The 55,824-nt window shown below is 65.6% G+C and carries 54 protein-coding genes (2 of these 54 running past the window's edge); 22 read left to right on the top strand and 32 right to left on the bottom strand.

Translation table 11 applies throughout. The features are described 5' to 3' along the window. The 4 genes from crtY to FRF71_RS04715 all read right to left on the bottom strand — a co-directional run. Window positions 1–525: the beginning of a lycopene beta-cyclase CrtY gene (crtY, locus tag FRF71_RS04730; protein ID WP_147089475.1), read on the bottom strand. 657 nt of this gene lie to the left of the window's left edge; only the first 525 of its 1,182 coding nucleotides appear in the window; it begins with the start codon at window positions 523–525; the stop codon falls past the left edge of the window. Between the two features lie 55 nt (window positions 526–580). Further along, the gene (ppa, locus tag FRF71_RS04725) at window positions 581–1,120 is read right to left on the bottom strand and encodes an inorganic diphosphatase (RefSeq protein WP_147089474.1); all 540 of its coding nucleotides are present in this window, start codon (window positions 1,118–1,120) and stop codon (window positions 581–583) included. Between the two features lie 65 nt (window positions 1,121–1,185). Continuing rightward, window positions 1,186–1,842, bottom strand: coding sequence for a DUF1345 domain-containing protein (locus tag FRF71_RS04720; protein WP_147089473.1), 657 nt, complete (start codon window positions 1,840–1,842; stop codon window positions 1,186–1,188). Window position 1,843: 1 nt separating this feature from the next. Next, the gene (locus FRF71_RS04715; protein WP_147089472.1) at window positions 1,844–3,817 is read right to left on the bottom strand and encodes a M61 family metallopeptidase; all 1,974 of its coding nucleotides are present in this window, start codon (window positions 3,815–3,817) and stop codon (window positions 1,844–1,846) included. 88 nt (window positions 3,818–3,905) lie between these two features. Here FRF71_RS04715 and hisS point away from each other — a divergent pair, with 88 nt between their 5' ends. The 7 genes from hisS to FRF71_RS04680 all read left to right on the top strand — a co-directional run bounded on the left by hisS (window position 3,906) and on the right by FRF71_RS04680 (window position 11,757). Then, on the top strand, window positions 3,906–5,144 hold the full coding sequence (hisS, locus tag FRF71_RS04710) for a histidine--tRNA ligase (RefSeq protein ID WP_147089471.1): 1,239 nt from the start codon (window positions 3,906–3,908) through the stop codon (window positions 5,142–5,144). Between the two features lie 107 nt (window positions 5,145–5,251). Beyond that, window positions 5,252–6,316, top strand: coding sequence for a peptide chain release factor 1 (prfA, locus tag FRF71_RS04705; RefSeq protein WP_147089470.1), 1,065 nt, complete (start codon window positions 5,252–5,254; stop codon window positions 6,314–6,316). Further along, on the top strand, window positions 6,313–7,179 hold the full coding sequence (gene prmC, locus FRF71_RS04700; protein ID WP_147089469.1) for a peptide chain release factor N(5)-glutamine methyltransferase: 867 nt from the start codon (window positions 6,313–6,315) through the stop codon (window positions 7,177–7,179). Before prfA ends, prmC begins: the two co-directional genes overlap by 4 nt. A 185-nt stretch (window positions 7,180–7,364) precedes the next feature. Further along, window positions 7,365–8,144: a DUF4167 domain-containing protein gene (locus FRF71_RS04695; RefSeq protein ID WP_147089468.1), complete on the top strand. Its 780-nt coding sequence runs from the start codon at window positions 7,365–7,367 to the stop codon at window positions 8,142–8,144. Window positions 8,145–8,162: 18 nt separating this feature from the next. Next, a complete protein-coding gene (gene lnt, locus FRF71_RS04690; RefSeq protein WP_147089467.1) occupies window positions 8,163–9,722 on the top strand; it encodes an apolipoprotein N-acyltransferase in 1,560 nt (519 codons plus the stop codon). Between the two features lie 37 nt (window positions 9,723–9,759). Beyond that, window positions 9,760–10,965, top strand: coding sequence for a methionine adenosyltransferase (metK, locus tag FRF71_RS04685; RefSeq protein WP_147089466.1), 1,206 nt, complete (start codon window positions 9,760–9,762; stop codon window positions 10,963–10,965). A 21-nt stretch (window positions 10,966–10,986) separates the two neighbouring features. Beyond that, a complete protein-coding gene (locus FRF71_RS04680) occupies window positions 10,987–11,757 on the top strand; it encodes an alpha/beta fold hydrolase (RefSeq protein WP_147089465.1) in 771 nt (256 codons plus the stop codon). Here FRF71_RS04680 and FRF71_RS04675 read toward each other — a convergent pair. The 6 genes from FRF71_RS04675 to FRF71_RS04650 form a co-directional block, all read right to left on the bottom strand. After that, window positions 11,732–12,415: a glutathione S-transferase family protein gene (locus tag FRF71_RS04675; RefSeq protein ID WP_147089464.1), complete on the bottom strand. Its 684-nt coding sequence runs from the start codon at window positions 12,413–12,415 to the stop codon at window positions 11,732–11,734. The genes FRF71_RS04680 and FRF71_RS04675 overlap by 26 nt on opposite strands. A gap of 113 nt (window positions 12,416–12,528) precedes the next feature. Next, window positions 12,529–13,239: a ferritin-like domain-containing protein gene (locus FRF71_RS04670; RefSeq protein WP_147089463.1), complete on the bottom strand. Its 711-nt coding sequence runs from the start codon at window positions 13,237–13,239 to the stop codon at window positions 12,529–12,531. Next, complete coding sequence (locus FRF71_RS04665) at window positions 13,240–14,373, bottom strand: NAD(P)H-dependent flavin oxidoreductase (protein ID WP_147089462.1); 1,134 nt, start codon at window positions 14,371–14,373, stop codon at window positions 13,240–13,242. Between the two features lie 71 nt (window positions 14,374–14,444). Beyond that, the gene (locus FRF71_RS04660) at window positions 14,445–15,104 is read right to left on the bottom strand and encodes a CoA transferase subunit B (protein ID WP_147089461.1); all 660 of its coding nucleotides are present in this window, start codon (window positions 15,102–15,104) and stop codon (window positions 14,445–14,447) included. Further along, a complete protein-coding gene (locus FRF71_RS04655) occupies window positions 15,104–15,811 on the bottom strand; it encodes a CoA transferase subunit A (RefSeq protein WP_147089460.1) in 708 nt (235 codons plus the stop codon). Before FRF71_RS04655 ends, FRF71_RS04660 begins: the two co-directional genes overlap by 1 nt. A gap of 97 nt (window positions 15,812–15,908) precedes the next feature. Further along, on the bottom strand, window positions 15,909–16,565 hold the full coding sequence (locus FRF71_RS04650) for an HAD-IA family hydrolase (RefSeq protein WP_147089459.1): 657 nt from the start codon (window positions 16,563–16,565) through the stop codon (window positions 15,909–15,911). Between the two features lie 136 nt (window positions 16,566–16,701). Between FRF71_RS04650 and FRF71_RS04645 the strand changes: the two genes are divergently transcribed. Both FRF71_RS04645 and FRF71_RS04640 read left to right on the top strand, forming a co-directional pair. Further along, a complete protein-coding gene (locus FRF71_RS04645; RefSeq protein ID WP_147089458.1) occupies window positions 16,702–17,487 on the top strand; it encodes a universal stress protein in 786 nt (261 codons plus the stop codon). 363 nt (window positions 17,488–17,850) lie between these two features. Then, complete coding sequence (locus FRF71_RS04640; protein WP_147089457.1) at window positions 17,851–20,178, top strand: CDC48 family AAA ATPase; 2,328 nt, start codon at window positions 17,851–17,853, stop codon at window positions 20,176–20,178. 3 nt (window positions 20,179–20,181) lie between these two features. Here the strand turns inward: FRF71_RS04640 and phhA are convergent, their stop codons facing one another. Further along, window positions 20,182–21,132 carry a phenylalanine 4-monooxygenase gene (phhA, locus tag FRF71_RS04635; RefSeq protein WP_420359393.1) on the bottom strand — a complete coding sequence of 317 codons (951 nt, stop codon included), beginning with the start codon at window positions 21,130–21,132 and terminating at the stop codon, window positions 20,182–20,184. Between the two features lie 113 nt (window positions 21,133–21,245). Here phhA and ppk2 point away from each other — a divergent pair, with 113 nt between their 5' ends. The 5 genes from ppk2 to ribA all read left to right on the top strand — a co-directional run bounded on the left by ppk2 (window position 21,246) and on the right by ribA (window position 25,327). Next, a complete protein-coding gene (gene ppk2, locus FRF71_RS04630; protein WP_147089456.1) occupies window positions 21,246–22,025 on the top strand; it encodes a polyphosphate kinase 2 in 780 nt (259 codons plus the stop codon). Between the two features lie 126 nt (window positions 22,026–22,151). Further along, window positions 22,152–22,319, top strand: a complete 168-nt coding sequence (rpmG, locus tag FRF71_RS04625; RefSeq protein WP_147089455.1) for a 50S ribosomal protein L33 — start codon at window positions 22,152–22,154, stop codon at window positions 22,317–22,319. A gap of 42 nt (window positions 22,320–22,361) precedes the next feature. Continuing rightward, window positions 22,362–22,997, top strand: a complete 636-nt coding sequence (locus FRF71_RS04620) for a LolA family protein (protein ID WP_147089454.1) — start codon at window positions 22,362–22,364, stop codon at window positions 22,995–22,997. Between the two features lie 489 nt (window positions 22,998–23,486). After that, window positions 23,487–24,278 (top strand): exodeoxyribonuclease III, encoded by a 792-nt coding sequence (locus tag FRF71_RS04615; RefSeq protein ID WP_147089453.1) that lies wholly within the window; start codon window positions 23,487–23,489, stop codon window positions 24,276–24,278. Further along, window positions 24,275–25,327 (top strand): GTP cyclohydrolase II, encoded by a 1,053-nt coding sequence (gene ribA, locus FRF71_RS04610; protein WP_147089452.1) that lies wholly within the window; start codon window positions 24,275–24,277, stop codon window positions 25,325–25,327. The genes FRF71_RS04615 and ribA overlap by 4 nt, the downstream gene beginning before the upstream one ends. Here ribA and FRF71_RS04605 read toward each other — a convergent pair. Genes FRF71_RS04605 through FRF71_RS04590 form a run of 4 tightly spaced genes read right to left on the bottom strand, consistent with a single transcriptional unit; the run spans window position 25,324 to window position 27,702 of the window. After that, the gene (locus FRF71_RS04605) at window positions 25,324–26,277 is read right to left on the bottom strand and encodes a right-handed parallel beta-helix repeat-containing protein (protein ID WP_147089451.1); all 954 of its coding nucleotides are present in this window, start codon (window positions 26,275–26,277) and stop codon (window positions 25,324–25,326) included. The two genes, ribA and FRF71_RS04605, sit on opposite strands and share 4 nt — an antisense overlap. Before the next feature lie 45 nt (window positions 26,278–26,322). Next, window positions 26,323–26,580 (bottom strand): hypothetical protein, encoded by a 258-nt coding sequence (locus FRF71_RS04600; RefSeq protein ID WP_147089450.1) that lies wholly within the window; start codon window positions 26,578–26,580, stop codon window positions 26,323–26,325. Further along, a complete protein-coding gene (locus FRF71_RS04595; protein WP_147089449.1) occupies window positions 26,573–26,782 on the bottom strand; it encodes a type II toxin-antitoxin system antitoxin in 210 nt (69 codons plus the stop codon). The genes FRF71_RS04600 and FRF71_RS04595 overlap by 8 nt, the downstream gene beginning before the upstream one ends. Window positions 26,783–26,790: 8 nt before the next feature. After that, window positions 26,791–27,702: an SPFH domain-containing protein gene (locus tag FRF71_RS04590; RefSeq protein ID WP_147089448.1), complete on the bottom strand. Its 912-nt coding sequence runs from the start codon at window positions 27,700–27,702 to the stop codon at window positions 26,791–26,793. Window positions 27,703–28,037: 335 nt separating this feature from the next. On the opposite strand from FRF71_RS04590, the gene FRF71_RS04585 reads away from it, so the two are divergent. Beyond that, window positions 28,038–28,211, top strand: coding sequence for an HP1242/YdcH family protein (locus tag FRF71_RS04585; protein WP_147089447.1), 174 nt, complete (start codon window positions 28,038–28,040; stop codon window positions 28,209–28,211). An 87-nt stretch (window positions 28,212–28,298) separates the two neighbouring features. After that, window positions 28,299–29,309 (top strand): TerC family protein, encoded by a 1,011-nt coding sequence (locus FRF71_RS04580; protein WP_147089446.1) that lies wholly within the window; start codon window positions 28,299–28,301, stop codon window positions 29,307–29,309. Here the strand turns inward: FRF71_RS04580 and recQ are convergent, their stop codons facing one another. From recQ to FRF71_RS04550, 6 genes are read right to left on the bottom strand one after another with little or no spacing between them, the layout of a single operon-like run. Then, window positions 29,310–31,088 (bottom strand): DNA helicase RecQ, encoded by a 1,779-nt coding sequence (recQ, locus tag FRF71_RS04575; protein ID WP_147089445.1) that lies wholly within the window; start codon window positions 31,086–31,088, stop codon window positions 29,310–29,312. It abuts the gene before it with no gap. Window positions 31,089–31,127: 39 nt separating this feature from the next. Next, entirely contained in the window at window positions 31,128–32,315 is a 1,188-nt protein-coding gene (locus FRF71_RS04570; protein ID WP_238339422.1) for a serine hydrolase domain-containing protein, read from the bottom strand. Window positions 32,316–32,353: 38 nt separating this feature from the next. Further along, window positions 32,354–34,978, bottom strand: a complete 2,625-nt coding sequence (gene metH / locus FRF71_RS04565) for a methionine synthase (protein WP_147089444.1) — start codon at window positions 34,976–34,978, stop codon at window positions 32,354–32,356. A gap of 4 nt (window positions 34,979–34,982) precedes the next feature. Continuing rightward, window positions 34,983–36,026: a homocysteine S-methyltransferase family protein gene (locus FRF71_RS04560; RefSeq protein WP_147089443.1), complete on the bottom strand. Its 1,044-nt coding sequence runs from the start codon at window positions 36,024–36,026 to the stop codon at window positions 34,983–34,985. After that, the gene (metF, locus tag FRF71_RS04555) at window positions 36,023–36,937 is read right to left on the bottom strand and encodes a methylenetetrahydrofolate reductase (RefSeq protein WP_147089442.1); all 915 of its coding nucleotides are present in this window, start codon (window positions 36,935–36,937) and stop codon (window positions 36,023–36,025) included. Before metF ends, FRF71_RS04560 begins: the two co-directional genes overlap by 4 nt. Next, entirely contained in the window at window positions 36,934–37,920 is a 987-nt protein-coding gene (locus FRF71_RS04550; protein WP_147089441.1) for an ArsR/SmtB family transcription factor, read from the bottom strand. The genes metF and FRF71_RS04550 overlap by 4 nt, the downstream gene beginning before the upstream one ends. Before the next feature lie 157 nt (window positions 37,921–38,077). Here FRF71_RS04550 and FRF71_RS04545 point away from each other — a divergent pair, with 157 nt between their 5' ends. Beyond that, the gene (locus FRF71_RS04545) at window positions 38,078–38,371 is read left to right on the top strand and encodes a hypothetical protein (protein ID WP_192900032.1); all 294 of its coding nucleotides are present in this window, start codon (window positions 38,078–38,080) and stop codon (window positions 38,369–38,371) included. A gap of 21 nt (window positions 38,372–38,392) precedes the next feature. Further along, the gene (locus tag FRF71_RS04540) at window positions 38,393–38,578 is read left to right on the top strand and encodes a hypothetical protein (protein ID WP_147089440.1); all 186 of its coding nucleotides are present in this window, start codon (window positions 38,393–38,395) and stop codon (window positions 38,576–38,578) included. Here the strand turns inward: FRF71_RS04540 and arfB are convergent, their stop codons facing one another. Genes arfB through pabB form a run of 4 tightly spaced genes read right to left on the bottom strand, consistent with a single transcriptional unit; the run spans window position 38,579 to window position 42,618 of the window. After that, a complete protein-coding gene (arfB, locus tag FRF71_RS04535) occupies window positions 38,579–38,986 on the bottom strand; it encodes an alternative ribosome rescue aminoacyl-tRNA hydrolase ArfB (RefSeq protein WP_147089439.1) in 408 nt (135 codons plus the stop codon). Then, complete coding sequence (locus tag FRF71_RS04530) at window positions 38,979–39,641, bottom strand: RluA family pseudouridine synthase (protein WP_147089438.1); 663 nt, start codon at window positions 39,639–39,641, stop codon at window positions 38,979–38,981. The genes arfB and FRF71_RS04530 overlap by 8 nt, the downstream gene beginning before the upstream one ends. Next, entirely contained in the window at window positions 39,638–40,753 is a 1,116-nt protein-coding gene (locus tag FRF71_RS04525) for a pyridoxal phosphate-dependent aminotransferase (protein ID WP_147091523.1), read from the bottom strand. Before FRF71_RS04525 ends, FRF71_RS04530 begins: the two co-directional genes overlap by 4 nt. A 44-nt stretch (window positions 40,754–40,797) precedes the next feature. Beyond that, the gene (gene pabB, locus FRF71_RS04520; RefSeq protein WP_147089437.1) at window positions 40,798–42,618 is read right to left on the bottom strand and encodes an aminodeoxychorismate synthase component I; all 1,821 of its coding nucleotides are present in this window, start codon (window positions 42,616–42,618) and stop codon (window positions 40,798–40,800) included. A 103-nt stretch (window positions 42,619–42,721) separates the two neighbouring features. On the opposite strand from pabB, the gene FRF71_RS04515 reads away from it, so the two are divergent. Together FRF71_RS04515 and FRF71_RS04510 are read left to right on the top strand one after the other, a co-directional pair. Further along, window positions 42,722–44,296 (top strand): helicase HerA-like domain-containing protein, encoded by a 1,575-nt coding sequence (locus FRF71_RS04515; RefSeq protein WP_147089436.1) that lies wholly within the window; start codon window positions 42,722–42,724, stop codon window positions 44,294–44,296. Between the two features lie 100 nt (window positions 44,297–44,396). Next, window positions 44,397–47,048, top strand: coding sequence for a M1 family metallopeptidase (locus FRF71_RS04510; RefSeq protein WP_147089435.1), 2,652 nt, complete (start codon window positions 44,397–44,399; stop codon window positions 47,046–47,048). On the opposite strand, the gene FRF71_RS04505 is transcribed toward FRF71_RS04510, so the two are convergent. From FRF71_RS04505 to FRF71_RS04480, 6 genes are all read right to left on the bottom strand, one after another. Further along, the gene (locus FRF71_RS04505) at window positions 47,041–48,441 is read right to left on the bottom strand and encodes an ATP-binding protein (RefSeq protein WP_147089434.1); all 1,401 of its coding nucleotides are present in this window, start codon (window positions 48,439–48,441) and stop codon (window positions 47,041–47,043) included. The two genes, FRF71_RS04510 and FRF71_RS04505, sit on opposite strands and share 8 nt — an antisense overlap. Beyond that, on the bottom strand, window positions 48,441–49,172 hold the full coding sequence (locus FRF71_RS04500; protein WP_147089433.1) for a response regulator: 732 nt from the start codon (window positions 49,170–49,172) through the stop codon (window positions 48,441–48,443). Before FRF71_RS04500 ends, FRF71_RS04505 begins: the two co-directional genes overlap by 1 nt. Before the next feature lie 8 nt (window positions 49,173–49,180). Further along, complete coding sequence (locus FRF71_RS04495) at window positions 49,181–49,762, bottom strand: EF-hand domain-containing protein (RefSeq protein WP_238339421.1); 582 nt, start codon at window positions 49,760–49,762, stop codon at window positions 49,181–49,183. A 181-nt stretch (window positions 49,763–49,943) separates the two neighbouring features. Beyond that, the gene (locus tag FRF71_RS04490) at window positions 49,944–50,339 is read right to left on the bottom strand and encodes a cupin domain-containing protein (RefSeq protein WP_147089432.1); all 396 of its coding nucleotides are present in this window, start codon (window positions 50,337–50,339) and stop codon (window positions 49,944–49,946) included. A gap of 6 nt (window positions 50,340–50,345) precedes the next feature. Beyond that, window positions 50,346–50,714, bottom strand: coding sequence for a VOC family protein (locus FRF71_RS04485; RefSeq protein WP_147089431.1), 369 nt, complete (start codon window positions 50,712–50,714; stop codon window positions 50,346–50,348). A gap of 51 nt (window positions 50,715–50,765) precedes the next feature. After that, a complete protein-coding gene (locus FRF71_RS04480) occupies window positions 50,766–52,571 on the bottom strand; it encodes an aminopeptidase P family protein (RefSeq protein WP_147089430.1) in 1,806 nt (601 codons plus the stop codon). 38 nt (window positions 52,572–52,609) lie between these two features. Here FRF71_RS04480 and FRF71_RS04475 point away from each other — a divergent pair, with 38 nt between their 5' ends. Continuing rightward, a complete protein-coding gene (locus FRF71_RS04475) occupies window positions 52,610–54,664 on the top strand; it encodes a S9 family peptidase (RefSeq protein WP_147089429.1) in 2,055 nt (684 codons plus the stop codon). After that, complete coding sequence (locus FRF71_RS04470; RefSeq protein WP_147089428.1) at window positions 54,661–55,071, top strand: acyl-CoA thioesterase; 411 nt, start codon at window positions 54,661–54,663, stop codon at window positions 55,069–55,071. Before FRF71_RS04475 ends, FRF71_RS04470 begins: the two co-directional genes overlap by 4 nt. Here the strand turns inward: FRF71_RS04470 and ald are convergent. Next, window positions 55,068–55,824, bottom strand: partial view of an alanine dehydrogenase gene (gene ald / locus FRF71_RS04465; RefSeq protein ID WP_147089427.1) — the 3' portion only. It continues 359 nt past the right edge of the window; the window shows 757 of its 1,116 coding nt (coding positions 360–1,116); its start codon lies off the right edge, out of view — the gene reads right to left on this strand; the stop codon is at window positions 55,068–55,070. The two genes, FRF71_RS04470 and ald, sit on opposite strands and share 4 nt — an antisense overlap.

Raw genomic sequence — 55,824 nt, 5'->3', positions numbered from 1 at the left:
GATCACCGGCCGGGTCAGCCCGTGCGGCTCGGACGTGCGCAAGTGACGGCCCATAAACACCTGCCAGCCGCCGGTCAGATGGCGGCTCGGCTCGAACCCGCGGCAGTCGATTACGATGCGCGCGGCGATTCGCTCGCCGTTCTTGAGCACAACGCCCTCGGCGCTGAGCGCGCTGACCGGGGCGTGGCAGCGGATCGATCCGGGCGCCAGCTCCTGTGCCAGGACTGCGGCGAAATCGGTCGATGCCAGCGAATGGTAGGACGAGGTCAGCGTGCGCGCATAGGCCGGAAAGCGGATATCGTAACCCTGGTCCCAGCGGGTAAGGTGCATCGTACCGAGCAGACTGGCGGCAGCGCTATCGAGATCGCTGGCGAACCACGACCAGCGATGGTTGCCACCAGGTGTCGGCCCGGCTTCCAGCAGCGCGATATCCAGCTCAGGCCGGGCCCGGCGCAGCGCAAGCGCGATCAGCCCGCCGGACAGGCCTCCTCCGGCAATTGCAATGTCGTGGCGGTTCTTGCGCATCCCGCGCGCTTGTAGCGGCGCAGGGGGACCGCGCAACCGGCCTTTGGCCTAGGCCCTAGGCGTACTTGGTGCCGACCGCGCGCTCGAGCGCTTCGACGATCAGCTGCTTGGCCTTGTCGACATCGCCCCAGCCCTTGATCTTGACCCACTTGCCGGGCTCCAGATCCTTGTAATGCTGGAAGAAGTGCTCGATCTGCTGGGTCACGATCGGCGGCAGGTCATCGTGGCCCGAAACTTCCCGATAATAGGGAAATGTCGAATCGAGCGGCACGCAGACCAGCTTCTCATCGCCGCCCTTGTCATCTTCCATCAGCAGCACGCCGACCGGGCGCGCCTTGATCACTGCGCCGGCCAGGATCGGCGAGCGGGCAATGACCAGGGCATCAAGCGGATCGCCGTCTTCGCCCAGCGTATGCGGGATAAAGCCGTAGTTGGCCGGATAGCGCATCGGCGTGTGCAGGATGCGATCAACAAACAGCGCGCCGCTGGCCTTGTCGAATTCATACTTCACGGGTTCGCCGCCGATCGGCACTTCGATCAGCACGTTGACTTCGTGGGGCGGATTGTCGCCGGCGGGGATGAGATCGATACGCATGGCCGCGCCCTTAGACGCGGCCTTGCTGCACTGCAACAGGGGCCAGCGCCGGAACGGGCGGAAAATCAGCCCAGCGCGTTGATGGTAAAGGCGATGACGCCGATGTTGAACACGAACGAGGCCAGACTTTGCACCAGCACCAATCGGCGGACCGCCGGCGCGGTGATCTGGACGTCCGAGGTCTGGAAGGTCATCCCCACGGTAAAGGCGAAATAGGCAAAATCGCTGTAATCGGGGTTGGGCGTGCCCGGAAACTCGATCCCGCCGCGATGATCGCCCTTCGCCTCGCTGCCGAAATAATAGCTATGGGCATAGTGCAAGGCGTAAACCGAATTGGCAAAGAGCCAGGCCAGTACCAGCGTGACCAGCAGCTTGCCCATCGCCAGCCCGTCACCCGCACTCGCCGCCGCCAATTCGCCCGAGATGGCGGCCATCACCACCAGCGCCAGCAGGGTGGAGACCACCACGATCAGCGTGCGATTAGCGTCATTCTCGTCAGCATGACGGCGCATTTCGGCCACGGGGAAGTGGCGCAGCAGCGGTAGGAGTGAAAGCAGGAAGACCGCGGCGGCCAGGTCAAACCCCATCGCCAGGGCATCTTGCCAGGGAGCGACCGGATTGAGCCAGGCCCACAGCCCTGCGCCCACCGGCAGCAGCAGGGCAAAGGCGATGAAGCGGGGCGGGGCCAGCCGATTGCCGAGGGTCTTGGCTGGCCCGGTCATGCTATTTGCCCTTTGGTTTCGCCTTGACAGCGACCTTCGGCTGCGGCCGCTTCGGCGTCAAGAGCAGGTCCAGCCCGGTCGGCGCGCTTCCCGGTGCAGCACGCTCCAGCCAGGGCCAGCGCAGCCCGCCCTGGTAGTCGATCTTGTAAGTGATGAAGCGGTCACCGCGCTTGGTCAGCAGTTCCAGCGGCGCGCCGGTCTTGGCAGCGGTAATCGCGCTCTTGAGCTCATCCTGGGTGTAGCCGATCCCGTTCACCGCCAGCACCGTCGCGCCCGAAACGATCCCGGCCTTGAAGGCGGGGCCATCCCACTGGGTCGCAGTAACCTTGGCATCCTTGTCGATCGTCAGGCCGATCGAATGGGTCAGGTTGAGCGTCTTGGCATCGGCCATCGCCGCCTTGAAGAAGGGGTTGGGTTCCTCCTTCCAGACCAGTTTGTAGCCGCCCAACTCGATGCCCTTCAGCGGGGCGGGCTGGCCGGGCGTGTTGATCCGCTGGTCGATCAGCTTGGCCCAGTCATAGGGATAGACCTGGTTCAGCTTGGCAATGATCTCATCGTTTTCGAATGCGATTTGCCCCCAGTCGCCATCGCGCATCCCGAAAAACAGCTTGGCAAAATCGTCGATCGACTTCTTGCCGCCGGTGCCCTGGCGAATGATCTGGTCGATCTCCAGCCAGATCAGCGCGCCTTCGGTGTAATAGTCCTCGCTGCGCGACAGGCTGGCAAAGGGCTTGGGCTTGCGCGCGGCGAAGACCGGATCGCTGCCCGTATCCTCGACCGAACGCCAGCGGCGGCCCGGTTGCTCGGCAAAGTTGCCGGCCCAGGTCGCCAGCATCCCCAGCACCGTGTCCTTGCCCTGGAGGCCAGAACGCGCGGCCAGGACCGTGCCCCAGAACTGGTCCTGCCCTTCATAGGTCCACAGCATGTCGCCCTGCATCGGCTGGCGATAGTCGGGGGTCCATAGCCGCGCCGGACGGCGGAACTTGCCCGACCAGGAGTGCGAGTATTCGTGGGGCAGCAGGTTGCGATCGAACTCGTACTTGTCCCACTCGGTAAAGGCCCCAGGCTCAAGCTGGTTCTCGCTCGAGCGGTGATGCTCCAGCCCGATGCCGCCCATCCGGTCGGTCAGGGCAAGGAGGAATTCGTAGCGATCGAAGTGGTTGGCACCAAAGGCCAGCCGTGCCTCGGTCACGAGATTGCGGTGCAGTTCGATCTGCTCCGGCTTGGCGGCGAGCTGCTCGGCCTTGTCGGCCACGACATTGAGCGTGACGTTTTGGCCGAGGTTCCACTTGGCAAAGTGCTTGCCGGCGAACAGCGGCGAATCGACCAGCACCTCGTAAGTGTGCTCACCCCAGGTCCAGCGATTGCCTTCGCGCTTCAGGCCATCGAGCGCACCGGCAACGGTCCAGCCGGCCGGCACGGTCACGCTGGGGCGAACCTTGATCTGGCGGACGTAATGCCCGGCGGGATAAAGGCTCATCTTCTCCCACTGCAGGTTGAGCATTTCCTGCGTCATGGTGATCCGGCCTTCGCTCGATTGCAGCGGGCTGGTGTGGATGAATTTGGCGACGACATCCTTGGCCCCGGCCGGGATCTCGACATGGAAGGCGTTGACCTCGATCGGATCACGCTTCCAGCGCAGCACCTGGCCACCGGAGGTAAATGTCACGTCGACCAGCTCGGCCAGCGGCCCGCGCGGGCCGTGGTTTCCAGGCAGCCACTGTGGGAACAGCAAGGTCAGGCGCTGGGTGCCTGGAGCGACCGGAATGGTCTGGGTGACCCGATAGACCCCGCGCAGCGTATCGGTCGCGTCGATGTCGAGCACCATCGTTCCGCCCGGATAGGGGACGTCGGCGGCATCGGGGACCTGCTGCGACAGCGGTACGGCCGTGGGGGCTGAATGGGTGGCGGACAGGGCCGGGGCGGCCAGCGCGAGCCCCAGCGTGGCGAGGAAGGGAAGTGTGCGACGCTTCATGGGCGCCGTCCTTGGCGGTGCGCGCGGGCGAGGGCAATCCTCAACCACGGCTTTTCGACGAAGCGCAAACAAGGTAGGGGCCAGCGCCATGAGCACCCCGAGCAAAATCCCACAGGCAATTCGCGGCACCCAGGACATCTTTGGCGCAGAGGCCGAGGCTTTTGCCCACGTGGTCGAAACCTTCGAGCGGATCCGCAAGCTCTACCGCTTCCGGCGGGTCGAAATGCCCGTGTTCGAGAAGACCGAAGTGTTCAGCCGCAGCATTGGCGAGACCACCGATGTCGTTTCCAAGGAAATGTACTCGTTCGAAGATCGCGGCGGGGATTCGCTGACCCTGCGGCCCGAATTCACCGCCGGCATCTGCCGCGCCTATCTGACCAATGGCTGGCAGCAATATGCGCCGGTCAAGCTGGCGACGCACGGCCCGCTGTTCCGCTACGAGCGCCCGCAGAAGGGCCGCTACCGCCAGTTTCACCAGCTCGACGCCGAGATCATCGGTGCGGGTGAGCCGCAGGCGGATGTCGAGCTGCTGGTTATGGCCGATCAATTGCTCAAGGAACTGGGCATCGCGGACGGCGTGACGCTGATGCTTAACACGCTGGGTGACGGCGCCAGCCGCGAGGCCTGGCGCGCCGCGCTGGTCGAATACTTCCGCGCGGTGAAGGGTGAACTGTCCGAAGATTCGCAAGACCGGCTGGAACGCAACCCGCTGCGCATCCTTGACAGCAAGGACCCGCGCGACAAGGCCTTCACCGAAGCCGCACCCAAGATCGACGATTTCCTGAGCGATGAAGCGCAGGACTTCTTCGCCAAGGTCACGAGCGGCCTCGACGCCGCCGGCGTCGCCTGGACCCGCGCCCCGGCGCTGGTCCGCGGCCTCGACTACTACCGCCACACCGCGTTCGAATTCGTCACCGACCGGCTTGGCGCGCAAGGCACCGTGTTGGGCGGCGGGCGCTATGACGGGCTGATGGAAAGCCTGGGCGGCGCGCATACCCCGGCGGTTGGCTGGGCGGCGGGGGTCGAGCGGCTGGCGATGCTGGTGGGGGATGCAGCGCCCGAAGTGCCGGAAGTGGCTCTAGTCCTCGAGCATGACGATTATCTCGACTTTGCCAACGCGTGCCTGGCCAACCTGCGCCGCGCCGGAGTGTCGGCTGACTTGGTCGCCTCCGGATCGCCAAAAAAGCGGTTCGACAAGGCTGCCAAGCTGGGCGCGCACCGCATTGCGACGATTTCGCAGCGCGATGGGGCGCGGTGGGTCAACGTTCGCGGTGGGAACACCGATGATGACCGTACAAGGTTGATCCACACGCTGCTCACCCTTTAGCAGTCACCCCGGACTTGTTCCGGGGCGGTGCTTCTCTTTTGGGCCGCGAGGAATAAAAGCACTGGCCCGGAACAAGTCCGGGCTGACCAGATGAGTTTATCAAGACTGTGCCCATACCAGACGCCCGTCTCCGCCAGATTTCCGCCCGCTTCGCCGAACTTGAGGCGCGGCTGGCTTCGGGCCAGCTGGAGGGCAAGGACTTCGTCGCTGCCAGCCGCGACTTTTCCGAGCTGGAACCGGTCGCAAAGCTGGCCGAGGAAGTCATGGCGATGCGCGCCGAGCTGGCCAGCCTGGCCGAGCTTGACGATCCCGAAATGCGCGAGCTGGCCGAAGAGGAAATCGAGCGCCTCAAAAGCGAGCTGCCCGAGGCCGAACATCGCCTGTCGATCGCCATGCTGCCACGCGATTCGGCCGACAGCCGCTCGGCCATGCTCGAAATACGCGCCGGAACCGGGGGCGACGAGGCGGCGCTGTTCGCAGGCGATCTCTACCGGATGTACGAGCGTTTCGCCGCCGAACAGGGCTGGCGGATCGAGCCGGTCAGCATGAGCCCGTCCGAAGTCGGCGGGTTCAAGGAAGTGGTGGCGCAGGTCACCGGTAATGGCGTCTTCGCCAAGCTGAAGTTCGAAAGCGGCGTGCACCGCGTTCAGCGCGTGCCGGTGACCGAAAGCGGCGGGCGGATCCACACCTCGGCCGCGACTGTCGCCGTCCTGCCCGAGCCGGACGAGGTTGACGTCCAGATCGAGGACAAGGACCTCAAGATCGATGTCTACCGCGCCTCAGGCGCCGGCGGGCAGCACGTCAACACCACCGATTCCGCCGTGCGCATCACCCACCTGCCGACCAATACGGTGGTGACCTGCCAGGACGGCCGCAGCCAGCACAAGAACAAGGAAAAGGCGATGCAGGTGCTGCGCGCCCGCCTGTTCGAGGCCCAGCGTGACGCCGTACAGGGCGAGGAAGCCGCCGCGCGCAAGGCGATGGTCGGATCGGGCGACCGCTCCGAACGAATCCGCACCTACAACTTCCCGCAAGGCCGGGTCACCGACCACCGCATCAACCTGACGCTGCACCGCCTGCCCGAAGTGCTTGAAGGGCCGGGTCTCACCGAACTGGTCGATGCGCTGATTGCTGAGGACCAGGCCAAGCGGCTGGCGGCGCTGGGCGAGTGACCGCCGCGCGCACCGTTGCCGAAGCAATCCGCGCTGCGACTGAACTGCTAGGTTCGCGCACCGATTCGGCCCGGCTTGATGCCGAGCTGCTGATGGCCGAAGCGCTAGGCGTGCGCCGCTCCGACCTGTTCCTGCGCCATATGCGCGAGCCCGAACCGGCAGGCTTTGCCGAACTGGTCGCGCGCCGTGCAGCGCATGAGCCGGTTGCCTATATTCGCGGCCACCAGGAGTTTTTCGGCCTGCCCTTCATGGTTACGCGCGACGTGCTGATCCCGCGCGGGGATAGTGAAACGCTGGTCGAAGCGGCACTGGCGGCGGTGCCGCAAGCAGCGCGGGTGCTCGATTGCGGGACCGGTTCAGGAGCGCTGCTGTTGGCCGTGCTCAACGAACTGCCACAGGCCCGCGGGATCGGGATCGACCGGTCCGAGCCGGCCGTCGCGGTGGCGCGGGCCAATGCCACCCGGCTGGGGCTGGGCGAACGCGCCCGGATGATTCGCGCCGACTGGCACGAGCCAGGGTGGAGCGACAACCTGGGCGGGCCCTTTGACCTGATCCTGGCCAATCCGCCCTATGTTGAGGAAGATGCCGCGCTCGATCCGACCGTGCGCGATCACGAGCCTGCTGGTGCCCTGTTTGCAGGACCGGACGGGCTCGACGACTATCGCGTTTTGGTGCCCCAGCTCCCGCCCTTGCTGGGCGAACAAGGGGTTGCCCTGGTCGAGATCGGGTCCACTCAGACCGATGCCGTGACGGCAATCGGTGCGGCGGCTGGGCTTTCTGCACTGTTGCATAAAGACCTCGGCGAGCGTCCGCGCGTGCTGGAATTCAAGAAAGCGCTTGGCTTTGGTGGGCCGAGCGCGTAAGTCTGGATGCAGGCCGAGGCTGGTACGCGAACAGGCGTCCCCACGGTTCACTCCAGCATTTGCACCGATTCTGGCCCTGACCGGCTGGTTTAAACAGCAGATGTCGGGCCCCGGCGCGCGATGGTTGCCACCGGGGGTTACGGGTCGCGCGGCCCCACAGCCGCTGAAGCAGGGAATTGAAACCCTTGAACAACAATAACCGTGGTAACAACAATCGTCGGCGCGGCCGTGGCAATCGTCAGGGCGGTGGTGGTGGCGGTCAGCAGCTCAACCGGATCGACAGCCGGGCCCGGGGCAATGCGCCGCAGCTGCTCGAAAAGTATCGCAAGCTCGCCCAGGACGCCCACATGAACGGCGACCGCGTGCAGGCCGAATATTACCTGCAGTTCGCCGACCACTATTTCCGCGTCATTGCCGACCAGCGCCAGCGCCAGGAAGAGCAGCGCCGCCCGCGCGACGAGCGTTGGCAGGAAGGCGCCGAGGGCGAGCGCGAGGAGCAGGACGACGCCGGCGATTTCAGCGCCGACAGCGATTTCCCGAGCTTCGACCAGCCGGTCTACACTCGCCGCGAACGCGAGGATCGCCCGCGCCGCGAAGAGCGCGAGGAAGAAGCGCCGCGCAGCGACGAGGATGGCGGCGAAGAACGCTCAGCCGGCAATCCCTACGAGCCGGCCGAAAATCCATTCGTACGCGGCGGCCGTGAGGACCGTGGTGAACGAAGCGAACGCGGAAATCGCGGTCTGCGTCCGCGCCGCGATGACCGTCGTCCGCGCCGTGAAGAGCGCGATGGCGATGGCGAAGCGGCGGGCCTCGACCCGTCGCTGCTGCCCCCGGCCATCGGCACCCGCGAGGAAGCACCCGCAGCTGACGAAGCTCCGGAGGCGGAAGCGAAGCCGCGCCGCAAGCCGCTGCGCCGCAAGCCGGCGACCGACGGGGCCGACGAAACGCTCGAATCCGCGAAGTAATTGAGCACAGGTTCTAGCTTGCACCGCTGGCTGGACCTTGTTCTGAAACACCCGCGCAAGACCGTGCTGGTCTTGGGGGCGCTGGCCGCGACCGGCTTTGCGCCGCTGGGCTGGTGGCCGCTGACGCTGCTGGCTGTGGCCGCGCTGATCGAGTTTACGGTCCGCGCATCTTCCTTTCGCCAGGCGGCGCTGCTCGGCTGGTGCTTCGGTGTCGGTCACTTCACCCTTGGCAACAACTGGATCGCGACTGCCTTTACCTACCAGGCCAATATGCCCGCCTGGCTCGGCTGGGTCGCCGTGGTGCTGCTGTCGCTCTATCTCGCGGTCTATCCGGCCCTCGCGGCGGCAGCGGCATGGCTGATCGGCCGGCGCAACTACGGCGCGCTCGTGGCTGCCTTTGCCGGTTGCTGGATCGTTAGTGAGTGGCTGCGGAGTTGGGTGTTCACGGGCTTTGCCTGGAACCCGCTGGGGGCCGTGGCGCTGGGCGGTTTTGCGCGTCCCGGTTTGGCCGCCGTGTTGCCTTGGCTGGGAACCTATGGCCTGTCTGGTCTCATCGCGCTGCTGGCAGGAGCCTGGCTAGTTGCCGTAAAGCGAGGCCAGCGCGATTGGCGCGGTGCCGCGCTGGTGCTGTTGCCGGTCGGTCTGATGCTGCTGCCGGCGCCTGTACCAAGCCCTGTGAGCAGTGGCCGCGCCTATACCCTGGTCCAGCCGGATATCCGGCAGGAGATCCTCAACGATCCGGCTTGGTTCGAAGCGCAGTACCAACGCCTTGCAGCGCTCTCGAAGGGACAGGGTGAGCGGCTCGTCCTTTGGCCGGAGAGCGGCGTGCCGGACTATCTGCGCGATGGTTATCCGGAGCGGTATTACCTCGATACCTACGGAGCCGATCCTGCCCTTGCGCGGCGGCGCCTGGGAATGGCAATCGGTCCAGAAGCCCTGCTGCTGACTGGCACCGTCGATCTAGAAATTGACCGCGACCGCGCGATCGGGGCGCGCAATTCCGTCACCGCACTGGATGGCAGCGGCACGATCCGCGGGTCCTACGCAAAAGCTCATCTTGTTCCTTACGGTGAATATCTCGCGCTGCGCTGGCTGCTTGAACCGCTGGGCGTGGAGCGGCTCGTGCCGGGCGGGATCGACTTCTGGCCCGGACCGGGGCCGCGAACGCTGGACCTCGGGCGCTTCGGCAAGGCTGGCGTGCAGATCTGCTATGAGATCATCTTTTCTGGCCAGGTGGTCGATCCGGATCGCCGTCCGGACTTTCTGTTCAACCCCTCAAACGACGGCTGGTTCGGTGCCTGGGGCCCGCCGCAGCACCTTGCCCAGGCGCGCCTGCGCGCGATCGAAGAGGGGCTGCCGGTGCTGCGCTCCACCACCACTGGGATCTCCGCGGTAATCGATGGTCACGGCGTGGTTCGCCAGCACGTGCCGCGGCTGGTGCCGGGGCGGCTTGATGGACAGATCCCGCCAGCGCTCGCGCCGACGCTGTTTTCACGCTTGGGCAATGTTTTGCCGCTTCTCTGGGCGATAGCTCTTCTTGCCGCAGGAATGGTTGCCAGTCGCCGCCGCAACGGCTAGAGGAAGGATATAAAGAATCCTTTATATCGAGGACGTGATGCGCACCGATTACCTGTTCACTTCCGAAAGCGTTTCCGAAGGTCACCCGGACAAGGTGGCTGACCAAATCTCGGATTCGATCGTCGACCTGTTCCTGTCGAAGGACCCCGAAGCGCGCATCGCCTGCGAAACGCTGACCACCACCCAGCTGGTGGTCCTGGCCGGCGAAATCCGCTGCAAGGGCGTTTACGAGGACGGCGAATGGGCCCCCGGCGCTAAGGAAGAGATCGAGGCGACTGTTCGCAAGACCGTCAAGGACATCGGCTACGCCCAGTCCGGCTTCCACTGGGAGCGGTTCGAATTCATCAACCGCCTGCACGGCCAGTCGGCGCACATCGCCCAGGGCGTGGATGCCAATGCCAACAAGGACGAAGGCGCCGGCGACCAGGGCATCATGTTCGGCTACGCGACCGACGAAACCCCCGATCTGATGCCGGCGACGCTTTATTACAGCCACAAGATCCTGGAAAAGATGGCTGCCGATCGCCACTCGGGCGCGGCCCCGTTTCTGGAACCCGATGCTAAGAGCCAGGTCACGCTGCGCTATGAAGGCAGCCTGCCGGTTGCCGCCACCGCCGTGGTGGTCAGCACCCAGCACGCCCCCGGCTATGACGAGGGCGAAAAGGAAGCCGAACTCCACGCCTATGTGAAGCGCGTCGTCGCCGAAGTCATCCCGCCGGTACTGCTGCGCGAGACTGAATACTTCATCAACCCGACCGGCAGCTTTGAGATCGGCGGCCCCGATGGCGATGCCGGTCTGACTGGCCGCAAGATCATCGTCGACACCTATGGCGGCGCGGCCCCGCACGGCGGCGGCGCCTTCTCGGGCAAGGACCCGACCAAGGTTGACCGTTCGGCCGCCTATATCAGCCGCTACCTCGCCAAGAACGTTGTTGCCGCGGGCCTTGCCACGCGCTGCACGATCCAGTTGGCCTATGCGATCGGTGTGTCGAAACCGCTCTCGCTCTACGTCGATACGCATGAGACCGGGACGGTTGGCGACGACAAGATCGAAGCTGCGATCCTTGGCCTGCCCAAGCTGGGCGGCCTGACCCCGCGCGCGATCCGCACCCACCTTGGCCTCAACAAGCCGATCTACAAGCCGACCGCCGCCTATGGCCACTTCGGCCGCAAGGCTGAGGGTGACTTCTTCCCGTGGGAGCGCACCGACCTGGTTGACGACCTCAAGGCCGCGCTGGGCTGAGCCTAAGCAGGGGCGCGGGCGATGACCCGTCGCACCGTCTATCTCCACGGGCTGCCCGGCTCGGCAGCGGAATTGTCGCTGGCGGGACCACACAGCGCGTGGCTTGATGCCGACCTGGTCCTAGCGCCCAATCGCAACGCCAATGCAGATGGCTGGGCCGCCCTGGCGCGGCAGATCGCCCAATGGGCCGGCAATGATCCGGTCGATCTGGTCGGCTTCTCGCTGGGCGGTGCGGCTGCCCTGCGGCTCGCTCCGCTGCTGGGCGAACAGGTTGCGCGGATCGACCTGATTGCACCGGCCGCGCCGTTATCGTTGGGGGAATTCCTGCCCGATATGGCCGGCGGCGCGCTGTTTGGCACGGCCCGCGATCGGCCCGGGCTCTTCGCGCTGGTGTGCCGGGTTCAGGCGCTGGCTGCCCGGCTGGCCCCGGCGCTGCTGGTCAAGGCGCTGCTGGCCGATACCCGCGGCGGCGACGCCGCGCTGGCCCGCGATCCGGCATTCCGCGCCCTGCTTGCTGCGATCCTGCGCCAGACCTTCGCGGCCGGCGGTTCGGCCTATCGCGCCGAGATCGCCGACTATGTGAGCGACTGGGGGCGCGCGCTCGATCAGGTGACCCGGCCCGTCACGATCTGGCAGGGGGATCAGGACAATTGGGTGCCACCGCCAATGGCCCGCGCACTGGCGGCGCGGCTGCCGGCAGGGGCGCAGCTCGAGCTGCTGCCCGGCCTGTCGCACTACTCCGCGCTGCAGTGGTACCTCGGCCAGTTCAGCCCCGGCGATAGTCGGCCGTAATCACCCCGGCGGCGGCAAGCTCCGCCTCGTGCATTTCCTCGCGCCAGTGTTCGGCCAGGGCCTGGGCTTCCCAATCGAGCATGGCCGGATGGGCCAGGACATGATCGACCCAGGCCTGCCCCTTGCCAACATTCAGCCCGTAAGTGCGGATGCGGTAGGCGACCGGGGCGAAGAAGGCGTCCACGGCGGTGAATTCCGTGCCTGCCAGCCACGGCCCGCCGAACCGTTCCAGCCCCTGCTCGAAGATCTCGCGCACGCGCGTGACATTGCGCTTCAGCCCTTCGCTCATCGGCTTGGGCGTGACCCGCACGCCGACGTTCATGGTGCAATCATTGCGCAGGTGGCCAAAGCCGCCGTGCATCTCGCAGACGGCGCCCATGGCATAGATCCGCGCCTCGGGATCGCTCGGCCAAACGCCCTCATGCCGATCCGCGAGGTAGAGCGTGATGCCGAGCGAATCCGGCACCTTGCGTTCGCCATCGATCAGCAGCGGCACCTGCCCGGTGGGGGAGAACTGACGGAAATCCTCGTAATTGTCGGGCTTGGTGAAGGGTTCGAACCGATCAGCGAAGGGAATATCCAGCGCCTTCATCAGCAGCCAGGGGCGCAGGCTCCAGCTGGAATAGTTCCGGTTGGCGGTGATCAGGGTGTAGCTCATGCGTCGCTACCTAACCCGCACGCCGCACACCACACAACCCCGTCATCCCAGGCTTGACCCGGGGACCCGCTATTTGGGGAAGCGCTGGGCTTCGAAGGAAGCTCGACCCCGGATCAAGTCCGGGGTGACGGCAGTAGGGCAGCTCGTTCCAGCGAGGGCGATGGAGCGGCCGAAGTCTCCCCTTCATCCGGCCAGCGCACCATCCGCGCCCGGCCGGTGTCGAGAAACAGCGCCGGCAGCTTGTAGAGCATCAGCACCTTGTGGATGCACCAGTCAGCCATCCGTTCGTTCCAGCGGGCGGTGGCGCGGCTCTGGCGTTCGAGCCAGTGCTGATAGGGCAGGAAATGGTCGGGCTCGTCGCGGTGCACGATCTCAAAGATCTTCTTCATCACCGGGTCCGACATGATCAACCGGTTCTTCAGGATGACTTCGACCTGCCGAAATCCGCGTTGTTCGGTCAGCATGATGACCCGGCACAGGCGTTCAAACTCCTGCGGCTGGGTCACGATGCGGTGGGTGTCGAGGTCCTCGATTCCGCAGCGGAAGATCCATTGGATAAACCGGTCGATGTGGCCGACGCCAGAATCGACCTCCAGGGGCATCCGCCCCTGCCGCTCGAACCAGCGGCGGAACATCAGGTAATGCGCGCGCTCGTCGGCACGGTGCTTGGCGATTTCGGCCTGGAACGCAGGCTCCTCCGGGCACCGTTCACGCACCGCCTCGAGCACGCGGTCTAGCGAGGTGTAGCCGCGATGCTCGTTATAGAGGTAGATCGACGCCAGGACGTCGAGATAGCGCTCCCGAAAGGTCTGGCGCAGGCCCATCTACCCCAGCATGCCGTTGAGCTCGCCGATCGCCTCGACGAACTCCTCGCGGAAGTCCTGGACCACGCCCTTGGCGCTGCGGATCTGGTCGATCAGACCCACGCCCTGGCCGACGAAGTAGCTGACCAGATCGCGCGCCGCCTCGTTGCCGTTGACCACCGACTTCTCGATCCGCTGGAAAGCCGGTTCGGAAACCATGCCCATCAGCGGCATCGGCAGCGGGCCAGGTCCATCGGGAGCGTCCCAGGCTTCGTGCCAGGCAGTCTTGAGCTGGCGGGCGGGTTTGCCGGTGCGGCTGCGGCTGCGCACGGTATCGCGGCTGCGCGCGGCGACCATCTTGTCGCGGAAGGCCTCGCTGGTCTCGCTCTCGGTCGTCGCCAGCCAGACCGAGCCGGTCCAGGCGCCCTGCGCGCCGGCCGCCATCATCCCGGCCATTTGTGCGCCGGTCATGATCCCGCCAGCCGCCAACACGGGGATGTCATAGCCGGCACCCTTCAGCGCGCGGACCACTTCGGGGATCAACACCAGGGTCGAAACCTCGCCGCAATGGCCGCCGGCTTCGGTGCCCTGGGCAACGATGATATCCACCCCTGCAGCGGCCTGACGCAGTGCGTGCTCCTTGGCGCCGACGAGTGCCGCCACGGGCACGCCGCGCTTCTTGCCTTCCTCGATCATCTTCGGCGGGGCGATGCCCAGCGCATTGGCAATCAGCTTGATCGGGTGGCGGAAGGCGACTTCCATCTGGGCATAGCCGTTCTCTGGGGTGATCCCGGCGCGGCCCTCGTAACGGACCACTTCCTGCGGAGAGACATCAACTCCGTACTGGCCAAGTAGTTCCACCGTAAACTGCCGATGCTGTTCGGAAATGGCGGCGGCACGCTGCTCATTATCCTGGAATTCGGCCACGCGCGGATCGACGATCTCGGGCACCAGCACGTCCACGCCATAGGGTGCGCCATCGATATGCGCATCGATCCAGGCCAGCTCTTCCTCAAGCTGTTCGGGCGTGAAGCGGGTCGCGCCCAGCACACCGAACCCGCCAGCCTTGCTGACTGCCACTACCACATCACGGCAGTGGCTAAAGGCAAACAGCGGAAATTCGCACCCGGTGAGGCGGCAGACGGCATTGTTCATGATTCTCTCCCTCGTCGGGAGCGATCATTACGCGCCGGACGGTCCCTCGCAATACCTGCTTAATCGAACGATTAAGGCTCGTAATGCGCGGTCGTCTTGGCCGCTACTTCCTCGGCCGTCACGCCCGGGGCCAGTTCGATCAGCTTGAACGGTGACTGGTGATCCGGCCGCTGGAAGACGCACAGGTCGGTAATGACCATGTCCACCACGTTGCGGCCAGTCAGCGGCAGGGTGCATTCGGGGATGAATTTGGGGCTGCCATCCTTGGCGCAGTGTTCCATCACGACGATGATCTTCTTGACCCCGGCGACCAGGTCCATCGCCCCGCCCATGCCTTTGATCATCTTACCGGGCACCATCCAATTGGCGATGTCACCCTGCTGGGAGACCTCCATTCCGCCCAGCACGGTCAGGTCGATCTTGCCGCCGCGGATCATCGCGAAGGACTGGGCGCTATCGAAATAGGCCGAATGCGGCAGCTCGCTGATCGTCTGCTTGCCGGCGTTGATCAGGTCGGCGTCAACCTCGTCGTCGGTCGGGAAGGGGCCGATGCCCAGCATCCCGTTTTCCGATTGTAGTGTCACCGTGATCCCGGCGGGCACATGGTTCGCCACCAGCGTCGGGATGCCGATGCCAAGGTTCACATAGAAACCGTCGCGCAGCTCCTGCGCGGCGCGGGCGGCCATCTGGTCGCGGCTCCAACCCTGAGCCAATCCATCATGCTTGGTCATCAGCCGACATCCGTGGTGCGAGTGGTGCGGAATTCGATCTTTTTGTCGTAGGGGCTGCCAACGATCAGCCGCTGGACATAAACGCCCGGCAGGTGGATCGCATCGGCGTCCAGCTCGCCGGGCTGGACGATCTCTTCCACCTCGACCACGCAGACACGTCCGCAAGTGGCGGCCGGGACGTTGAAGTTGCGCGCGGTCTTGCGGAACACGACGTTGCCGGTGGTGTCAGCCTTCCACGCCTTGACCAGGGCGAGGTCGGCCACGATCCCGCGCTCGAGGATGTACTCCTCGCCATCGAACACCTTGGCTTCCTTGCCCTCGGCCACCAGCGTGCCGACACCGGTCTTGGTGTAAAAGCCGGGAATGCCTGCCCCGCCGGCGCGCATCCGCTCGGCCAGGGTACCCTGCGGGCAGAACTCGACCTCCAGCTCGCCCGACAGGTACTGGCGTTCGAATTCCTTGTTCTCACCCACGTAGCTGGAGACCATCTTCTTCACCTGCCGCGTGCGCAGCAGTTTGCCGATCCCTTCGTTGTCGATCCCGGCGTTGTTCGAATAGAAGGTCAGTCCGGTAACACCGCTGTCGCGCACGGCATCGAGCAGCCGCTCCGGAATGCCGCACAGGCCAAAGCCGCCGCAGGCAATGTGGAGGTCGTTATTCAGCAGCCCGTCAAGCGCAGCCGCCGCATCAGGATAAAGCTTGTTCATTCCCGCTCCCCGCTGGAAAAAGCGCGTTGCCGCTACGGCCAATGGGCGACTGGCGCAATTGCAAGCCGCGCCGTTACGGTTGCGTGGAATGCACCGGTCAGCCGACCAGGTCCAGCCCCAGCAGCGCGCTGAGATCGGCCAGGGCTTGTTCGCCGCTGACAACCTTGATCGCGGCCATGCCGAGCTGCGCCGCCGGCTTGCAGTTGATCCCCAGGTCATCGAGGTAGACGCAGACTTCCGGACCCAGTCCCAGGTGCTCGCACATCATCTGGTAGATCCGCGGATCGGGCTTGCGCACCCCGGCCTTGGAGCTTTCGATCACGTGTTCGAACCGGGCAAAGACCTGCTCGTAGGCATCGGAACGGTCGCCGCTGCGGGCCATGCCGGCACCGTGACCGGTCGGAACGTTGTTGGTGATGCAGGCCAGACGGTAACCGGCGTCCTTCAGCCGGTCGAGCGCGGTGACCATCGCCGGGCGGATCGAGCCAGAGAGGACCGCCAGGACCGAGGCCCCGTCCAGCTCATGCCCGGCCGCCTTGGCTTCGGCGGCGAACTTCTCATTGAACTCGGCCGCGCTGATCGCGGCGCGCTCGAACAGGGCCCAGGCGTTGCTGTCCGGATTGACGGCGTTGACGGTGCGGACGAAATCGCGCGGCAGGCCGCGTTCCGATTCAAGCCGGTTGAAGGCTTCGAACGGGCTGGCGGTGATCACGCCGCCAAAATCAAAGATCACGGCTTCGAAACTGCCTGCCATTTTCGCACTTTCCCTCATCCTCGGACCGCTTCGCAGTGGCCGAACCGGGCGCGCGGCGCAAGTATCGCGATTTGACCGGGATCATGGACGCTCCCCCGCGCGAGGCGTAACCTCTGCGCATGAAAGGAGAGGGGTTATGCGCTCAATTCTTGTTCAAGGTGGCCGCGATGCCGGGATGGGCGCGCGGCTGGATACCGCGATGGACCTTGCCCGGGCCCACGATGGGCATGTCACGGTGCTGGTCGATACGCCGGTCGACAAATATGTGACGGTAGATCCCTACGGCGGCGCGATCCTGGCCCGGGAGGCGCTAGAGACCGCATTGAAGGAGGACGATGCCTTGGCTGCAGCCTTTGGCGACCGGCTGGCGCGCGACGATGTGCCTTTCGATGTTGCCCAGTCCGAGTTGCCGCAGATTGATGCCTTGGCCCGTTGCAGCGAGCTGGCAGACCTGGTGGTAGTATCGCGCAGCAGTGGCCTGGCGGGAGACCTGGCGCTCAATGCCTCCTGCCCGGTCCTGGCCCTGCCCGACGACGTTTCGCTGAAGCTGCCGCTTGATCGGGTTTGCATTGCCCTGGATGGCGGAACCGAAGCAGCTCGTGCCCTGAAGGCTGCCGTACCGCTACTGGCCGGAGCGAGCGATGTGCGCGTGCTGACCGTTGCAGTTGAAAAGCCGCAGGGCCTCCCGCCGACTGACGCGCTGCGCTATCTTGCGCGGCATGGGATCAAGGCCGAACTTACGGAACTGGTCTGCGGCAATTCGGTGGAAGAGACGCTCGCCAGCGAAGTACAGCGCATCGAGGCGCAACTGGTAGTGATGGGGGCTTACAGCCACAGCCGCCTGCGCGAATTCCTGTTCGGCGGCGTAACGCGGTTCTTCCTCGATGAGTTGACGGCGCCGCCCTTGCTGATCACCCATTAATGGTGCGGCGCAGCATTAAAGCCCAGTCTGCCGGCCAGCTGCAACCCATCACTTGTGCCAGGGTGTGCTGAACTGCAAGCAATTCCGGGCGCTTGCTGCTAACTGAACGTGTGTTGCAAATTACGCAACGTGCAGTGCCCTTTTCGCACTTGCACAAAATGCGGCACTGCACCATTTAGAACCTGCCTTTCAGGCATCCTCTCCCAAAACTTCCAAAGGCCCGGTCGGCAACGACCGGGCCTCTCTTTTTGTCCAGTCTGGCCGGCTCGAACATCGGCTCGGAACCGTACCCTTTGCATTCCGGTTTCGAGTTCCTAGCTTAGCCCTTGTCCGGCCTGTTGGGGCCGCAACCAGGATGGGACCATGGCCGACAAGGATCCAGCAAGCGTCACGGCTGACGCCGGCACCCGCGCCGTGCGGCTGCAGGTGGCGGCCGCTCGCCAGGAAGAAAGCGGGCAGGGCATCGCCCGGCTCCCCAAGGCGACCATGGGCCGGCTTGGCATTACCGAAGGCGACATCGTCTCGATCGAGGGTAAGCGCTCGACGGCGGCGCGCGCGGTCCTGGCCTATGCGGAGGACGAAGGGCTGGAAGTCATCAGGCTTGATGGCTTGCAGCGCGCCAATGCCGGGGTCGGTTCGGGCGATCACGTCCAGGTCGATCGGGCCGAAAGCCGTCCGGCAACGCGGGTGGTGTTTGCCCCGGCACAGCAGGACATGCGCCTGCAGGGTCCGGGTCAGGCGCTGAAGCGCAACTTCTTCGGCCGGCCACTGGTGGCAGGCGATCTGGTTGCCACGACCGGTCAGACCCCGGTGCGCGATATGCCGCCGCAGGTTGCGCGGATGCTGAATGCCCCAGCCTTCGCCCTCACCCAGATCCGTCTGACCGTCGTCTCGACCAGCCCCAAGGGCATCGTCCACATCGACGAGAACACCGAGGTCGAACTGCGCGAGGAGTATGAAGAAGCGCGCGGCAGCCGCGGCGAGGTCAATTATGACGACGTCGGCGGCATGGGCGATACGATCCAGCAATTGCGCGAAATGGTCGAACTGCCGCTCCGCTATCCCGAACTGTTCACGCGCCTGGGAGTCGATCCGCCCAAGGGCGTGCTGCTTCACGGTCCGCCGGGAACCGGTAAGACGCGCCTGGCCCGCGCCGTCGCGAACGAGAGCGAAGCCAGCTTCTTCACCATCAACGGCCCCGAGATCATGGGCAGCGCCTATGGCGAGAGCGAGCGGCGGTTGCGCGAGGTGTTCGAGGAAGCGGCCAAGTCCTCGCCCTCGATCGTCTTCATCGACGAGATCGATTCGATCGCGCCCAAGCGTTCGCAGTCCCCCGGCGAGGCGGAAAAGCGGCTGGTTGCCCAGCTGCTGACGCTGATGGACGGGCTCCACGCCCGCTCCCACATCGTCGTGATCGCGGCGACCAACCGGCCCGATGCGCTCGATGAGGCGCTGCGCCGCCCGGGCCGCTTCGACCGCGAGATCGTGATTGGCGTGCCCGATGAAAGCGGCCGCCGCGAGGTGCTGGGCATCCACACCCGGGGTATGCCGCTGGGTGACGGGGTCGATCTCGACGAACTGGCCCGCACCACCCACGGTTTTGTCGGTGCCGACATCGCCGCGCTGGCCCGCGAAGCCGCAATCGAGGCGGTGCGGCGCATCATGCCGCAGCTTGACCTAGAGGCGCAGACCATCCCGCCTGAAGTGCTGGAGAAGCTGGTTGTTACCCGCGACGACTTCCTCGCGGCACTGAAGCGCGTCCAGCCCTCGGCGATGCGCGAAGTGATGGTCCAGGTGCCGAACATCGGCTGGGCCGATATCGGCGGCGCGGACGAGGCGCAGGAAAAGCTGAAGGAAGGGATCGAGCTACCGCTCAAGCATCCCGAGGCGTTCCGCCGACTGGGCATCCGCCCGGCCAAGGGCTTCCTGCTCTATGGCCCGCCCGGCACCGGCAAGACCCTGCTGGCCAAGGCCGTCGCCAAGGAAAGTGAGGCGAACTTCATCTCGGTCAAGAGCTCGGACTTGCTCTCCAAATGGTACGGCGAAAGCGAGCAGCAATTGTCGCGCCTGTTCGCCCGCGCCCGCCAGGTCGCGCCCTGCGTGATCTTCATCGACGAGATCGACAGCCTGGTTCCGGCGCGCGGCACCAGCGGCAACGAGCCGCAGGTCACCGCGCGGGTGGTCAACACCATGCTGGCCGAAATGGACGGAATGGAAGAGCTTGCCTCGGTCGTGCTGATCGGCGCAACCAACCGGCCGGGACTGGTTGATCCGGCGCTGCTGCGACCGGGCCGGCTGGACGAGCTGGTCTATGTCGGTACGCCTGATGCCAAAGGCCGCGAGCATATCCTCAAGATCCATACCGGGAAGATGCCGATGGCCAGCGATGTCGATCTGGGCGCGATTGCGCGGGAGGCCGAGCGCTTCACCGGAGCGGACCTGGAAGACGTGGTGCGCCGCGCTGGCCTCAACGCGATCCGCCGCGCCGGGGCGGACGCCGCCGAGGTGAACGGAGCCGACTTCCGCGAGGCCCTGGCCGATTCGCGCGCCACCGTTTCAGCCGAGATGGAGACCGAATACCTCAAGATGAAAGGCGAGTTGAAGAAGCGCGCTGCCGAGGTAACCTCGACCCAGATCGGCTTCCTCGCGCCGGGGATGGTCCAATCCACCCGCGAACGGAAGCACGACTAGGCGTCAGACCGGCTTGGCGCCACTCCCTCGCCCACCCCGCAGGGCATATTCCTGCGTGCCGCGGTGGAGTACGTCGTCCACGTCTATCACGGCGGAGTTGGCATAAGTGAAGCCGGGGCCGAGCGCCCGGTAAAGCCGGTCAAAGTCGCGGTCGACGGTGTCGTGATAGAGCTCGCCGAAGTTCTCGATCACGAAATAGGTCGGCTGCAGATCGTCGATCACATAATCGGTGCGCATCACCCGGTCGACGTTGAGCATGATTCGGTTGGGGCTCTGTGCCTCGATCGAGAAGACCGTCTCCGTCGGGCCGGAGAGGATCCCAGCACCATAGGCCCGCAGGCCGTCGGCTTCTTCCGGCCCTTCCAGGATCAGGCCGAACTCGACCGTATACCAATAGAGCGCGCCTAGCGCCTTGAGCCGGTTGTAGCGCATCGCCTTCCACCCGGCGCGACCATATTCCTGCATGTAGTCCGCAAAAGTCGGATCGGTCAGCATCGGCACGTGACCGAAGACATCGTGGAACACGTCCGGTTCCTGGATATAGTCAAAGGTCTCGCGCGTGCGGATGAAGTTGCCGGCCGGGAAGCGGCGGTTTGCCAGGTGCCAGAAGAACACATGGTCCGGGATCAGCATTGGCACGGGCACCACCGACCAGCCAGTCAGGCCGCTCAGTTCCTCTGACAGCCGCGCAAAGTCCGGCACGCCGCCACGCCCCAGGTCAAGCCGCTCCAGCCCGGCCAGGAAGGCGCTGGCCGCGCGGCCGGGCAGAACCTGCATCTGCCGAGCATAGAGATCGTCCCAGATCCTGTGCTCTTCGGCGCTGTATTGGCGCTGGGCCGGCTCAAGCCAGTCCTCGCCAACTTCGGCCGGGCGCTGCAGCGGCGCGGTGAACACATCCGGCCCCGGATCGGGCAGCCGGGTAAAGTCGGTTTCGGGTGGGGTGGCGTGCGTCAACATGGTTTCGGTTGAAACTTGTATCATCTTGGCAGGCCGTGTTCCAGTCCATTGCAGCAAGTGATTGCGCAGGAACCGATTGTGGCGCAGCCTTGCCGAAACGGGGACTCGCCATGGCCAAGAAGCTGAAGCGCAAAGACTATGAAGAGCAACTGGAGCCGCTGGCCGAGGAGCTGGTGGCCATGTCGCGCTGGGTCGCGGCGACGGGCGCGCGGATTGTCGTGCTGTTCGAAGGGCGCGACACGGCCGGTAAGGGCGGCGCGATCAAGGCGCTATCGGCTCATCTCAATCCGCGCCAGTGCCGGGTCGTGGCCCTGGCGAAACCCAACGAAGTCGAAGCCGGTCAGTGGTATTTCCAGCGCTATGTCAGCCATCTGCCCGCAGCGGGTGAGATCGTTCTGTTCGATCGCTCATGGTATAACCGCGCCGGCGTCGAACGGGTGATGGGCTTTGCCAAGCCGGCGCAGGTCTCGGCCTTTCTCAAGGCTGCGCCCCGGTTCGAGCGGCTGCTGGTCGATGATGGTATCCTGCTGTTCAAATACTGGCTTGGCTGCGACCAGGCGCAGCAGGAACAGCGCCTGGCTGAGCGGCTGGCGGATCCGCTCAAGCGCTGGAAGCTATCGCCGATCGATCTCGCCTCGCGGGACAAGTATGATGCCTATACCCGGGCGCGCGAGGCGATGCTGCGCGCCACACACAGCCCGCAAGCGCCCTGGACCATCGTCGATTTCAACGACCAGAAGCGCGGGCGCTTGACGCTGATTCGCGACTTCCTCGATCGCCTTCCCGATACCCGCCTCGATCCGCCTGAAATTGCCATTCCGCCGCTGGGCCGCGAACCGGCCAACGAAACCTATGGCGTGCTGGCGCCGCTGCAGCCGTTCAAGCCCTAAGCAGAGCCTTGACTTTCGGCTGCGGCTGACGCAATGGGCCGGGCCTTGAGGGCGGCGCGCGATGTGCCGCCTTGCCAGTTTTAGCGGCCTAGCGGCCGATTCGTTGAAAGAACAGGACGCACCGCCATGGCGAAGCCCGCAACCGTCAAGATCCGGCTGGTTTCCACCGCCGATACCGGCTTCTTCTACGTCACGAAGAAGAATCCGCGCAACACCACCGAGAAGATGGTGTTCAAGAAGTATGACCCGGTCGTGCGCAAGCATGTCGAGTTCAAGGAAGCCAAGATCAAGTAAGGTTCACTGGCGGTTCAAGGCCGTGCTGCTACAAGCGCGGCCATGACTTCTAGATTGACCTTCGGATCGCTTGCAGGTGCCGCCGTTTCGGCGGCGCTTGTCGTTTCTGCCCCTGCTCCCGCCGTAGCCCAGGATGCGGCTGATCTGGCCAGCGCGGTTACTGCGCTGCGCGCCATTTCCACCCTGCGGGCCGATTTCGTGCAGTCCGACACCCGCGGCCAGCAGGTCAGGGGTGTGCTGACGCTGAAGCGTCCGGGCAAGATCCGCTTCCAGTACGAGAAGGGTGTGCCGATGCTGATCGTGTCGGACGGCAGCGCGCTGACCTTCATCGATTATGAAGTCCGCCAGGTCCAGCGCTGGCCGATCAAGAACAGCCCGCTTGGCGCGCTGCTCGATCCCAGCCGCGATGTTGGCAAATACGGCCGGGTCATGCCCACGGGCAGCGACCGAATTGTCAGCGTTGAGGTGCGCGATGCCAAGCGACCCGAGTATGGGGTGATCACTTTGGTCTTTACTCGCAAGGCCGGCGCGCCGGGCGGGCTCGAACTGTCGAGCTGGGCGGCGCTTGATTCGCAGAAGCGGCGAACCATCGTAACGCTCTCGAATCAGCAATATGACCTTGCCGTGCCGGACAACACCTTCCGCTACAACGATCCGCGCGGACCCGTTCGTCGATGAGACTCAACGGTCCGTCGCGGGACGTGCCGTCGCTGCGACAAATGGCGACAGACTCGTGTCGATTGTTCATGGGCCAGCAAGCCGAAAAGGCCTAGAACGGTTCTCGACGGCGCGGTTTGAGACGGGTTTCCCCCCTGTTGCCCAAGTCTCCTGTAGGCCGCACCGTCATAGCGTGACGAACGCACCAAGGAACCCTCGGTCCAATGCCCCCGGACCGAGGGTTTTTTGCGTTATGGCGCTGGATTGCCTGAAGCCGGGCTACGAACGGCATCGCGCTGCGCTTCCGGTGCTCACGACCAGTAAGGTCGCTCCGCGCCGGTTCTCGCGCAACGCCATTCTCGCTCCGGCTTGAGCCAATCCAGCACCACAACGCGGGCTAACCTAAGCCCAATCCCCTTCAGGGGAGGGGGTTTGGGGGTGGGGGCGGTCATGCACTAGCTCTCCGTACTACCCTTGCCGCCCTGTCGCATCACACCTAAAGCCCAAGGCATGGTTTCGATTGCCACCTGGAACATCAATTCCGTCCGTCTGCGCGCCGATCAGGTGGTGCGGTTCCTGAGCGAGCAGGGGCCGGACGTGCTGTGCCTGCAAGAGATCAAGTGTGCCGAACACCTGTTCCCGCACGAGGTGTTCGAGGCTGCAGGCTACACGCACCGCGTGGTTCACGGGCAGAAGGGCTATCACGGCGTCGCCACGGTTAGCCGCATCCCGCTGCGGGAATTTGGCCGGCATGACTGGCAGGATAACGGCGAAGCCCGGCATGTGGGGGTCGAGCTGCTCGGCCCGGGGCAAGGCCTGGTGCTGGAGAACGTCTACATTCCGGCCGGCGGCGACATTCCGGATCGCGAGCAGAACGTGAAGTTCGGCCAGAAGCTCGATTTCCTTGAACGGATGGCGCGCTGGGCCGACAAGCTCGATCGGCCAACGCTGATCGTCGGCGATTTCAACATCGCCCCGCTGGAATGCGATGTTTACGACCACAAGGCGCTGCTCAAGGTCGTCAGCCATACCCCTATCGAGATCGAGGCGCTCTACCGCTTCCGCGATGCCCATGGCTGGGTTGACCTTGGCCGCAAGCATATCCCCGCGCCCGAGCGGAACTGGACCTGGTGGTCCTATCGCACCTATTGGCAGGAAAAGGATCGCGGCCGCCGGCTTGACCACATGTGGGCCTCACCCGAATTGGCCACCCAGTCAGTCAGCCACCGGTTCGTCGAGGAGACCCGCCGCTGGGAGCAGCCAAGCGATCACGTGCCGCTGATCACGGAGTTTGCCCTTTGAGGGCGACCCGCCGCATTGCCCTGGCGCTTGATGCTTTGCGTCACGGTTGGCCGATCGAGGTCGATGGAGTGCTGCGCCTGTTGCCGGCCGAGACCGGCTTTGGCCCCGATGTCACCGCCCCGCGCCTGCTGATTTCGGCAGCGCGCGCCGTCACGCTCAAGCTCGCCAATCAGCGCGAGGCGGCCGTGCCCGAAGCCCCGGTGCTGATCCGCGGGGCCGAGCCGTTCACCCTGCCTGCCGCCCGCGTGCTGGCCGATCCGGCCGAAGACCTCAACTGGCCAATGAAGGGCCCGTTCCTGGCTGAGCACCTTGACCACTCGCGCGCTGCTGAAACGGCGCTGTCGCTGGCGCGGCTGGCCGGGATCCTGCCGGCCTTCCTGGTCGATCCGGATGGGGCAGGCGAGGCCCAGGCGGTCTCCTCGGGCGATCTTGCCGAATTCACTGATCCGCGCCACTTAGCCATCGCCACCCGCGCCCGCCTGCCAGTCGCCGCGGCGGAGGACGCGGAAATCATTGCCTTCCGTTCGGCGGACGACCTGCGGGAACATGTCGCCCTGGTGATCGGCCAGCAGAATGCAGACCGCGCACCGCTGGTCCGGCTCCACTCGGAATGCCTGACCGGCGACATCCTTGGCAGCCTCAAGTGCGATTGCGGGCCGCAGCTCGATGCCGCGCTGCGCGCCATGGCGCAGGAAGCGGAGAGTGGCGGCTGGGGCGTGCTGCTCTACCTGCGTCAGGAAGGGCGCGGGATTGGCCTGGTCAACAAGCTGCGCGCCTATCAGCTGCAGGATCAGGGCTTCGACACGGTCGATGCCAACAACCGCCTCGGCCTACCCACGGAAGCCCGCGACTTCCCGGTTGCGGCGCGGATGCTGCACTTGCTCGGCGTTGGCCCGATCCGGCTGATGACCAACAACCCGGCCAAGGTCGAAGCGCTATCCGCTGCCGGGGTGATCGTAGCTGAACGCGTGCCGCACCAGTTGCCGCCCAACCCGCACAACGCCCGCTATCTCGATACCAAGCGCGACCGGACGGGGCACTTGCTTTAGCGGCGGTCGCTTCGCTTGATCCCCGGTGCCAGATAGTTCGCACCAATCTGCACCGGATCGTCGCTCCAGTTGGCCACGAAGGTGCTCGTTCGGCTGACGCCAGGCGCAAAGCGCGCGTCGTTGTTTTCGATCACCAGGCCGGCCGAGCTATACTGCTTGCCCTCTGGCGCGACGGTGATGAAGGCGGACCAGTTTTCCTTGTCCTGCCCCTGGACGAACCAGTTGCTGGCGATCCGGCCCGAGGCGCCGCCGGGCAAGTCGATCATGTAATTGGTGCCGCGCCCGCCCGAATCGTCGAAGCTGTTGCCAACGATCTCGATCGTGCGGCTGCGGCTCTTGGCATAGTGCCCGCCGCGGCCCTGTTCGAATCGGCTGCGGGTGATTGAGACCGAGCCATAGTCACCAATATAGACTGAGTGCGCGCAGCCGCCTGGCCCTTCGCAGGTGCCAAGCCGCGTGAAGGTCGACTTGTCGATGCTGATGCGGCTTCTGGTGTCGATCCCGCCGAGGATGCCCTGCTGGCTATCGCGGAACCAGCTTTGCGAGACTTCCAGGTTGCCCAGTTCGATCCGGATACCGACCCCGTTGAAATCGGCCACGCGAATGTTGGCAAAGACCAGCCCTTCGACTCGGGCGTTGTCCCCGCGCAGCACCAGCACACCCTTGCCCTCGCAGGCAACGCTATCGAAAATCGCCTGCCCAGGGGTTTCGGCCTGGTAGGTGATCGAACCTGCCCCCTGCACCGCGCAATCGGCGTGGCGGCCATTGGCAATGCGGATCGTGCCCGTGCCGCCGCCAATCGCCTGGACCGCTTCCTGCAGCCGGGCAAAGCGCTGACCGGTTTCGACCACCGTATAGGGCGTGAAATTCTGCGCGCTGGCGAGCGAGACTGGCAGGGCCAGGCTGGCTAGAGCCGAGAAAGCGAGGATCAGGCGGGCGTTCTTGTCCATCCCCAAGCCATGCCAGCACCGGGTTAAGATCAGGCAAAAGCTCGACTAATCACGCTTGCCCCAGCGCCACTTCCAGCCACCTTCGGTGCGTTGGTAGACCAGCGAGGCGAAGGTGGCGGTAGCCGCGATGAACAGGGCAAAGGCGATCGTGCGAACGCGGCCATCGCTTTGATGATCGAGCCAACCGACCACGGCCAGCACGGCCAGGTAGCCGCCCAGCAGCGCCCAGCCTTGCCAGGCGATCGGCCAGCCTGCGCCATAGCCAAAGCGCTTGGGTCCAAACCAGGGCCTGGGTTCATTCATCGCTTTTCTCCTTGGGCGGCCGCCCGCGCCGGGGCGCTTCGCTTGGCGCCACCTTGATCCCGCGCCGGCCCAGCGCTTCGCGCAGCAGGACTTCGATCTCGGCGTTGACCGAGCGGAAGTCGCTGGCTGCGGCCCGCTCCAGCGCTGTGAACAGCGCCGGATCGAGCCGCAGCGGAAAGGCCTTTTTAGCGGGCGGCGCCATGGCTCAGGTCACTGGTACAGCGTGCCTGTGTTGACCACCGGCTGGGTATCGCGCTCGCCGCAGAGCACGACCATCAGGTTGGACACCATCGCCGCCTTGCGCTCGTCATCCAGTTGGACCACGCCCTTGTCGCTCAGCTGCTGCAGCGCCATTTCGACCATGGTGACCGCGCCTTCGACCAGCTTGGTCCGCGCCGCGATCACGGCTTCGGCCTGCTGGCGGCGCAGCATCGCCCCGGCGATTTCCTGGGCATAGGCGAGGTGCGTGAAGCCGCATTCGTCAACCGTGATCCCGGCCATGGTCAGCCGCGCGATCAGTTCCTTGCGCAGTTCCACGCCCACTTCGTCGTGGTTGCCGCGCAGGGTGATCTCGGCATGGGCGAAATCGTCATAGGGATAGCGTGAGCCGATTGTGCGGACCGCCGCCTCGATCTGGACCATGACGAAGGCCTTGTAATCATCGACGTCATAAAGCGCCTGGGCGGTATCGACCACGCGCCAGACCACCTGGGCCGCCATCTCGATCGGGTTGCCGCGCAGGTCGTTGACCTTGATCTTGTCCGAAACCAGGTTGTTGGCGCGGACCGAGATCTTGGTCTTGCCCATCCACGGCCAGACCCAGCGCAGACCTTCATTGCGATCGGTACCGCGATAGGCACCGAACAGCGTGATTGCCGCGGCCTGGTTGGGCTGGATCATGTAGAACCCGCTGGCGAGAACGATCAGCAGGACCATCGCCACCCCGGTCGACACGACAAAGCCGAATACCTCCGAATCGTCTGGCTGGCCGCCGGCGAAGCTGACGATGCGCCAGATTGTGAGGACGAGCAGGACGAGGAAGGTGATGAAGATCAGATAGCCGCTGGTGCTCCAGGCGCGCTTTTCGCGGCTGATGGCCATCGGCGTGTGTGCATCGGACATGAGTGTGACCCCTGTGATTCGATCAGCATTAAAACTGATATCACATTAATATCGTGATTCGTGTAGCCGTCAAGCAGATCCGCGCCACCAAAAAATCACTCTTGAAATAAGAGCGAATCAGTCTTAATAACAGTCCTGCGGGACCGGGCCCCTCTGGCGCGGCGCACTGGCACCATCCCCCCTTCCCAGCCAGGGCGCAGCGTGATGTCGGACCGCATCGGATGAAGCCGATGCCTAGGGTCCGGACACCTTGTCCCCCCATCCCAAGGAAACTGGGCTCCAGGCTCGGCTCATCCGATCGAACTTCAGTCCGTTCGATTAGGGAGCATTTTGCCATGTCCGATCGTGTGTTCCGTCTTTTGGAGCGCCACCAGAAGCTTGATGAAGCCCTGCGCCTCGCGCAGCGGCGGCGGCTGGCTGATCCGTTCGAGATCATCCGGCTTAAGAAGCTCAAGCTGGCGATCAAGGACCGGATGGCGCGTCTGCTGCACCGTCCGCGGCCCACCTAACTGCAAGTTGACCACCACCTCAGCGCCGGAACAGGGCTCAACACCCTCGTTCCGGCGTGCTTTTGTTTTGAACAGGGATAAAGATTGATGGAATTCCTCACCGCCGACTGGCTCGGCACACCGGTCTGGTTCTGGCTGGCCTTTATCGGCATCGTCATCGCGCTGACCGTCTTTGACCTGGGCATCCTGCACAAGGAAGACCGCGAGATGGGCATCGCGGAATCCTTGAAGCTGTCGGTCTTCTACATCGCGATCGCCATGGCCTTTGGCGTCTGGGTGTGGATCGAGAAGGGCGGCGACCTGGGGATGAAGTACTATACCGGGTACTTCATTGAGAAGGCGCTCTCGATCGACAATGTCTTCGTGATCAGCCTGATCTTCACCTTCTTCGCGATCCCGCCCAAGTACCAGTACCGCGCGCTGCTCTGGGGCATTCTGGCGGTGATCGTGCTGCGCGGTCTGATGATCGCCGCGGGTGCTGCGCTGGTCCAGGAAGCCTACTGGGTGCTCTATATCTTCGCGGCCTTCCTGATCTTCACCGGCGTGAAAATGTTCTTCGCCGGAGATCACGATCCCGACGTGTCGAAGAACCCAGTGGTGCGCTGGATTTCCGCCCACATGCGCGTCACCCCGCAGCTGCATGACCAGCACTTCTTCGTGAAGGTGCCGGACGAGAAGACCGGCAAGCTGGTGACCGCGGTTACCCCGCTGTTCGTCGCGCTGGTAGTGATCAACCTGGCGGATCTGGTCTTTGCGGTGGATTCGGTGCCGGCGATCTTCGCGATCACGACCGATACCTTCATCGTCTATACCAGCAACATTATGGCGATCCTGGGCCTGCGCGCGCTCTATTTCGCGCTGTCGGCCATGGTCCACCGCTTCTACTACCTGAAGTATGCGCTGGCCGCTGTGCTGGTTTTCATCGGTTCGAAGATCTTCGTCTCGGACTTCATCATGGGCGGGGAGAAGTTCCCGCCGGTGCTGAGCCTGGGCGTGACTGCGGGCCTGATCGCGGCGGGCGTGTTCTACTCGCTGTGGGCGACGCGCCACGGCGAGGATGCCGCGCCGCAGCTGCCGCATGACGAGATCCGGCCGTAATCAGTACTGGCGAATGGTGGCGAGGAACGCCTCGCCATAGGCCGCCAATTTCCGGGACCCGACGCCGCCGACTTCGCCCAGCTGGGCAAGGTTGGCGGGTCGGGTCTCGGCCATTTCGCGCAAGGTGGCATCGTGGAAGATGACATAGGGCGGCACCCCGGCCTCAGCCGCGAGTGAGCGGCGCAGTTCGCGCAAGGCTTCGAACAGCGGGTTGCCAACCGGATTGACCGCGCCGCGCTCGCGCCGGCCGCTGCGCCCAGACCGCTCGCGGCGCGGCTGCAGCGCGATCAGGACAGCGGCCTCACCCTTCAATACGTCGCGCGCATCGCCGCCCAGCGCCAGCCCGCCATGCTCGGTCGGGACCAGGCTGCCCCGCGCCTGCAGCGCCCGCATCAGCGGCTTGAGCAAGGGCGCCTCATCGCTGCCAACGATCCCGAAGACCGACAGCCGGTCATGCCCGCGCGCGGTTACCCGCTCGTCCTCCTGCCCCAGCAGCACCTTCTCGACATGGCCGAAGCCATAGGTCTGGCCGGTGCGATAGACGGCCGAGAGCAGCTTGCGGGCCAGTTCGGTAACATCGACGATGCCGGGCGCATCAAGGCAGTTGTCGCAGTTGCCGCAGGTCTGCGGCGGGTCCTCGCCGAAGTGGCGCAGCAGCACGGCGCGGCGGCAGGCCCCGGTCTCGACCAGCGCGGCCAGCGCATCGAGCCGCGTACGCTCACCCGCCTGGCGGTGTTCCTCAACCTCAGCCAGGCGGTGGCGCGCGCGGGCAAAGTCTTCCGCCGCCCACAGCATCAGTGCCACGGCCGGATCGCCATCGCGCCCAGCACGGCCGGTTTCCTGGTAATAGCCCTCAATCGACTTGGGGATGCCGGCATGGGCGACAAAGCGCACGTCGGGCTTGTCGATCCCCATGCCAAAAGCAACCGTGGCAACCATCACCATGTCTTCGCTGGCGACGAAGGCCGCCTGGTTGGCGCTGCGGACCTGTGGATCGAGCCCGGCGTGATAGGGCAGCACCGGGCGGCCGGTCGCGGCACTCAGCTTCTCGGCTAACTCCTCAACCTTCTTGCGCGTGGGCGCATAGACGATCCCCGGGCCTGGCTGCTCTGCCAGCAGCGTCTTCAACTGCTGGAGCAGGCTGTCGCGGTGGCGGATTGCATAGCGGATATTGGGCCGGTCAAACCCGGCGACGATCAGTCCATCCTCACCAATGCCCAGCTGGGTCAGCACGTCCGCGCGGGTGTGCCGGTCGGCAGTGGCGGTCAGAGCCAGGCGCGGCACATCCGGAAAGGCATCCATCAGCGGCCGCAGCAGCCGGTAGTCCGGGCGGAAATCGTGGCCCCATTCCGAAACGCAATGCGCCTCGTCGATGGCGAAGAGGCTGAGCGGCGCGGTGGTTAGCAGCTCGCGAAAATGCGGCTGGCTGGCACGCTCGGGGGCGACATAAAGCAAGTCAAGCGTGCCGGCCCGGAAGCGCTCGATCGTCTCGGCCCGGTCCATGTCGGCGCTGGTCAGGGTGGCGGCGCGAATGCCGTTGGCGGTCGCGGCGCGCAGCTGATCATGCATCAGCGCGATCAGCGGCGAGACCACCACGCAGGTCCCCGCGAGCATCACGGCTGGGAGCTGGTAGGTCAGCGACTTGCCTGCGCCCGTTGGCATGATCGCCAGGGTCGATTGCCCGGCCATGACGCGGGCCAGCACCTGTTCCTGCACCCCGCGAAAGGCGCTGAACCCGAAGGTGGTGTGGAGCTGGTCAAGAAGGGCGTCGCGCGTCACTCCGACGCGCCTAGCCGCGCAGGGCAGGGAGCGGAAGGGCTAGAAGCCCGCTCTCTCCACAACGGACTCTTCAACGGCCAGGAAAGCGGAGCGTCCGATCGGTGCATTGTCCGGCACTGCGCTGGTGAAGAAGGCTATTCCCTTGCCTGTTCGGGGGTCAAACCACAGCCCGCTCTTCAGGCCATAGGCATCGCCCGAATGGCCGAACCGCACTACGCCGTCGCCGAATGGGTCGTCCCGGCACCCGGCCTGCTTGCCGGCCAGACGCTGCACGGCGAGGCCATAGGCGCAGAAAAAGCCGCTGGCGGTCCCATCCTCGCCCAGCCCATTGCTGCCATTGAACTGCCAGACCGGCTTCATCATGCGCGCGTAGGACTGGCGGGAGATCAGGCCCTGGCCCTGGCGGGCCAGCAGCTGGCCGATCTTGGCCAGATCGCGCATCGAAATCCTGAGGCCGCCTTGCGGCGAGAACAGGGCACCATTGTCGCCGAGCCGGTAGCCGGAAAGGTCGCAGTTTGTCCGGTCCGCCAGGAATACCGGACAAGCGGGCGGGTTCCCGCGCAAATCGTCGCGCGCCACTTCGCCGTTGGCGCGGTAAAGCACGACAGCACGCCGGTAGGCATCGGCGCTGCACCCTGCGCCCCAGTTGAAGCAGGCATCGAGCTTGAGCGGCTTCAGCACCAGTCGGCTCATGGCCACGTCAAAGCGCTCGCCGGTGACCTTCTCAATCACGCTGGCGGCGACCGGAAAGTTGAGGTTGGTATAGTGAAACCAGTCGCTGCCCGGCGCGTGTTCGGCATCCCAGACGCGCGGATCCGCCAGCCGCTCTCGCAGCGTCACGCCCAGCGGGATTAAGTAAAGCTCACCGCCGTCGATCAGGCTCGAGCGATGCGACAGCAGCATGGCGAGGGTGATCGGCCGGTCCGGAAAGGCCGGATTGCGCACCGGCCAGCCGAGATAGTCCGAGACATCGCGATCGAGGTCCAGCTTGCCCTGGTCGACTAGCCGCATCACGCCGAGCGTGGTGACCAGCTTGGAAATCGAAGCAATCCGCACGGGATCATCGGCTGTTACCGCACGCCCGGTGGAGCGGTCGGCGAGGCCTTCGGCCAGCACCGGGCGGATCGTCTGGCGATCGAACTGAACCGCGACCGTCGCCGGCGGCTGGGCCTGCGCCTGAAGCGGCGCGGCGAGGATCAGGCAGGCAAGCAAGGGCAGCAGGCGCATGGCCAGCAACCTACTTTCCGCGGCTAACTTGTCGAGGGTCAGTCCAGGTTTGGCCGCAGCCAACGTTCGGCCGTGGCGATGTCCGCGCCGCGCCGGGCGGCATAGTCTTCCACCTGGTCGCGCCCGATCCGGGCGACGCCGAAATATTCGGCCTGCGGGTGGCCGAAATAGAAGCCGGAAACCGCTGCGGTCGGCAGCATGGCGTAGCTTTCGGTCAGGGTGATCCCGGTCTTGGCGGTCGCATCGAGCAGTTCGAACAGGATCGGCTTGAGGCTGTGGTCCGGGCAGGCGGGATAGCCGGGGGCCGGGCGGATGCCGCGGTATTCCTCGCGGATCAGCGCTTCGTTGGTCAGCTGTTCGCCCGGTGCATAGCCCCACAGCGTGGTGCGGACGTGCTGGTGCAGCCGCTCGGCAAAGGCTTCGGCAAAGCGGTCGGCCAGGGCCTTTAACAGGATGTCCGAATAGTCGTCATGGCCCGCGCGGAAGCGTTCGAGATGCGGCTCGATCCCGTGAATGCCCACGGCAAAGCCGCCGATCCAGTCGCCATCGGGATCGATGAAATCGGCCAGGCAATAGTTCGCGCGGTCGCGGCTCTTGCGGATCTGCTGGCGCAGGAATGGCAGGCGGACGTGGCGTTCTTCCTCGGTCAGGTAGAGCTCGACATCGTCGCCATCGCGCGCGCAAGGCCAGAAGCCGCAGACGCCCTTGGCAGTCAGCCACTTCTCGCTGACGATCTTCTCCAGCATGGCCACGGCATCGTTGTAGAGTGACGTCGCGCTCTCGCCGACCACTTCGTCATCGAGGATCGCCGGGAAGTTTCCGGCCAGTTCCCAGGCGCGGAAGAACGGGGTCCAGTCAAAACAGGTGACCAGGTCGGCCAGGTCCCAATCCTCGAACACGTGCACGCCGGGCTGTTCCGGCGGCATCGGCTTGTCGGAGAAATCGGGCTTGAAGCTGTTGGCGCGGGCGTCCTCGAGGCTGAGGAGCACGGTCGCTTCCTTGCCGGCGCGAACATCGCGCATGTGCTGGTAATCGGCGGCGGTGCTCTCAACGAACGGATCCCGCTGGGTGTCAGACAGCAGCTGGCTGGCCACCCCCACGGCGCGGCTGGCATCGAGCACGTGGATCACCGGGCCGGTATAGGCCGGGTCGATCTTCAGTGCAGTGTGGAGCCGGCTGGTGGTCGCGCCGCCGATCAGCAGCGGGATGGTCAGCCCGGCGCGCTCCATCTCCTCGGCCACGGTCACCATCTCGTCGAGGCTGGGGGTGATCAGGCCGGAGAGGCCGATCATGTCGGCCTTTTCGGTGATCGCGGTTTCGATGATCTTCGACCAGGGCACCATTACGCCCAGGTCGATCACTTCGTAGCCGTTGCACTGCAGGACCACGCCGACGATGTTCTTGCCGATGTCGTGAACGTCGCCCTTCACGGTCGCCATCACGATCCGGCCCTTGGACTGGGATTCGGTGCCCAGCAGGGCCTTTTCCGCCTCGATGAACGGGATCAGGTGGGCGACGGCCTTTTTCATCACGCGGGCGGACTTGACCACCTGCGGCAGGAACATCTTGCCCGATCCAAACAGGTCGCCAACCGTGTTCATCCCGTCCATCAGCGGACCCTCGATCACCTGGATCGGGCGGCCGCCCTCGGCAAAGATCGCGGCGCGGGCTTCTTCGGTGTCATCGACGATATAGGCGTCGATGCCCTTGACCAGGGCATGCTCGATCCGGCGGGTCACGTCCCAGCCGCGCCATTCCTCGGCTTCCTTCTCGGCCTTGGCGTCAGTGCCCTTGAAGCTTTCAGCGAGGGTAATCAGCCGCTCGGTGGCGGCCGGATCGCGGTTGAGGATCACATCATCGCAGGCCTGCCGCAGCGCCGGGTCGATCGTGTCATAGACGTCAAGCTGGCCGGCATTGACGATCGCCATGTCGAGACCCGCGGGGATCGCGTGGTAGAGGAAGATCGAATGCATCGCGCGGCGGACCGGCTCGTTGCCGCGGAACGAGAACGAGAGATTGGAGAGGCCGCCGCTGAAGTGCACGTGCGGGCAGCGGGCGCGGATCTCGCGCACGGCCTCGATGAAATCGACGCCGTAATTGTTGTGCTCCTCGATCCCCGTCGCCACGGCGAAGATGTTGGGATCGAAGATGATGTCTTCGGGCGGGAAGCCGATCCCGGTCAGCAGCTTGTAGGCGCGTTCGCAGATCTCGACCTTGCGGTCCTTGCTGTCGGCCTGGCCCTGCTCGTCGAAAGCCATGACGACCACGGCCGCGCCATAGTCCATGCATTTGCGGGCCTGGGCCAGGAACGGCTCTTCGCCTTCCTTCATCGAGATCGAATTGACGATCGGCTTGCCCGAAACGCACTTGAGGCCGGCCTCGATCACTTCCCACTTGGAACTGTCGATCATCACCGGCACGCGGGCGATGTCGGGTTCAGCAGCGATCAGCTTCAAGAAGGTGGTCATGGCGTGGACCGCATCGAGCAGCCCCTCGTCCATGTTGACGTCGATCACCTGGGCGCCGTTCTCAACCTGCTGGCGCGCGACTTCGACCGCCCTGGCATAGTCACCTGCCAGGATCAGCTTCTTGAACGCGGCCGAACCGGTGACATTGGTGCGCTCGCCAACATTGACGAAGCGGGCGGAGGACTGGGCGTTCATGGGATCAGGCTGCCATCACAAAGGGTTCAAGGCCGGCAAGGCGGGTGGCGGCGTCCAGCTGCGGGATCTTGCGCGAAGGCAGGCCCTTGGCCGCCTTGGCAATCGCTGCGATATGCGCCGGGGTGGAGCCGCAGCAGCCGCCCAGCACGTTGACCTGGCCAGCCTCGGCCCATTCGCGGACCAGTGCGGCGGTCTCTTCGGGCAGCTCGTCGTACTGGCCCAGCTCGTTGGGCAGGCCGGCGTTGGGATAGACCATGATCGCGGCATCGGCGATCGCGCTAAGCGAGCGGACGTGCGGGCGCAGCTGGGTGGCGCCGAACGAGCAGTTGAGCCCGATCGTCAGGGGCTTGGCATGGCGCACGGCATACCAGAACGCCTCGACCGTGTGGCCCGAGAGGTTGCGGCCCGAAAGGTCGGTCAGCGTCATGGAAAGCATGATCGGCACTTCGCGGCCCAGCTCGCGCTCAACCTCGCGCACCGCCATGATCCCGGCCTTGGCGTTGAGGGTATCGAACACCGTCTCGATCAGGATGAAGTCCGCTCCGCCTTCAACCAGCGCGGCGGCCTGTTCGCGGTAGACGTCGACCAGCTCGTCCCAGTCGATCTCGCGATAGCCCGGATCGTTGACATCGGGTGAGAGCGACAGGGTCTTGTTGGTCGGGCCAATCGCCCCAGCAACAAAGCGCGGACGGCCATCGGCGGCGAATTCGTCGGCGACCCGGCGCGCCAGGCGGGCGCTCTCAACGTTGATCTCGCGCACCAGTGCTTCCGCGCCATAGTCGGCCTGGCTGATCCGGTTGGCGGAGAAGGTGTTGGTCTCGGCAATGTCGGCCCCGGCTTCAAAATAGGCGCGGTGGATCGCCTCGGGCACGTCGGGCCGGGTGATCGCCAGGATATCGTTGTTGCCCTTCTGGTCCTTCGACAAGCCGAGTGAGCCGGCATAGTCGGCCTCGGTCAGCTTGCGCTGCTGGATCTCGGTGCCGAAGGCCCCATCAATGATCAGGATGCGCTTGGCGGCTTCGGCCAGGAATTGTTCGCGCGGGGTCATGCTGCATGCTCCGGACGCAGGCCGAGCAGGTGGCAGATCGCGTAGGACAGCTCGGCCCGGTTAAGGGTGTAGAAGTGAAAATTGCGCACGCCGCCCGCATAGAGCCGGCGGCAGAATTCGGCCGCGACCGTGGCGGCGACGAGCTGGCGCGCGGCGGGCTTTTCATCCAGCCCTTCGAACAGGTGGCCCAGCCAGTCCGGCACGGCGGTACCGGTCATCCCGCTCATCCGCTGGATCGCGGCAAAGTTCGATACCGGCATGATCCCCGGCACGATCTCGGCCTCGATCCCGGCGGCCAGGCAGGCATCCTGGAAGCGGAAGAAGGTGTCGGGTTCGAAGAAGAACTGCGTGATCGCGCGGCTGGCCCCGGCATCGAGCTTGCGCTTGAGGTTGTCGAGATCGGCTGCCGGGCTGGCCGCATCGGGATGTGTTTCGGGATAGGCGCTGACTGACAGCTCGAACGGGTGCATCTCGCGCAGGCCTGCCACCAGTTCGACCGCATTGGCATAGCCTTGCGGGTGCGGGGTAAACTTGGCGTCACCCCCCGGCGGATCGCCGCGCAGCGCGACGATGTGGCGTACCCCGGCCTGCCAATAGGCATCGGCCACTTCAGCAATCTCGTCCTTGGTCGCCTCGACGCAGGTCAGGTGCGCGGCGGCCGGAATGCCGGTTTCACGCACGATCCGGGCAACGGTGTTGTGGGTGCGCTCGCGCGTGGTGCCACCGGCGCCATAGGTGACCGAGACGAAGCGGGGGCTGAGCGGGGCGAGCGTCAGCACCGAATCCCACAGCGTCTCTTCCATCTTTTCGGTCTTGGGCGGGAAGAATTCGAAGGAAACGCCGATATCACCGGGCAGGCCGGCGAATAGCGGCGAAGCGTGGGCGCGGCGGGTTTCGCTAGCCTGGTTCATGATGCGGTAGCCTTGGTTGGTTTGGCGGCAGACGCCGGCACACGGCGCGCGGTCCAGATCTTCACGGTGAGCGGCTGGCCGGGCAGGGCAACCGGTGGCGCCGGGGTGAACCCGGCGTCGCTCAAGAGACCGAGCATCTGCTCGTCGGTGAAGCCGAGGCGGGCGTGGGCATGGAGGCTGCGCAGCTCTTCACGGTCATGCGCGGCGAAATCGACGATCGCCAGCACACCGTTCGGGCGTGTGACGCGGGCCGCTTCGGCGAGCACCAGTTCGGGCGCCTGGGCATAGTGCAGCACCTGGTGGAACAGCACGGTGTCAAAGCTGCGATCGGGGAAAGGTAGCTTGGCGAAATCGCCCTGGACCAGGTCAAAGGCACCGGCCGGCAAGTGCTGGAGCCGGGCGCGGGCGATACGGAGCATTTCGGGGCTGTTGTCGAGCCCCGTGACGTGCGCGGCGCGCGGCGCGAACAGTTCGGCCATCCGGCCCGTGCCGGTGCCGATATCGAGCAGGCTGCCAAGCGAGCCATGACCCAGCGCCGCACCCAACGCGGCTTCAACCGGCCCATCGGGGCTGTGCAGGCTACGCAGCGTGTCCCATTCGGCGGCGTGGCGGGCAAAGTAGCTGGCGGCGCTGGTCTCGCGCGCGGCGCGGATCGCGGCCAGGTGGCGGCGGTCCTCCTCGCAGCGGGCAGCGAAGCCGGCATCGCCTTCTTCAGCCACGGCGAGCAGCCGGGCAGCGGCAGCGCCTAGCGGCGGGGCGCGATCTTCGCCAATCGCGCTGCGCAGGAACACCCAGGCGCCTTCCTTGCGGCGTTCGGCCAGGCCCGCATCGCAGAGGATCCGTACGTGGCGCGAAACGCGTGGCTGGCTTTGGCCGAGCACTTGTGCCAGTTCGCCCACGGCCAGTTCCATAGCGCTGAGCAGCCGCATGATCCGCAGCCGCGTTGGGTCCGCCAGAGCGCGCAGGGTGGGGTCGATCTTCATCTTGCCGCATCATATAAAGAAATCTTTATATGTTATCAACCGCGCATTCGCGCTGGGGCGACGAAACCTTCTTGCGGTTGGCAGCAGGCTGGTGAATGCTTACAATCATACCGGGTTCGTTGGGCTTTGCCCCCAGGCTGCAGCAGAGAGATTGTCCATGAAGAAGATCGCTTTCGCCACCCTCCTTTCCGCCAGCTTCGCGCTTGCCGCCTGCGGCAGCAGTGATAGCGCCAATGAGGCGGCTTCACCTGACAATGTCGAAATGCCGGCCGAGGAAGCCGTCGGCGGCGTCGATGCGGCGGCGACTCCGGCGGTTGATGCCGCTGCCACCGAAACCGGCACCGCGACCGACGCGGCGAGCGATGCGGCCAGCGCGGGCGCCACGCCGCCTGCCGTCCCGGCCACGGGTGTTCCCGCTGGTGACGGTCCGCCGCCGCCTGCCAAGAAGTAAGCTTTGCGCCAGTCCGCGCTCTTGACTGCGCTGGCCGCAGTCGCCCTGACCGGCTGCGGCAAGGCCGACAATGACGCTGGCCCCGGCGGGGTCAGCGTGGGCGAGGCCAAGGCGCTGGACGAGGCGGCGCAGATGCTGGATGCCCAGCGCCTGCCCGCCGAAGCCACAGCTGCGCCGGTGGCAACGCCGGCGCCGCCCAAAAAGTAATCAGTCGAACGAGACCTTGCCGCGCCCGACCTTGACTGCGCCGCGCCGCTTCTTGCTGGCCAGGCGCTCGGTCTTGCCGACCCGGTTGAGCCGGCTCTTGGCGCGCTTTTCGGGCAGCTTTTGCGCTTCATCCAGCAATTCAGCCAGCCGCTTGCGCGCGTCGGTGCGGTTGGCTTCCTGGGTGCGAAAGCGCCGCGCTGTCAGCACCAGTTCACCCTTGGCGGTCATCCGCGATCCGGCGAGCTGCTTGAAGCGGTGGAACACCTCGGGCTCGAGCCGCAGGGCATAAACATCGAGCCGCAGCTGCACCGCAGTTGCCACCTTGTTGACATTCTGCCCGCCTGGCCCGGCGGCGGCGATGAAGCTCTCGCTGACCAGCGCCAGGGCCCGGTCGAGCAGGTCAGCCATGGCCGAAGCCAAGCGCGGCGAAATCGGCCGGCAGCGGGGCCCTGGCATGAACCGGAGCCTTGCCTTCGCGCGGCACGGTCAGCTCTGCGGCATGAAGCATGGTCCGCTGCGCACCGGGCACCGGGCCGGCACCATAGACCGGATCGCCCAGCAGCGCGGCGCCCAGGCCGGCCAGAGCATGGACGCGGATCTGATGGGTGCGGCCGGTCTCGGGCCGGAACTCGACCAGGGTCAGGCCGTCCCGCTCCGCCAGCTTGCGCCAGTGGGTGATCGATTGTTTGCCCTTCTTGGCCGGAATCATCCGCCAGCCCTTTTCGGCGCTGCTGATCTTGGTCAGCGCCAGCTCGATCGTGCCCGCTTCGCCTTCGACCGGTCCGGCGACCACGCCAAGGTACACCTTCTCCACCTGCCGCGCCTCGAAAGCGGCGTTGAAGCGCTTCAGCGCCTTGGGATTGCGCGCCAGCAGCAGGCAGCCCGAAGTGTCGGTATCGATCCGGTGGACCGGCACCGGCGACCGGGCAAAGCCGAGCCGAAATTCGGCCGCGCGATCCTCAAGACAAGGGCCGCCGGCGCGCGGGCGTTCGATCGGCAGGCCGGCCGGCTTGTCGATCACCAGGGCTTCGCCGTCCTCGAACAAGACCGGGATGGAGTTCATGTCAGCGCCTTTGCAATGCGCCGCAGCGCTTCCGTCAATCGATCCTCGTCAGTCGCGAAGCTGATCCGGAAGCCGAAGTCTCCCCCAAAGGCCGAAGCGGCGACTACCGCCACACCGTGCTCGAGCAGGTGGAGGCAGAGTGCTTGGTCGTCAGCAAAGCGCCCCTGCAAGGGCGCGGCATCGACCATGCAATAGAAAGCCCCCTCCGGCACCGGGGTCGAGAGGCCCGGTACGGCATTCAGCGCGGCAACGCAAAGGTCGCGGCGCGCGCGAAAGCGTTCGCGCCAGTCGGCCAGAAAGTCCTGCGGTCCCTCGAAGGCAGCAACGGCTGCCGCTTGGCTGAGCGAGGCCGGATTGCCCGAGGAGTGCGATTGCAGCCGCGCCATCGCCTCGATCAGCCAGGCCGGGCCAGTGGCGACACCGATGCGCAGGCCGGTCATGGCATGGCTCTTGGAAACGCCCGAGACGGTCAAGACCCGTTCGGCCAGGTGCGCGCAGACCACGGCGAGGGTGGCGTGGGTGCCAGAGCCATAGCGCAGCGGGGCGTAGATATCGTCGCTCATCACCAACACCTGGGGATGGCGGTCGAGGACCGCGCCGATCTTCGCTAACTCATCGGCTGAATAGACAGCGCCGGTCGGGTTGCCCGGGCTGTTGAGCAGCAGCCACCGGGTCTGCGGCGTGATCGCAGCTTCGAGCTGCTCGGCGATGATACGGAAGCCGCCGGCCGCTGTGGTTTTGAGCGCCACCACCTCGGCCCCGGCAAAACGGGCGATTTCGGGATAGCTGACCCACCACGGTGCGGGGATCAGCACTTCGTCGCCGGGATTGAGCGTTGCCAGCAGTGCGTGAAAGATCGCCTGCTTGCCTCCGGCGCTGATGATTACCTGCTCGGGCGTGGTCGCCAGTCCCAGATCGCGCTGGAAATGCAGCGCAGCAGCTTGACGCAGGCGGGCGGTGCCGGCGACTGGCGTATACTTCGTGTCGCCCGCATCGAGCGCGGCGCGCACCGCATCGGCGACGTGGGCCGGCATCGCAAAGTCCGGCTCACCGACCGAAAGCGAGATGATGTCGCGGCCTTCGGCGCGCAGCGCGGCCGCGCGGTCGGTCATCGCTGTGGTCTGGGACGCAGCGATCCGGGCGAGCGCGTCGGAGATCACGGCAAGAGCCGCGCTGGCATCAGCCCGCGCACGGCATTGCCGATCAGGAAACCATCCAGAAGGTCATCGAGCGTCAGCTCAGCCTCAACCGCGCGGCCCGCCTCGATCAGCGAGCGGCGCAGCACGCCGGGCAGCAGGCCGAGGTGCGCGGGCGGGGTCAGCAACCGGCCATCGCGCTCGACAAACAGATTGGTGATGCAGCCTTCAGTCACCAGCCCATCGTCGCGCAGCAACAGGGCTTCGTCCGCCCCCGCATTGCGGGCCGCGCGCAGGCCCGCATCGTAGAATTCGCGGTCACTGGTCTTGTGGCGCAGGCGCCAGTCGCCGGTATCGACCGGCAGGCGCAGCACCGCTACCCGCGCCGGTTCGGAAAAGTCTTCAGGCATGGCGCCGATTTCCAGCGCATAGGCCCCGCTGCGTGCTGCCACCAATCGGACCCGCGCCGGCGCGTCGGCTTCGAAGCACAGCGCCTGGATCGCGTTGCGCACGGCATGGCGATCGAAGGCAAAACCCAGTTCGGCCGCGCTGGCCTTGATCCGTTCGAGGTGGAGTTCAAGCAGCGGTATGCCGCCCTCGGGCGAAAAGGCCATGGTCTCGATCAGGTCAAATCCGGCGGCCCCTGAACCCGAAGCGGAACTGCGCACGAAACCTCCCTTGACCAGGCTCTCGCGCCATTCGGGCAGAGCCTCGGAATCAGCGACGATTGCCGATCCCACCCCTAGCACGGCCGTTCCCTGGTTGTTCTCCACCGGAGTCAGCCGCAGGGTGCGGATTGCCACATTGAACGCCGCATCGGAAGTCCCATCGGCCTTCGGCGCGTCGATCCGGCCAATCGCTCCGCAATAGGGCCCGCGTGGATCGCGTTCGGCCGCGTTGATCAGTTCCATCGCCCGGATCTTGGGCGCGCCGGTGATCGAGCCGCAGGGGAACAGCGCAGCGATCATATCGGCGGCGCCCTTGCCGGGTTGCAGCCGCGCGCGGACCGTGGTGACCATCTGGTGGACGGTCGGGTAGCTTTCGACTGCGAAGGGCCGGTCGACCCGCACGCTGCCTGCCTCGGCCACGCGGCTAAGGTCATTGCGCAGCAGATCGACAATCATCAGGTTTTCGGCCCGGTCCTTGATCGAACTGGAAAGTTCTGCCGCCAGCGCTTCATCCTGCGCCGCATCGCGCCCGCGGGGACGCGTGCCCTTCATTGGCTTGACCGTGGCCGCGCCGTCCTTTTCGGCAAAGAACAGCTCGGGCGAGAAGCTCAGCAGCCAGTGCGAGCCATCGTAGACCACCCCGCCATAACCAGCTCCCGCCGCCGGGCGCAGCGCGGCATAGATCGCCAGCGGCTCGCCGCGCCACGTGCCCGCCAGCGGGAAAGTCAGGTTGGCCTGATAGATATCGCCCGCGGCGATTCCATCCTGCAGCTCCGCGAAGACCCGGCTGTAGGCCCCCGCCGATAGCGCTGGATCAAGCGGCCCAATGCGGGCCGGGCCCATGCCGCCGCGGTCGGCAAGCCAGGCCGCAACGTCACTTGCGGCGATTTCGGTGTAGCCCGCAAAAGCGCCGAACCACACCAAGGGGCCGTTCGCCCCTGTTCGTCCCGCCGCCAGGGGGGCCAGCCGCTCTTCCAATGCGAGACCCGCCTCGTAGGCCATGTAGCCGGCCAGGTGGTGGCCGGCAGCGCGCAGCGCTTCGATCCGCGTGAGCGCTGGGGCAACGTCTTCCACCCGGCGCGCCACGACCAGCTCAACCGGATCGCAGTACAGCCGCGCCGGGCTGGCCCCTTTGGGCCGGGCATCGTCAAGCAGGATAAAGAGGCCGTTCATGCGCTGGCGCTTCTAGCGAGGACTGCACGCCCATGCAAAAACGCTATCGCCGCAGGGCAATTCGGGCACTATCTGAATCGAGTCACATTTTCAGGAGCCTGACATGAGCGAGATCTTCCTCGGCCTTGGTAGCAACGGTGAGCGCCAGGTGCTGCGGCTGGGCCGCGCCAACCGCCACGGACTGATCGCCGGGGCGACCGGCACCGGCAAGACCGTCACGCTCCAGACCATTGCCGAGCAGTTCTCCGCCGCCGGGGTGCCGGTGTTCATGGCCGACGTGAAGGGCGATCTGGCGGGCATCTCGATGGCCGGCAGCCACGATTTCAAGCACGCCGACAAGCTGGAAAGTCGCGCTGCCGAGCTGGGCATCACCGACTATGCCTACAAGGACAATCCGGCGGTGTTCTGGGACCTTTATGGCGAACAGGGCCACCCGATCCGCACCACGATTTCCGAAATGGGCCCGCTGCTGCTGAGCCGGCTGATGGGTCTGAACGAAACGCAGGAAGGGGTGCTGACCGTTGCCTTCAAGTGGGCCGATGACAACGGCCTGCTGCTGCTCGACATGGATGACCTGCAGCAAACCCTGATTGCCTGCGCTGAAAATGCCAGCGAGTTGGCGACGACCTATGGCAACATTTCCAGGGCTTCGGTTGGTACGATCCAGCGCCAGCTGCTGGCCTTCGAAAGCCAGGGCGCCGACAAGTTCTTTGGCGAGCCGGCCTTCGAGATCAACGATTTCATCCGCGTCGATGAAAGCGGCAAGGGCGTGATCAACGTCCTCGCCGCCGACAAGCTGATGCAGAGCCCCAAGCTCTATGCCACCTTCCTGCTCTACCTGCTGTCCGAGCTGTTCGAAGCCCTGCCCGAAGTGGGCGATCCCGAAAAGCCGACCTTGGTGTTTTTCTTCGACGAAGCCCACCTGCTGTTCGAGGACGCGCCGCAGGCCCTGTTCGACAAGGTCGAGCAGGTCGTGCGCCTGATCCGCTCAAAGGGCGTGGGGGTCTATTTCATCACCCAGAACCCGATCGACATTCCGGAAAAGATCGCCGGTCAGCTCGGCAACCGCGTGCAGCACGCGCTGCGCGCCTTCACTCCGCGCGACCAGAAGGCGATCCGGGCCGCAGCCGAGACTTTCCGGATCAATCCGGACCTCGACGTCGAAACCGCGATCACCGAATTGAAGGTGGGTGAAGCGCTGGTTTCGACGCTCGATGACGATGGCGCGCCGACGATTGTCCAGCGTACGCTGATCGCTCCGCCGCGCTCGCGCCTCGGGCCGGTCACACCCAAGGAGCGGGCGATCATCCAGTCGATCAGCCCGTTCGACGGCAAGTACGACAACCTGGTCGATCGCGAGAGCGCCGAGGAAGTGCTGCTGCAGAAGGCGGCCGACGCCGCCCAGGCGGCCCAGGTGGTTGAAGAGCAGGGGGAGGAAGCCCAGCGGGCCCAGCCGCGCAAGACCACCTCAATGTGGGAAAAGGCCGGCAAGGCCGCCTTTGGCGCGGCCGCCGCTTCGGCCGGAACGATGGTGGCGCGGCAAATGACCGGGCGCAAGTCCGCCGGCTCGCCGGTCGCTTCGGCGGCCTCGGCTGCGGCGGGCGCCATCGGCACGGCGCTGGGCGGGGCCATGCTTGGCCGCTTTGCGCGTGGATTGCTTGGCGGCTTGCTACGCTAGCTCTCCGTCGATTGGCGTACCCCACCGGTCGAACACCGCGCCCCTTCCGTGCGCAGGTCGCGCAGGCGCGGCGCTTGAATTCATTCGGATGGGGTTCCTGATGTACTGGAAAGTTACCGCTGCGGCCGTTCTGGCCCTTGCTGTGCACGCGCCTGCCTGGGCAGAAACTGTTGCACCGGCCACTGCTGCGCCGACAGTCCCGGCTGGCAAGCTGACCGGGCAGGTCCAGCCGCAGGCCTATCGGCTCGACCTGACGATCGATCCACGCCAGGAGCGCTTCTCCGGCAAGACCGAGATCGACGCCGTGCTCAAGGATGCCAGCCGGACGATTGACCTGCATTGGCGTGACCTGAACCTGCAATCGGTGGAGGTCTTGGCTGGCGGCCAGGTGCTGAAGCCCGCCGCCCAGCAGGTCGATCCGACCGGCGTCGGGCGGCTGACCTTTGCGGAAGCCGTCCCGTCCGGTCCAATCACGCTTCGCTTTGCTTATGATGCCCCGTTCCAGACAGCGCCGTCCGGCCTGTTCCGGGTCAAGGTGGCAGACGAATGGTATGCCTGGACCCAGCTGCAATCGATCGACGGGCGCGGCGTTTTTCCCAGCTTTGACGAGCCCGGCTTCAAGACGCCCTTCACAGTCACGCTGCGTACCCCGCCGGGGCAGACCGCAGTCAGCAATGCTCCGCAGACCGGGGTCACGCGCGAAGGCGGGCTGGACGTCCACACCTTTGCCCCGACCCTGCCGCTGCCGACCTATCTGGTTGCGGCGATGGTCGGACCCTTTGCCGTGGTCGAAGGCACAGTCCCGCCCAGCCCGCAGCGCGCCAAGCCGCTGCCGCTGCGGATCATTTCGCCCAAGCCCAACGCTGACCGGCTGAGCTTTGCGCTGGAGGGATCGAAAGAAATCGTCCGTCTGCTCGAAGCCTATTTCAACGACGCTTTCCCCTATCCGAAGCTCGATCAGATCACCTCGCCGATCATGCCAGGGGCGATGGAGAATGCCGGGGCGGACCTCTACAACGATGCGATCATCGTGATGGATGAGAAGACCACCACCAGCCAGAAGCGCACCTTCGGCATGGTCGTGGCGCACGAGCTAGCGCATCAGTGGTTTGGCGATCTCGTCACCCCGGCCTGGTGGGACGATATCTGGCTCAATGAAAGCTTCGCCAACTGGATGGGTTTCCGCATCGGCGATGAATGGCGCCCGGCGCTCAACATCCGGGCCGGGGCGGTGCAGGAAGGGTTCCAGGCGATGCGCACCGATGCGCTGGTCGCCGGCCGGCCGATCCGCCAGCCAATCGAAACCAATGCCCAGATCGACGAGGCGTTCGATTCGATCACCTATGGCAAGGGCGGCCACGTGGTGGCGATGATCGCCGGCTACATGGGCGATGACAAGTTCCGCGAAGGCGTGCGCCGCTACATGGCGGCCCACCGCTATGGCAACGCCACCAGCACCGATTTCTTCAAGGCCATGGCCGAGGCCTCGGGCGATGCCCGGATCGTGCCGGCGATGCAAAGCTTCACCGATCAGCAGGGCGTGCCGCTGCTGACCTTTGCCCGGGCCGGAAAGAGCTGGCAGGTCAGCCAGAGCCGCTATGCCCGGCTCGGCGCGACGCCGCCCGAAACGCGCTGGGGCATTCCGCTGTGCCTGCGCACCACTGGCGCCGCGCCGCAGTGCCAGCTCATGACCGAAGCCAAGGCGACGATCAGCTACTCCGGCAAGGGTGCGCTCGTGCCCAATGCCGGCGGCACCGGCTATTACCGGTTCGAACTGCCTGCCGCTGAATGGGACAAGCTGATCGCCGTGGCGGATCGCCTGCCGGGCGGTGAAGCTCAGGCCCTGGCGGATTCGCTTGACGCCAGCTTCAAGGCTGGCCGGGCCACCCCGGCACAACTGATCAGCGCCGCGCGCAGGCTGGCTCTGCAAGCTGACAGCTATGCCAATGGCACCGGGATCGCCGCACTGGCGAGCTATGCCGAAGCGGGTTTCCTGGATGATGCCGGCAAGGCCGGGTTCCAGCGGCTGGTCAACGCGGTCTATGCCCCGCGGCTCAAGCAGCTGGGCTTTGATCCACGCGCTGGGGCCTATGCGGGCCATCCCCCAGAGGAGACCCAGCGGCGCCAGCAGGCGGTGGGCTACCTCGCCCGCAAGGGCGGCGATGCCGCGCTGCGGGCGCAGCTCCTGGCCGCGACGCGCGCCTATCTGGCGGGTGATAGACAGGCGCTGGACGGAGCCTGGTTCGGGCCGGGCCTGGCTGTCGTGGTCGAAGAGGGCGGCCTTGCCGCAGCCAAGGATTTGGCTGATCGGGCGCTTGGCTCAACCGATCCGGTGTTCCGGCCGGTCGCGCTGGGCGCGGTTGGCGGATCGGGGCAGGCCGAGATCGGGCGCTGGATCCTCGATCAGTTCCAGGATAGCCGCCTGCGCACCAGCGAGCGGCAGGGGCTGATCCGCGGCGTGGTGGAAAGTGCCGGGACTCGCGATCTGGGCTGGGATTGGCTCAAAGCCAATTACGATCGTCTGGCCAACAGCGGCGGCGGCATTTTCTTTGCCTCGCGCCTGCCGGAGTCAGTCGCCGGCAATTGTTCGGTGGCGCGTGCCGAAGAGATCGCCAGCCTGCTGCGGCCGAAGCTGCAGGGCAAGACCGGAGCGCTGGGCCTGGAACGCGCGATCGAGCGGGTCCGCTCATGCGGCATGCTGAAGGACGCGCGGGCAGCCGCGCTTTCGGCCGCGCTGGCCAAGGTCAAGTAAGCGGCAGGGTCAGGCTGGCGGTCAGGCCAGCCACGCTGCCATCGGGCGCGCTACGGTTGGCCAGGGTCAGGTTGCCGCCATGCTGCTCGGCAATCGCGCGGGCGAGCGTGAGGCCCAGGCCAGCCCCGCCCGTGCCGCGATTGCGTGAGGGATCGCCGCGAGTGAAAGGCTCGAGCATTCGCTCGATCTCGCCAGTCGGGATGCCTGGCCCATCATCCTCGACTGCAATCGCCACGCTGGCGGATTGACGGCTCAGGTTGACGCGCGCTGTGCCGCCGCCGTGGCGCAGGGCGTTGCTGACTAAGTTGCGGAGCGCGCGGCGCAGCCAAGTCGGGCGCAGCGACAGGGTGATCCGCTCGGCCCCGGCAAAGCTGGCGGCTTCGCCCATGTCCTCGAACTCCTCGACCACCTGGGCAGTGAGCGCCGTCAGGTCGGTCACCTCCAGCGGATCGCCTGGCCGGCCGACGCGGGCGAGCGAGAGGATATCGTCGAGGCTGCGGGCAATGTCGTCGATCGTTGCCGCCATACGCGCGCGCTGGGTATCATCCTCGACCGTCTCGATCCGGACGCGCAGCGCTGCCAGCGGGGTCTTGAGATCATGGCCGATCGCGCCGAGCATGACGTTCTTCTCGTCGAGCAAGGCGGCGATCCGGGCCTCGAGCGCGTTGTGCGCGGTAATCAGCTGCTGGACATCGGCCGGCCCGACCGGCTGCATCGGATCGCTGGCATCGCGGGTTGCGGCAAAGTGATCGACCCGCCGGGTCAGGGCTTTCAACGGCCGGGTCAGCCGCTGCAGGATCAGCGCGATTGCGCCGACCAGCAGGGCGTAAATCACCAGCGTCTGGATCACCAGGCCAAGCAGCGGGCGAGCCGGGGGCGGCGGCACCAGGACGCGGGCGACCGCCCAAGGGCCGGCTGCCTCGCGGCGCACGGCCGCAACGATAACGGTTTCGGGCAAGCGCCCTTCACCGCCGCGGCGCAGCCGCCGCTCCAACCGGCGCTGGGCCACCGGATCGATGCCGATATCGCGGCGCAGAATCTGCACCGCTTCAAGCGCGATCCCCTGGTTGGCCATCAGCGCGCGCAGATCGTCCTCATGCTCGGACAGGCGCTGGTCGGTGGGCAGGATCGGCGGGGCGGCGCTCTCACGCGTGCCGGGCAGGCCTTGCAGCATCGCCTCGGCCGGCGGGCGGCGGAAGCGGCGCGGAACCGCCTCGTCTTCATCCCGCAGCGCGCCATAGAGGCGGAAGGCAACAGTGTGGATCAGCGCAGCCTCGCGCCGTTCGGTCTGGGCACGGTACAGCAGGACGCCGTTGATTGTCTGGCCCAGCAGCAATGCCACCGCCACGGCCAGCAACAGTTGCCCCTGCAGGCTGCGCGGCCAGAGACGCATCAGGAACGGGCGACCACGCGGTGCACCTCGGCCGCGAGCATATAGCCGCCGCCCCAGACGGTCTGGATCAGCGTGGGGTTGCGGCTGTCTGTTTCAACCTTGCGGCGCAGGCGGCTGACCTGGTTGTCAACCGCGCGGTCAAACAGATGCGCCTCGCGGCCCTGTACCATATCGAGCAGCTGGTCGCGGTTCAGCACCTGGCGGGGATGTTCGAGAAAGGCCAGCAGCAGCCGGAACTCGACCGAAGAGATCGGGACCAGCGCGCCGTCGGGCGCGGTCAACCGGCGCTTGAGCGGATCAAGCAGCCACCCTTCGAATTCGAACAGTTCGTCTTCGGCCGGGGCGGGTCCGCCGCGTGCCGCGCGGCGCAGGACCGAGCGAATCCGGGCGACCAGCTCGCGCGGTTCGAAAGGCTTGACCACATAGTCGTCGGCGCCGATTTCGAGCCCGACAATCCGGTCGGTTGCTTCGCCCTTGGCGGTCAGCAGGATCACCGGGAGCGCCAACGCTTCGCCAATGTGGCGGCAGAGCGACAGGCCATCTTCACCCGGCATCATGATATCGAGCAGGACAAGGTCAGGCAGGCCTTCGCGCAGGCGGCTGCGCGCTTCGGCTGCACTGGCGGCTTCGGTAACGACAAACCCCTGGCGCGAGAGATACTCGGCCAGGGGTTCGCGCAGGGAAGGCTCGTCATCGACGAGCAGCAGACGGGTGGCGGACGCTGAATCCATTCGCGGGTTCAGTGCCCTTCGTGGCCGGCCTTGTCGCCAGCGCCGCGCATCGACCGCATATGTTCACGCATCTTGGCGCGGGCGGCCTGACGTTCGTCGGCGGTGACAGTGCCGTCCTTGTTGGCATCCATCATCGCGAAATGCTTGCCCTGGGCGGCAATGAACTCGTCGCGGGTGATCGCGCCATCCTTGTTGGTATCGGCCATGCGGGCCATCATACCCATCCCGCCGGGGCCGCCATGACCACCGCGCCGACCCATCTTGCCACCCATCGGTGGCGGGCCATCCGGGCCCCCTGCCATGCCCTCATGCTTGGGGCGACCGGCGGCAAATTCGGCTGACGAGAGCTTGCCATCCTTGTCGGTATCGAGGCGGGCAAAGTGCTCGGCCTGTCGGGCAGCACGGTCAGCCTCGTCCAGCTTGCCGTCCTTGTTGGCATCCATGCGGGCGAACATCTCCGCAGCGCGGGCCTCGGCATCAACCTTGGTCAGGTTGGCCTTCGGCTCGGGCGTGGGCTGGGCCAGCAGTGCGGCCGGGATCGCAGCGAGGGCAAGCGCGACAAGAGCGCCATTGCGGTTGATCTTGGTCATCGGGTCAAAACTCCATCCACTCGGGGCGACGCCGCGCCGGCAACGCGAGAAGGGGGAGACAGCACCCGGCGCGGCGTCATTCGCACCGGATAGCCCTCGCTTGTCGCCGCAATATGCCCGATTGCGGGAGAATTGTCGCCAATTGTCGCAAAGCCGCCGCGCTGTTCACGCATCCGCAAGTTCAGCGCGGCCGATGCTCGGTGCCGAGCCCGGCGGTGATGAACAAAGCCGTCGCCTCACCTTCGATATCAGCAGTGTGCCAGGTGCCGGGCGGGTTGATCGCATAGGATCCGGCCGTGATTGTCACACTGGTCGCCTGTCCGTCGGGGTGCTCCTGATGCAGCGTCATGCTGCCTGACAGGCACAGCACCACTTCGGCGCCGACCGGGTGCATCTCCCACGAATCCCAGGACTCGTGGAAAGTGTAAAGCGAGACCAGCCGCCCTTCCGCGCCATCGGCAGCGTGGCGGGCGACATAGTCTTCATACCAGGCCATGCCGGTAAAGTGCGGCTGCGGCACCGCAGTTGCGCCGAGCCCGAGATGGATCGGCTGCTGCTCAAGCGACCAGCCCGCCATGGCGGCTCAACCCATCACAAAGGCGTTGAGCTTGTTCCCGTCCGGATCACGGAAGTAACCGGCATAGAACCCTTCGCCGCGCGGGCCAGGCGCCCCTTCATCGGTCCCGCCATTGGCCATGGCGATGGCATAAAGCCGGTCAACCTGCTCCTTATCCTTCGCCTCGAGCGCCACCATCACGCCGTTGCCGACCGTTGCGGCCTGGCCGTCATAAGGCTTGGTCACGGCGATCCCGCAGGGGCCATCCGGGATGCCCCAGGCGATGAAGCTTTCGAATTCCATCATTCGCGGCGTGTTCATTTCGGCAGCCAGCGCATCATAGAACTTGGCGGCGCGGGGCAGGTCATTGGTGCCCAGGGTAACGTAACCGATCATCGCAATTCTCCCTCCGATTCGATTGGAGAACAATACAGGAACATGATTATCTTACAAGGGGCTGCAGGCGGCCTTCAACCAGCCTAGCGCTTCGCCCGAAAGCTGCGGCGCAAGGATCGCCTCGACCTTGGCGTGATAGGCGTTCCACCAGGCCACTTCGTCGCGGGTCAGCAGGGTCTGGTCGACTAAGGTCCGGTCGACCGGGGCGAAGGTCAGCGTCTCGAAGCCGAAGTACTCCCCCTCGGCCCCGTCGATGGCGCGCGGTTCGACCAGCACGAGGTTCTCGATCCGGATGCCGAAATCGCCGCCCTTGTAATAGCCCGGCTCGTTCGAAAGGATCATGCCAGGGAGCAGCTCCTGCCCGGTCCCGGCCTGCCCGCCCTGGGCCTTGGCAATCCGCTGGGGTCCCTCGTGGACCGAGAGGAAGCTGCCAACGCCGTGGCCGGTGCCGTGGGCATAGTCGACCCCGGCTGCCCACAGGAACTGCCGCGCCAGCGTATCAAGCTGCGCGCCGACCGTGCCCTTGGGGAAGACCGCGCGGTCCAGCGCGATGTGGCCCTTGAGCACGCGGGTGAAGCGGTCCTTGTGCTCGGCGCGCGGTTCGCCCGGGCCAACCCAGACGGTGCGGGTGATGTCGGTCGTGCCATCGGCATATTGCCCGCCGGAATCGACCAGGTAGACCGAGTTGGGTTCGATCGGGAGGTTCGATTCCTCGTCGACCCGGTAATGCGGGATCGCGGCGTGCGGCCCGGCGGCGGAGATCGTGTCAAACGACAGGTCGCGCAGCAGCCCGGTTTCCTCGCGATAGGCGCGCAGCTGAGCGGCGGCGGAAAGCTCGGTCTGCGCGCCCTTGGGTGCCTCGACCGAAAGCCAGTGCAGGAACCGCGCAATCGCGGCGCCGTCGCGGGCCTGGGCTGCGCGCTGGCCCTGCTGCTCGACCGGGTTTTTCTGCGCCTTGGGCAGGATGGTCGGGTCAAGCAGGTCAACCGCCTTTGCCCCGGCGGCATCCAGCGCGGCATAGACGGCGTGGACCGAACGCTCGGGATCGACCGCAACCTTCTTGCCGGCCAGCTTGCCAAGGCCCGCCGCAAAGGCGCTGTACGGCGCGATGGTCACCGCATTGCCGAGGTGTGCGCGCAGTTCGGGCGTAACCTTGTCTTCGGCGATGAACAGCTCGGCCGTGCCATCGGCGTGGGCGATCACGAAGGACAGCGCGACTGGCGTGCGGTCCACATCGGCGCCGCGGATGTTGAGCAGCCAGGCCACGCTGTCGAGCGCCGAGATCACCGCGGCATCAAGACCCTTGGCGGCGAGCCATTCGGCGACCTGGCTACGCTTGGCCTCGCTCGATTGGCCGGCCAGCTCGGTCGGGTGGACCAGCGCCGGGGCAGCCGAAGGCGCTGGGCGATCGGCCCACACGGCATCGACCGGGTTGCTTTCGACCGGGACCATGCTGGCGTCCTTGTCGGCCAGCGCTTTCACGCAGGCATCGACCCAGGGCTTCCCGTGCAGCCACGGATCGAACCCGATCTTCGCGCCAGCAGGGGCGTGTTCAGCCAGCCAGGCCGGGATCGGTTCGGCCGGGACAGAGCGATATTCGAACAGCCGCTCGTCCACCTGATCGCGGACCTGGATCGTGTAGCGGCCATCGACGAAGATCGCTGCGCGATCGGCCAAAACAACGGCCGTGCCGGCCGAACCGCCGAACCCGGTTAGCCAGGCCAGCCGCTGGGCATAGCCGCCGACATATTCGCTCATGTGCTCGTCGGAAATCGGCACAACAAAGCCATCAAGGCCGCGTGCCCTCAGTTCCTTGCGCAGCGCTTCCAAACGGGCTTCATGGGTGTTCATCAGCATGGCTTGCAGTCCTTCTGCTGCCACCATAGAGCCAAGCAATGAGTCTGACCACACCCCCCAAAGCCGCCAAGAAGCCCCACAGCGTTACCCATCACGGGATTACCGTGACCGATGACTATGCCTGGCTGCGCGATCCCGGCTATCCTGAGGTCAAGGATGCCGAAGTCCTGGCCCACCTGCAGGCCGAGAACGCCTGGTTCGAAGCGCGGATGGCGGGCCAGCAAGGCCGGATCGATGCGCTGTTCAAGGAAATGCGGGCGCGGATCAAGGAGGCTGACAAGTCGGTCCCGCAGAAGGACGGCGATTATCTCTACTGGATTGAGTTTGAGGAAGGGGCTGAATACAAAAAGTGGTGGCGCCGGCCGGTCGCCGGCGGGCCGGACGAGCTGATCCTTGACGAGGTGGCGCTGGCCGAGGGTCATGAATACTTCCGGCTTGGCGCGATTGCCGTATCGAACGATGGCAAGCTGCTGGCCTGGTCGGTTGATGACAACGGCTCGGAGCGGTTCACCGCCCGGATCAAAGTGATCGCCACCGGGGAAGTCCTGCCCGACGAGATCCCGGGCACGCTCTCCAGTCTGATCTGGGTCGGCCAGGACAAGGGCCTGGTCTACAGCCTCGCCAACGAGCAGTGGCGGACCGACAATGCCCGGCTGCACTGGCTGGGCCAGCCGATCTCAAGTGACGTTGAGCTTTACCACGAGGACGACGAGGGTTTCCGCGTCGGTTGCTCGCTTTCGGCCAACGAGGAATGGTTGATCATCGGCACATCGGACCATGAAACCAGCGAGGTCCGGCTGGTCCCGGCGGCCGATCCGCTGGCCACACCGTTGCTCGTTAAGCCGCGTCAGACGGGGGTGGAGTACGATGTCGACCTGCGCGGTGAGGCGCTGTTCATCCACGCCAACGACACGCATGAGAACTTCCGTCTCGCGACTGCCCTGCTCAGCGCGCCGGGCGAATGGACCACGCTGATCGAGGGGACCGACCACTTCTACCTGACGGGGTTCGACCTGTTCCGCGATTTTTACGTCACCGAAGGCCGGGTCCGTGGGCTCGACCGGATCGAGGTGCGCTATTACGACGATCCGGCACGGGTCGAGCCGATCGCGTTCCCCGAGGCGAGCTTCTCGGCCGGCCTGGGTGACAATCCCGAATGGGCGGTGACCACGCTGCGGCTGTCCTATGAGAGCATGGTCAGCCCTGCCTCGGTGCTGGATTACGATGTCGCCGGCCGCAAGCTCACCACGCTCAAGGTCCAGGAAATCCCCTCGGGCTATGACGCTTCACTCTATGCGACCGAGCGGCTAGAGATTGACGCGCGTGATGGCACAAAGATCCCGGTCTCGGTGGTCTATCGCAAGGATCGCGCGGCGGGCGGCCCGCTCCATCTCTATGGCTATGGTGCCTATGGCATCTCGATTGACCCGGGCTTTTCGACCACGCGGCTAAGCCTAGTGGACCGCGGCTTTGCCTATGCCATCGCCCATATCCGCGGCGGCGATGACCTGGGCCGGGCCTGGTACAAGGCCGGCAAGCTGGAGCGGCGGACCAACACTTTCAACGACTTTGTCGATGTCGCCAAGGGGCTGATCGAACGCGGTTTCACCCAGGCTGGCAGGATCAGCATTTCCGGCGGTTCGGCTGGGGGTGAGCTGATGGGGGCGGTGATCAATTCCGATCCTGAGCTGTGGGGCGCGGTCGTGGCCCACGTGCCGTTTGTCGATGTGCTGGCGACCATGCTCGATCCCACCCTGCCGCTGACACCAGGGGAATGGCCCGAATGGGGCAACCCGATCGAAGACAAGGCAGCCTTCGAGCTGATCCGCAGCTACTCGCCTTACGATCAGGTCAAGGCCCAGGCCTATCCACCACTGCTGGTTACAGCCGGCCTCAATGATCCGCGCGTGACCTATTGGGAGCCGGCCAAATGGGTTGCGAAGCTGCGTGAGCTCAAGACCGACGGCAACGAGCTGCTGCTCAAGACCAACATGGGCGCGGGCCACGGCGGCAAGTCGGGCCGATTCGAGAGCCTGAAGGAAACCGCCGAGGAGTTCGCCTTTATCCTGTGGCAGCTGGGGGTGACGGAGTGAGCAACCGCTTCACCCTGACCTTTACGGCCAAGCCGCAGCACATCGATGAGCTGGGCCATGTCAACAACGCGGTGTGGGTGGACTGGATCCAGCAGATCGCCACGGCGCACTGGTCAGCCGTGGCTGCGCCCGAGCACCAGGCGACCTATATCTGGGTCGTGACCCGGCACGAGATCGACTATCGCGGCAATGTCGGCCTGGGGGAAACGGTGACGGCGGAAACCTTCATCCCCGCGCCGCCGACCGGTGCGCGGTTTGATCGCCGGGTCGATTTCCGGGGGCCCGACGGCAAGGTGATCGTCTCGGCCCGGACGACCTGGGCAATGCTAGACAAGGCCAGCGGCCGACTGGCGCGGGTGCGTGATGAGATCACCGCGCCGTTCCGGCCGTTCAGCGAAGAGGCTTAGCCCAGCACGTCTGCAACCGGGGTATAGGCATAGCCCAGCTCGGTCGCGACCGCTTCGTAGGTGACCTTGCCGGCATGGACGTTGAGACCGTTGGCGAGGTGCGGATTGGCCTTCAACGCCGCCTGCCAGCCCAAATCGGCGATCCGCAGCGCGTGCGGCAGGGTCACGTTGTTGAGCGCATAGGTGCTGGTCCGGGCGACCGCGCCGGGCATGTTGGCGACGCAGTAGTGGACGATGCCATCGACCACATAGGTCGGATCGGCATGGGTGGTGGCGTGGCTGGTCTCGAAGCAGCCGCCCTGGTCAATCGCGACGTCGACCAGCACGGCGCCGGGCTTCATCGTCTTCAGCATTTCGCGCGTGACCAGCTTGGGCGCGGCGGCGCCAGGGACCAGCACGGCGCCGATCACCAGTTCGGCTTCCTGGACCATCTGCTGGACCACGGCGAGGTTAGAAAAACGGGTCTTGGCGCGGCCTTCGAAATGGTTGTCGAGCCGCTCGAGCACTTCGGGATCGCGGTCAAGGATGGTCACGTCGGCGCCCATCCCTACGGCCATCTGCGCGGCGTGGAAGCCGACCACGCCACCTCCGATCACCAGGACCTTGCCGGGCAGCACGCCCGGCACGCCGCCCAGCAGCACCCCGCGCCCGCCATGCGCCTTCTGCAGCGCGGTTGCCCCGGCCTGGATCGACATGCGCCCCGCCACCTGGCTCATCGGTTTCAGCAGCGGAAGGGTGCCGCCCGGGCCGGTC

It is taken from the genome of Novosphingobium ginsenosidimutans (genome assembly GCF_007954425.1).
GTDB lineage: Bacteria > Pseudomonadota > Alphaproteobacteria > Sphingomonadales > Sphingomonadaceae > Novosphingobium > Novosphingobium ginsenosidimutans.
The sequence above is the reverse complement of the archived record's forward strand: the minus strand, read 5'-3'. Positions and strand labels throughout refer to the sequence as shown.

Bases quoted from the DNA above. Each gene is read 5' to 3' on its own strand.
- metK (WP_147089466.1), top strand. From the start codon at position 9,760: ATGCGCACCGATTACCTGTTCACTTCCGAAAGCGTTTCCGAAGGTCAC.
- FRF71_RS04640 (WP_147089457.1), top strand. From the start codon at position 17,851: ATGGCCGACAAGGATCCAGCAAGCGTCACGGCTGACGCCGGCACCCGC.
- ppk2 (WP_147089456.1), top strand. From the start codon at position 21,246: ATGGCCAAGAAGCTGAAGCGCAAAGACTATGAAGAGCAACTGGAGCCG.
- FRF71_RS04675 (WP_147089464.1), bottom strand. From the start codon at position 12,415: ATGAGCTACACCCTGATCACCGCCAACCGGAACTATTCCAGCTGGAGC.
- FRF71_RS04720 (WP_147089473.1), bottom strand. From the start codon at position 1,842: ATGACCGGGCCAGCCAAGACCCTCGGCAATCGGCTGGCCCCGCCCCGC.
- FRF71_RS04605 (WP_147089451.1), bottom strand. From the start codon at position 26,277: ATGGACAAGAACGCCCGCCTGATCCTCGCTTTCTCGGCTCTAGCCAGC.
- FRF71_RS04620 (WP_147089454.1), top strand. From the start codon at position 22,362: ATGACTTCTAGATTGACCTTCGGATCGCTTGCAGGTGCCGCCGTTTCG.
- FRF71_RS04660 (WP_147089461.1), bottom strand. From the start codon at position 15,104: ATGACCAAGCATGATGGATTGGCTCAGGGTTGGAGCCGCGACCAGATG.
- FRF71_RS04585 (WP_147089447.1), top strand. From the start codon at position 28,038: ATGTCCGATCGTGTGTTCCGTCTTTTGGAGCGCCACCAGAAGCTTGAT.
- FRF71_RS04550 (WP_147089441.1), bottom strand. From the start codon at position 37,920: ATGAAGATCGACCCCACCCTGCGCGCTCTGGCGGACCCAACGCGGCTG.
- FRF71_RS04495 (WP_238339421.1), bottom strand. From the start codon at position 49,762: ATGACCAAGATCAACCGCAATGGCGCTCTTGTCGCGCTTGCCCTCGCT.
- FRF71_RS04670 (WP_147089463.1), bottom strand. From the start codon at position 13,239: ATGGGCCTGCGCCAGACCTTTCGGGAGCGCTATCTCGACGTCCTGGCG.
- FRF71_RS04485 (WP_147089431.1), bottom strand. From the start codon at position 50,714: ATGATCGGTTACGTTACCCTGGGCACCAATGACCTGCCCCGCGCCGCC.
- FRF71_RS04570 (WP_238339422.1), bottom strand. From the start codon at position 32,315: ATGCGCCTGCTGCCCTTGCTTGCCTGCCTGATCCTCGCCGCGCCGCTT.
- FRF71_RS04515 (WP_147089436.1), top strand. From the start codon at position 42,722: ATGAGCGAGATCTTCCTCGGCCTTGGTAGCAACGGTGAGCGCCAGGTG.
- FRF71_RS04600 (WP_147089450.1), bottom strand. From the start codon at position 26,580: ATGAATGAACCCAGGCCCTGGTTTGGACCCAAGCGCTTTGGCTATGGC.
- FRF71_RS04510 (WP_147089435.1), top strand. From the start codon at position 44,397: ATGTACTGGAAAGTTACCGCTGCGGCCGTTCTGGCCCTTGCTGTGCAC.
- FRF71_RS04530 (WP_147089438.1), bottom strand. From the start codon at position 39,641: ATGAACTCCATCCCGGTCTTGTTCGAGGACGGCGAAGCCCTGGTGATC.
- FRF71_RS04615 (WP_147089453.1), top strand. From the start codon at position 23,487: ATGGTTTCGATTGCCACCTGGAACATCAATTCCGTCCGTCTGCGCGCC.
- FRF71_RS04505 (WP_147089434.1), bottom strand. From the start codon at position 48,441: ATGCGTCTCTGGCCGCGCAGCCTGCAGGGGCAACTGTTGCTGGCCGTG.
- FRF71_RS04715 (WP_147089472.1), bottom strand. From the start codon at position 3,817: ATGAAGCGTCGCACACTTCCCTTCCTCGCCACGCTGGGGCTCGCGCTG.
- FRF71_RS04480 (WP_147089430.1), bottom strand. From the start codon at position 52,571: ATGCTGATGAACACCCATGAAGCCCGTTTGGAAGCGCTGCGCAAGGAA.
- ppa (WP_147089474.1), bottom strand. From the start codon at position 1,120: ATGCGTATCGATCTCATCCCCGCCGGCGACAATCCGCCCCACGAAGTC.
- FRF71_RS04645 (WP_147089458.1), top strand. From the start codon at position 16,702: ATGCGCTCAATTCTTGTTCAAGGTGGCCGCGATGCCGGGATGGGCGCG.
- FRF71_RS04525 (WP_147091523.1), bottom strand. From the start codon at position 40,753: ATGACCGACCGCGCGGCCGCGCTGCGCGCCGAAGGCCGCGACATCATC.
- rpmG (WP_147089455.1), top strand. From the start codon at position 22,152: ATGGCGAAGCCCGCAACCGTCAAGATCCGGCTGGTTTCCACCGCCGAT.
- hisS (WP_147089471.1), top strand. From the start codon at position 3,906: ATGAGCACCCCGAGCAAAATCCCACAGGCAATTCGCGGCACCCAGGAC.
- arfB (WP_147089439.1), bottom strand. From the start codon at position 38,986: ATGGCTGACCTGCTCGACCGGGCCCTGGCGCTGGTCAGCGAGAGCTTC.
- FRF71_RS04650 (WP_147089459.1), bottom strand. From the start codon at position 16,565: ATGGCAGGCAGTTTCGAAGCCGTGATCTTTGATTTTGGCGGCGTGATC.
- FRF71_RS04545 (WP_192900032.1), top strand. From the start codon at position 38,078: ATGAAGAAGATCGCTTTCGCCACCCTCCTTTCCGCCAGCTTCGCGCTT.
- FRF71_RS04580 (WP_147089446.1), top strand. From the start codon at position 28,299: ATGGAATTCCTCACCGCCGACTGGCTCGGCACACCGGTCTGGTTCTGG.
- FRF71_RS04560 (WP_147089443.1), bottom strand. From the start codon at position 36,026: ATGACCCCGCGCGAACAATTCCTGGCCGAAGCCGCCAAGCGCATCCTG.
- FRF71_RS04590 (WP_147089448.1), bottom strand. From the start codon at position 27,702: ATGTCCGATGCACACACGCCGATGGCCATCAGCCGCGAAAAGCGCGCC.
- metF (WP_147089442.1), bottom strand. From the start codon at position 36,937: ATGAACCAGGCTAGCGAAACCCGCCGCGCCCACGCTTCGCCGCTATTC.
- FRF71_RS04665 (WP_147089462.1), bottom strand. From the start codon at position 14,373: ATGAACAATGCCGTCTGCCGCCTCACCGGGTGCGAATTTCCGCTGTTT.
- pabB (WP_147089437.1), bottom strand. From the start codon at position 42,618: ATGAACGGCCTCTTTATCCTGCTTGACGATGCCCGGCCCAAAGGGGCC.
- FRF71_RS04595 (WP_147089449.1), bottom strand. From the start codon at position 26,782: ATGGCGCCGCCCGCTAAAAAGGCCTTTCCGCTGCGGCTCGATCCGGCG.
- metH (WP_147089444.1), bottom strand. From the start codon at position 34,978: ATGAACGCCCAGTCCTCCGCCCGCTTCGTCAATGTTGGCGAGCGCACC.
- FRF71_RS04500 (WP_147089433.1), bottom strand. From the start codon at position 49,172: ATGGATTCAGCGTCCGCCACCCGTCTGCTGCTCGTCGATGACGAGCCT.
- FRF71_RS04680 (WP_147089465.1), top strand. From the start codon at position 10,987: ATGACCCGTCGCACCGTCTATCTCCACGGGCTGCCCGGCTCGGCAGCG.
- FRF71_RS04655 (WP_147089460.1), bottom strand. From the start codon at position 15,811: ATGAACAAGCTTTATCCTGATGCGGCGGCTGCGCTTGACGGGCTGCTG.
- FRF71_RS04475 (WP_147089429.1), top strand. From the start codon at position 52,610: ATGAGTCTGACCACACCCCCCAAAGCCGCCAAGAAGCCCCACAGCGTT.
- FRF71_RS04490 (WP_147089432.1), bottom strand. From the start codon at position 50,339: ATGGCGGGCTGGTCGCTTGAGCAGCAGCCGATCCATCTCGGGCTCGGC.